The sequence below is a fragment of the Lentzea sp. NPDC058450 genome (assembly GCF_042721395.1).
Classification (GTDB): Bacteria; Actinomycetota; Actinomycetes; order Mycobacteriales; family Pseudonocardiaceae; genus Lentzea.
In genome coordinates this window covers 1-49454 of record NZ_JBHXLO010000050.1, presented here as the reverse complement: position 1 = coordinate 49454, position 49454 = coordinate 1, and the positions used below count along the sequence as shown (strand labels likewise).

Genomic DNA, 49454 nt, shown 5'->3' with positions numbered 1-49454 from the left:
TACTCCCTTGTCTCTTACACCTTTTTTTGGTGTTGTGTTGTGGTTGTGTTGTTGTTTTGGTGTGGGGGGGGGGGGGGCGCCGGCCCCCCCCCCCCCCCAAGACACCCGAGAACGAAAAGGGCGAGTGCTACCTACGAGCAGCACTCGCCCAGAGTGGAGGTGCCGGGAATCGAACCCGGGTCCTGTGGCGGCTCATCAGGGCTTCTCCGTGCGCAGTCCGCTCTGTCTCTGCTTGACCCCACCAGTCATGCGGACGAGCTGGTGTGACGGGCCCAGTCGCTGTGAGTTTCCCCAACAGTCTCCGCGACCGAGACTGCGAGTAAGCCCTCTAGCTGATGCCGAACACTAGGCCGAAGGCACTCCTAGGTCGACAACCACTAGCTCTGCTGTCAGGCAGCGAGAGCGTAAGCGGTGCGCTTGTCGTTAGACGTGGCGCTTATTGGTTTGCGATGACGCTTGCGGTGGTCTCTCGCCTGCACCGGCACGCTTCCCCTGAATCAACGTCCACAGTCGAAACCGTTCACCCCCTTGTAGTGGTACGCATAGCATAACGAAGGGGGCCAGTGAGTTCTTCCCGAGGCAGGTAGGGCTGTCCCCACCCTCGACCGGATAGCTAGCCAGATGGTCTCTGACCAGCGGGAACGACACCATGGACGTCATGAGGAAACCGAACGCGTTCGCAGCCGGGTTCTACCTGCTGACCAACCTGGTGACCGGCATCTTCTGGTTCACCCTCTCGGTCGTGCTGACGATCGTGGGGTTCGCGACGGTGGTGCTGTGGGTCGGTCTGCCGTTGTTGTGGCTGGCGATGAACGTGGTGCGGACGGGTGCCTCGATCGAGCGGTCGTGGGTGCGGGCGGCGTTGCGCACGGACATCGCGCGGCCGTACCGGGCCAAGCCGGACGGGTCGTTGTGGCTGAAGTGGAAGTCGCAGTTCACGGATCCGGCGACGTGGCGTGACTACGGGTACCTGCTGCTGCTGTTGCCGGTCGGCATCCTCGAGTTCGCTTCGGTGGTCGCGATGTGGTCGGTGGTGGCGGCGTTCCTCGCGGTGCCGTTCTGGATCGGTGAGGCGCCGTTCGCGGTGATCGTGGGCGAGCTCTGGACGATCGACAGCTTCGTGTCGGCGTTGCCGGTGGCGGTGGTCGGTCTGGCGCTGATCCCGTTCGCCGCGCTGGGCACGAGGTGGCTGGGGTCGCTGCACGCCAGTTTCGCGAAGGGCATGCTCGGGCCGAGCAGGGCGGACGAGCTGGCGATCGAGACGGAACGCCTGCAGTCGAGCCGGGCGCGGGGTGTCGAGGCGGCGGAGGCGGAACGCCGGCGCATCGAACGGGACCTGCACGACGGCGCGCAGCAGCGGCTGGTGGCCGTGGCGATGGGCCTGGGCCGGGCGAAGTCCAAAATGGACTCGGATCCGGAGGGTGCGGCCGCGCTCATCGCCGAGGCGCACGCGGACGCGAAGCTCGCCATCAAGGAGCTGCGCGACCTCGCCCGCGGCATCTACCCGTCGGTCCTGGGCGACCGGGGCCTCGACGCGGCGCTCAGCGCGCTCGCCGCGAGGGTGCCGATCGAGGTGGATCTTCAGGTCAGCGTCGAGCCGCGGCCGCCGACCGCGGTGGAGAGCGCCGCGTACTTCACCGTCGGCGAGGCGCTCACGAACATCACCAAGCACTCCAACGGCACCAGGGCGACCGTGCGGGTCAACCGGGTGGACACGGGGGTGCTGGTGGAGGTCACCGACAACGGTCAGGGTGGCGCGGAGCTGAAGCCGGGCGGCGGTCTCGCCGGGCTCGCGGACCGTGCTGCGACCATCGACGGTGTGGTTGTCGTCGTCAGCCCCGTAGGTGGGCCGACCGTGATTCGAGCGGAGTTGCCGTGCGCGTGGTGATCGCCGAGGACTCGGTGCTGCTGAGGGAGGGCGTGCAGCGGTTGCTCGCCGACGAGGGCATCGAGACCGTCGCGGCGGTGGAGAACGGCGACGGGCTGCTGGACGCGGTCACCGAGCACCGGCCCGACCTGTGCGTGGTGGACGTGCGGATGCCGCCGACGTTCACCGACGAGGGCCTGCGGGCCGCGATCGAGTGCCGTCGCCGCTATCCCGGGCTGCCGGTGCTGGTGCTGTCGCAGTACGTCGAGGAGCGCTACGCCGTGGAGCTCCTCGCGGGTGGTGCGAGCGGCGTCGGCTACCTGCTCAAGGAACGGGTGGCGGACGTGAAGGAGTTCGTCGACGCGGTGCGCAGGGTCGCGGACGGCGGCACGAGCATCGACCACGAGGTGATCACGCAGCTCATGGTGCGCAGCAAGAAGAGCCCGGTCGACAAGCTCACGCCCCGCGAACGCGAGGTGCTCGGGCTGATGGCCCAAGGGCTGTCCAACACGGCCATCGCCGCGACGCTCGTGGTGTCCGACGGCGCGGTCGAGAAGCACGTCGGCAACATCTTCGCGAAGCTCGGCCTGGAGCCGTCGAACTCCGAGCACCGCAGGGTGCGGGCCGTGCTCGCCTACCTCGACAGCTGAAGCAGGCGTGCGCCGTTGTCGTGCAGCACCATCTGCAGGGCGGCGGCGTCCAGCCCCCACGACCTGATGGCGTCGATCTGCACCTCGTACGGGTACGGGATGTTCGGGAAATCGCTGCCCAGCACCACACGGTCCGCGAGCCCAGTGACGCGCGCACGCCAGTCGGCCGGCAACGGCGCCATGGCCTCCGAGAACGGAACGCCCACCATCGTCGTGTCGACGTGCACGTTCCGATAGCGCTCCACGAGGTCCAACGCGCCTGAGTAGTCAGGCATCCCCGCGTGCGCGAGCACGGCCGTCAGCCGCGGATGCGCGCGCAACACCTCTTCGAACACGACGAGCCCCGTGTGCTCACCGGGGTACGGCCCGTCACCGCAGTGCACGACCACCGGGACGCCGGCCTCGGCCAGTTGCCCCCACACGCCGTCCAGCAGGGCGTCCCGCGGGTCGTAGGCACCGACCTGGACGTGCGACTTGAAGCACCGCGCACCGGCTTCCAGCGCCTTGCGCACGTACGCCTCGGCACCGGGCTCGGCGTAGAACGTGCCCGTCGGAACGGCCTCGGGCACCCGTGCCGCGAAGTCCGACGCCCAGTCGTTCAGCCACTCCGCCATGCCCGGCTTGTGCGGGTAGACCAGCGGCGCGAACGCCGAAACGCCCAGCTCCCGCAGCGCGGTGAGCCGGGCGTTCTCGTCGGTGCGGTACCGGATGACCCAGTCGACGCCGCTCTCGCGGACTCGGTCGAAGTAGGCCCAGACCTTGTCGAGGACGTTCTGCGGCATGAAGTGGACGTGCACGTCCACCAGTGCCGCCGACGTCATGAGTAGCGACCCTTCAAGGCCCGTCCGTGGGCCCTGGCGATCTCGCGGTTGGCGTCGCGCTTCGCCAGGTCCTGGCGCTTGTCGTAGGCCTTCTTGCCCTTCGCGAGGGCGATCTCGACCTTGACGTAGCCGTCCTTGAAGTACATCTGCAGCGGCACGAGCGACAGACCGGACTCCTTGGTCTTGCCGATCAGCCGTTCGATCTCCGCCTTGTGCAGCAGGAGCTTGCGCTTGCGCCGGACCTCGTGGTTCGTCCAGGTGCCCGCGACGTACTCCGGGATGTGCAGCGCGTGCAGCCAGATCTCGCCGTCGTCGACCTGGGCGAAGGCGTCCACGAGGGACGCCCGTCCCATGCGCAGGCTCTTCACCTCGGTGCCGACGAGCTGAATGCCCGCCTCGTAGGTGTCCAGAATGGACCAGTCGTGCCGAGCCTTGCGGTTCGACGCGATGACCTTCTGCCCGCGTTCCTTGACCATGACGACCAGTCTAAGTGCTCGGCAAAATACTTAAAGCCGCACGTAGAGACGCAGTGTCACGTAGCCGGTCGACGCCGAGATGACTATCGCGACGAGGAACAGCCAGGGCGACACGATCAGGATGTCCAGATAGCCGATCGGCGGGATGATGCCCGACTCGGTCAGGTTTCTGGTGATCCGGTCGAGGAAGAACGCCTTGAACAGCACCAGGCCGCCGACCGCGGTGACGGAGCCGATGATGCCCGCGACGACCGCCTCGATGAGGAACGGCAGCTGCGTGTACCACCGGGTCGCGCCCACCAGTCGCATGATGCCGACCTCGACGCGGCGGGTGAACGCCGACACCTGGATGGTGTTCGAGATCAGCAACAGCGCGGCGAACGCCTGGATGAGCGCGAGAATCAGGGCGACGTCGCGCATGCCGTTGAGGCCCTCGAAGAACCTCTCCAGGAACTTGCCCTGGTCGTCGACGCCCTTCACGCCGGGCTTGCCCTCGAACGCCGACTTGATGACCTCGGTGCGTTCGGGGTCCTCGAGCTTCACCCGGAACGTGGCGGGGATGGCTTCCGGGCGGGCGAGCTTGAGCAGTTCCGGCTGGGCCTCGAAGATGCGCTTGAAGCGCTCGAAGCCCGCGTCGCGGTTCTCGTACACGACGGACTCGACACCCGAGGTCTGGTCCAGCGCGGAACGCAGACCCGCGCACGGCTGCTGGGTGCAGTCCTTGTCGTTGGCGCTGACGTCGTTGGTCAGCAGCACGGAGACCTCGAGCTTGCCCGCGTAGTTGGCCTGCATCTTGTCGACCATGCGGACGACGAGCAGACCACCGCCGAGCAGCCCGAGCGAGATGGCGGTCGTGAGGATCATCGCGATCGTCATCGTGACGTTCCGGCGAAGTCCGGTGATGACCTCGCTGAACACGAAGCTGGTACGCATCGGGGGCGGGGTTCCTTGGGGGTCGGGGATCTAGGGACGCTTAACGGCCGACGCCGTAAACGCCGCGCGCGTCATCACGGACGACCTTGCCGTACGCCAGCTCCACGACGCGGCGGCGCATCGAGTCGACGATCCCGTGGTCGTGGGTGGCCATGATGACGGTCGTGCCGGTGCGGTTGATCCGCTCCAGCAGCAACATGATGTCCTGGCTCGTGTCGGGGTCCAGGTTTCCGGTCGGCTCGTCGGCGATCAGCACCAGCGGGCGGTTCACGAACGCGCGGGCGATCGCGACGCGCTGCTGCTCACCACCGGACAGCTCGGTCGGGAACCTGTCCTCCTTGCCGTCGAGGCCCACCAGCTGCAGCACCTCCGGCACCACCTTGACGATGGTGTTGCGGGGCTTGCCGATGACCTCCAGGGCGAACGCGACGTTCTCCGCGACCGTCTTCGTGGGCAGAAGGCGGAAGTCCTGGAACACGCAGCCGATCGACTGCCGCAGGCGGGGGACCCTGCGACGCGACATCTTGGCCACGTCGAAGTTGGAGACGTAGACGCGTCCCCTGGTCGGCACCTCTTCGCGCAGCAGCAGGCGCAGGAACGTCGACTTGCCGGAGCCGGAAGGCCCGATCAGGAAGACGAACTCGCCCTTCTCCATCTCGACGGACACGTCGTCGAGCGCAGGACGCGTGGAGGTCTTGTAGACCTTGGAAACGTGTTCGAGACGAATCACGAGGCGCGAGTCTACTCATGGCCGGGGTAAAGCCCCCGTTCCGGTTAACTTCTCGCCCCGGAAGGAGTCAATCCCACCAGTTGAAGAGGGCTTCTCCAGCGGTTTCGGGCCGCCAGTAACGCACGTCACGGGGGTCGAGCAGCGGCCAGTCCGCGGCCCTGAACGGCTGCCGCAGCTCGGCCGGTTCCCTGACGTTCAGGCCCAACTCCGCGAGCACGCTCGTGAGCGCCGCGTCGTCAGTGAACGCCAGCGGCATCTGTTCGTGGTCGTGCGTGAGCGCCACGTCACCGGCATGCGTGCGCAGTACCGCGACCGTGGGTCTGTGGTCGCGGTACTCGACGTACGCCGCGCAGAAGTTCGGGGTGACGTCCGGCTCGCACCAGCGCGTGACCGTTCCTCCTGCGCGCCTGGCGGCCTCGTGGACGAGCGCCCTGAAGGCGACTAGCCCTGCTGGGACTGCTTGCGCCACCGGATGCCGGCCTCGAGGAAGTCGTCGATCTCCCCGTCGAGCACCGCGGACGGGTTGCCGACCTCGTGCTCGGTCCGCAGGTCCTTGACCATCTGGTACGGGTGCAGGACGTAGGAGCGCATCTGGTTGCCCCAGCTCGAACCGGAGTCCTTGAGGGCGTCCATCTTGGCCTGCTCCTCCTGCCTGCGCCGCTCGAGCAGCTTCGCCTGCAGGACGTTCATGGCCGTGGCCTTGTTCTGCAGCTGCGAGCGCTCGTTCTGGCAGGACACCACGATGCCGGTCGGGATGTGCGTGAGGCGCACCGCCGAGTCCGTCGTGTTGACGCCCTGGCCACCGGGGCCGGACGAGCGGTAGACGTCGACGCGCAGGTCCTTCTCGTCGATCTCGACGTGGTCGGTCTGCTCCACGACGGGCACGACCTCGACGCCGGCGAACGACGTCTGGCGGCGGCCCTGGTTGTCGAACGGCGAGATGCGGACGAGCCGGTGCGTGCCCTGCTCGACGCTCAGCGTGCCGTAGGCGTAGGGAGCGGTGACGCGGAACGTGGCGGACTTGATGCCGGCCTCTTCAGCGTAGGAGGTGTCGAAGACCTCGACGCCGTACTGGTGGCGCTCGGCCCAGCGCGAGTACATGCGCAGCAGCATCTCGGCGAAGTCCGCGGCGTCGACGCCACCGGCCTCGGCGCGGATGGTGATGAGCGCGTTGCGCTCGTCGTACTCGCCGGACAGCAGCGTGCGCACCTCGAGGCTCGCGATCTCCTCGCGCAGCTTCGCCCGGTCGGTGTCCGCGTCGGCCTGCGCTTCCGCGTCCTCCGCCTCTTCGGCGAGTTCGTAGAGCAGCGGCAGGTCGTCGAGGCGCGCGCGGAGACCGGTGACGCGACGCAGCTCGCCCTGCTTGTGGGAGAGCTGGCTGGTGACCTTCTGCGCCTTCTCCTGGTCGTCCCAGAGGTCGGGGCGGGTGGCCTGCGTCTCCAGGTCCGCGACAGCGGCGCGCAACCCATCGAGGTCCATCACCGCCTCGATGCTCGAAAGCGTCGCGGAGAGGTCCTTGATGTCTGCTTCGACGTCCGGGTTCACGCAAAAAGATTACGCCAGCACCGGTCGTCGGTGGCGACCGGTGCTGCGCTGGCGTCCCCTCTTGCGCGAAGGGAGGGCGTCTTTACGCCGTGGGGATGGCGTCGAGCAGCTTGAGAACGGCCTTCGCGTGAGCGAGACCGAACTCGGCCACCGCCTTGGCGTAGGGGTCCTCCGCCGTCTTGGCCGCGCTCTTCGCGCTTTCCTGTTCCTGACCGTACGTCGAGCGTGCGGTCGTGATCAGGGACTCGCGCTGCTTCGCGGTGAGCGAGCCGGCGTGCACCAGGCGCAGGATGAGCGGGCTGCGCAGGTGGTCCGGGCCCGGCTCGGACAGCAGCCAGTTCTTGAAGGCCTTCTTGCCCGCGGCCGTCAGCACGTACTGCTGGCTGGACCGCGGTCCCTGCTTGCCGAGGCGCAGCAGGCCTTGGTCAGCCAGCGCGGGCAGCTCGCGGTACACCTGGGAGCGGGTCACGCTGAAGAACGCGCCGAAGCGGTCTCCTGCCTCCGCCACCAACTGGCCACCGGTCTTGGGTCCGTCGTGCAGCAGCCCGAGCAGGGCGGCTGCGGTCGCATTCAGGTCTGACACGCCAACAACGTTCCCACGTCTGGGGGAAGCTGTCCACAATGGTCAGCCGTTCTGTCCACAGTGGCTGATCACCGGGCTAGTCTGATGGGCCATGCGGAGCAACGAAAAGTCTCGCTGAGTAAGCGGCAGTTTTCGATCCTCACGCGTTTGGCCTCTTGACCGTCTGTGTCCATCCCGGATGGAAAAGTCCTTTCGCAGAAACGAAAGTCCCGCGCTCTCACTCGATCGGCGGTACGAGCCTCACCGGCCGGAGCCACCCGAATGGACGGACGCGCGCCCGCGTAGCTAGACCTGGTGAAGCCCGCGCGGACCTCTTTCCCACGCCTGAAGTTCCGGGAAAATGATCACTGCCAGGAAGGCGCAGCTGGACGACGGAGGTCGGGGACCGTGAAGAACCTGAACTTGAAGTGGCTGGACCACAAGAAGGTCGCCGCGCACACGAGGGCGTGGGTGACCGGTGGCATCCCGGAGCAGGCCGGCAAGGACGAGTGCATGGTGTGCGGCAAGCAGATCCGCAAGCACCGCACGGTCAACGGCGAGGGCCGCATCTGCTCCAGCATGCTGTGCGCCCAGTACTGGGCGGAGAACATGACCTGAAAGCACACCGGCCGGGGGCCCGCCCTCGGCACGGCTCTGCCTTCAACACGAAAAGCAGAAGGCCCGGATCAGATGATCCGGGCCTTCTGTCTAGTAGCGGGGACAGGATTTGAACCTGCGACCTCTGGGTTATGAGCCCAGCGAGCTACCGAGCTGCTCCACCCCGCGCCGCTTCTAGCTTGTCTTGCTGTTGTAAGTAGAACTATACACGCCCTGGAAACCCGTTTTTCACCACCCCCCACTAACCACGTTTCCGCAGGTGGAGGGCCACGCCGAGCCGCAATCCAGCGCCGGCACCCAGCGTACCCGGTTCGATGCGGCAATCCGGTCGCATGGGTCTCGCCGGCAATCAGCGAGACACTTGCCGAAAAGCAAGAAGCCCGGAACCTGATGGTTCCGGGCTTCTGCCTTGTAGCGGGGACAGGATTTGAACCTGCGACCTCTGGGTTATGAGCCCAGCGAGCTACCGAGCTGCTCCACCCCGCGTCGGTAATTAGAACTCTACGCGGGGTGGAGCGGGGAATGCAAATCGTCAGGTCAGCCTGACGGTGTGGGGCTCGGCACAACCGACGACTGCCCGGTGGAGGGCGACGACGGCGCACCGGTGTTGTACTGCTTGAAGCGCTTCGACGCCTCGTCCAGCTTCGCGTACGCCTGGCCGAGCTCGGTGAAGTTGCCGCTCGACTGCGCCCGCTTGATGTCGGCCAGCGCCGTGTCGATGTCGTTGATCGCCTTCTGCAGGTCCGGGCTCAGGTTCCCGTTCGAAGGCGGCGTCGACGGCGGCGTGGACGGGTTGCTGGTGTTGCCGTTGCCGGTGTTGTCGCTCGGCGGCGGCACGACCGCGCCGGCCCCGCTGAGCACCTGGTCCAGCGCCTCGTTCAGCGTGGACGCGTAGCCGACCCGGTCGCCGTACCAGACGAGCACCTTCGACAGCTGCGGGTACGACGTGTTGTTCGACGCCCGCTCGATGTAGACGGGTTCGACGTAGAGCAGCGCTCCGCCCAGCGGCAATGTCAGCAGGTTGCCGTAGACGACTGTCGTCTTCTGCTGGGTGAGCAGGTTGAGCTCACGACTGACGTTGTCGGACGTGAGGAACTGCGTCTGGATCTGCTGCGGGCCCTTCGCGTCCTGACTGAGCTGCAGGACGCTGATCTTCCCGTAGTTGTCCGGGTCGGAGCCGACCGAGACGTGGGCCGCCATGAACTCGCGGTTCTCGCGCACCAACGGGCTGGTCAGCTGGAAGCGGACCTTGCTCGGGTCGCTCGGGTCACCCGCGAGGACGTAGAACGGCGGCTGGGCGTCCCGGCGCTTGCTCGCCGCGTCGCGCTGGGCGTCGGCCGTCGTCACGTTGTCGATCGTCGGGTCCTGCGGCGGCGCCCAGTAGGCGACACCGGAGTAGAAGTCCGACGGCGACGAGACGTGGTACTTCGACAGGATCTGCCGCTGCACCTTGAACAGGTCCTCGGGGTAGCGGAAGTGCTGACGCAGCTCGTTCGAGATCTCGCTGCCCGGCTTCACCGTGTTCGGGAAGACGCCCATCCACGCCTTGAGGACCGGGTCCTTGTCGTCGATCTGGTACAGGTTCACCGAGCCGTCGTAAGCGTCCACAGTGGCCTTGACCGAGTTGCGGATGTAGTTGACGGGCTTGTTGACCTGCGAGATGACGACGCCGTCCGCGGTGAGCGAGTCGTTCGTCGCGTCACCGAGCTGGGTGCGCTGCGCGTACGGGTAGTTCTCCAGCGTGGTGTAGCCGTCGACGATCCACGTGATGCGGCCGTTGACGACGGCCGGGTACGGGTCGCTGTCCACCGTGAGCCACGGGGCGACGGCCTGCACGCGGTCCCGCGGGGTGCGCTTGAACAGGATCTTCGACTCGTCGGCGATCGACTGGTTGAAGAGGATGTTCCGCTCGCCGTAGTACGCCGCGAACGCCAGCTTGTTGATCAGGCTGCCGATCGGGACGCCACCGGTGCCGGTGTAGGTGTAGGACTTGGCGTCGGTGTCGTACTCCGCCGCCGAGCCGGCCGGGCGGCCGCCGACGATCGAGTAGTCGTTCTGGCCGAACAGCTCGCCGTAGTAGGTGCGCGGCTGGTCGACCTTGATGCCGTTCGGCACGTTGCCGACGTCGCCGTTGGACTTGACCTCACCGGTCTTGAAGTCCGGGTAGCCGCCGTTGGACTCGTCGGCGACCGCGTTCACCTTGTTCGCCTCGGCGTAGACGAAGCCGTTGCCGTGCGTGTAGATGAGGTGCTGGTTGATCCAGTCGCGCTGGCCCTGCGGCAGGCTGTCGAGCTTGAGCTCGCGCACCGCGACGATGTAGTCGCGGAGCTTGCCGTCCACTGTGTACCGGTCGACGTCGAGCTTGTTCGGGAAGCCGTAGAACGGCCGCAGCTGCTGGAACTGCGTGAAGGTGCGCGAGAGCACGGCCGGGTCGAGCAGGCGGATGTTGCCCAGGGTGGCCGCGTCGTTGGTCTTGATCTGATCGTTGGTGACGTTCTGCTTGCCGTCGTACGGCTTCGTCTCGACCTTGTCGTCGGTCAGCCCGAACGACTGCCGCGTCGCCGCGATGTTGCGGGTGATCGACTCGGCTTCCTTCTGGATGGCGTTCGGCTTGACCGAGAACTGCTCCAGCACCGCGGGCCACGCGGCGCCGACGAGCACGCTCGACAGCACCAGCAGCACGGTCGCGATGGCGGGCAGCTGCACGTTGCGCATGAACGCGCCCGCGAAGAACGCCACGGCGCAGAACACCGCGATGCAGAGCAGGATCAGCTTGGCGGGCAGCACCGCGTTGAGGTCCGTGTAGCTCGCGCCGACGAACTTCTCGTTCTCGTGCAGCAGCAGCGTGTACCGGTCGAAGAAGTACGCGACGGCCTTCAGCAGCACGAACGTGCCGGCGACGAGCGCCAGGTGCAGCCGCGCGGGACCCGAGAGCTGACCGCCGCGACCGGCCAGCCGGATGCCGCCGAACAGGTAGTGCGCGATCACGGCGCCGATGAACGACACCGCCGTGGTGATGAACAGCCACGACAGCAGCCACTCGTAGAACGGCAGCTGGAACGCGTAGAAGCCGATGTCGTGCCCGAACTGCGGGTCCGTCACGCCGAACGGCTGCGAGTTGAGGAACAGCTGGATCTGCTGCCAGTCGTTCTGCGCCGACGCGCCCGCGATGAGCCCCACGAACACGGGGATGCCGATCGCGAACAACCGCATCCGCCGCATCACGACCGTGCGGTAACGCGCCACCGGGTCGTCCGGCCCGGACACCGGCACGAACACGGGCCGGGCGCGGTAGGCGAGGAAGAGGTTGAGCGCGACGACGCCACCGACCACCGCGCCGACGGCCACGAACAGCCCCAGGCGGGTGAGCAGCACTGTGCTGTAGACGTCGCGGAATTTCACCTCGCCGAACCACAGCCAGTTCACGTAGGTGTCGAGCAGCCGCGATCCCGTGATGAGACCGAACAGGAGCACAACACCCACGATGAGCAGTATTCGGCTGCGTCGGGACAGTTTCGGCAGTCCGACCGGAGGCCGTGTGGCCACGAGGCACGCTCCTGGATCGCGGTAAATCGATACGTACGTTTAGTCCAACTCTACGGACGACGCCCTGGGTTCCCGTGAAGTCCGCAGTCTTACGATGACACGCGTGTCAGCGAGTGAAACGCCAGCGGTCATCCTCCCCACGGTCGCCCGTGAGGTCGAACAGTTCGTCGGGTCGGGCGGCTGGGAGCAGCCACCGCAACTGTTCGCCCTAGTGGCCACCTCGGATCTGCTCGCCCAGCAGCCGGAGCTGGCCGACCAGCTCGACCCGGAGGCGAGCCCGCTGACCCCGATCGCGCAGGACTCCCTGGAGGGCGACCTGGGCGACGCGCTGGCGGGCATCGAGTGGCCCCCGGTCGTCACCGGCTGCGCCCTGGCCCAGGAGATCGTCGTCCTGCCCCCGGAGGCGGAGACCGAGCTGAGCCACGGCGAACTCGACGACGAGGCGGCCCGCAAGTTCGCGGCCGAACACCCGTCCCGCCGCGAGGCGCGCCTGGTCGCCGCGGTGCTGCGCGACGGCTCGGTCTCCTGCGTGCTGAGGCTGCGCGGCACGGTCGAGGTGCCAGAGGAGGTCGTCGAGCACCCCGAGCTGGCGCCCAACCTCACCGACGCCCTGCTCGCCACGCTGCGGCCCTAGTCCTCACGCCCCCAGGCTGGCACAACCCCGGCACGAGCTCGCGCCGGGGTTGTCAAGTCGTTGCGCGCTGTTCGCGGCGAGCGGACACCGGACCACGCCGCCGAGCGATCCCGTCGCGCTGGCGTCTCAGGAGAACGAGTCCTCCAGCCGGCCAGCGAGGCCGGCTGGACGCTTGACGTGCGGTGAGCGGGGACCGGGTCCCCGCTCACCGAGTCAGCACTTCGGCGTTTCCTTGCCCGCGTTCAGGGCCTCCAGCGACGAGACCGCGTCCGTCAGGGTGTCGACCTTGATCAGCTTGAGGCCCTCGGGCGTCTGCTGCTTCGCCTCGTTGCAGTTGGCCGCGGGCACGAGGAACGCCTCCGCGCCCGCCTCCTTCGCGGCGACCATCTTGAACGCGATGCCGCCGATCGGGCCCACCTTGCCGTCGCCCGCGATCTCGCCGGTGCCCGCGATGGCCTTGCCGCCGTTCAGCTCGCCCGGCGTCAGCTTGTCGACGATCGCCAGCGCGAAGATCAGGCCGGCCGAGGGGCCGCCGACGTCGGACAGGCTGATCTTGATCTTGAACGGCACGTCGGCGCGGTCCACCGGCGAGATGCCGATGAAGCCCGCCGGGCGGCCGTCGTCGCGGGTGCCGAGGGTGAGCTGCGTCGACTGGGAGGTGCCGTCCTTCTCGAACGCCACCTCGATGCGGTCACCCGGCTTGGTGTTCTCCAGCGCCGAGCTGACGTCCGCGGCGCTCTGCACCTGCTTGCCGTTGACCGAGATGATGCGGGCGCCGAGCGGGATCACGTTCTCCGCCGGGCTGCCCTTGGTGACCTGGTTCGCGATCACCATGCCCGGATACTTCAGGTAGTGCAGGGCGGCGACCTCGGCGGCGGTCTGCGACTCGCTGAACGCCCGCTCGTTGTTCTCCTGCACCTCCTGCTCGGACTCGCCGGGCTTGAAGAACTCCTCGCGCGGGGCCAGCGCGTAGCGGCCGGACAGCCACAGGCCGAGCGCGCCGAACAGCGAGACCTCGTCGGTGAGCGAGACCGTCGTCATCCGCAGGGTCCCCTTGGTGGGGAACGTGTCCTGGCCGTCGACCGCGACGACGTCGGTGTCCTTGACCTTGCCGAGCACGTCGTAGGTCGGGCCGGGGCCCAGCGCGACGTACGGGACTCTGGCGAAACCGCCGAGCAGTCCGAGCGCCGCCACCACTAGGAAGCTGACGATCAGCGTCCACGTCCGGCGGGTCAGTCCGCGTTCCCTCGGCGGGAGCGCGGGCGGGGGTGCGGTCGTGACGGTTTCACTCACGGCTGAACAGCGTACGACCATGTCTATCCGCGTACGGTAGAGGCATGAGTGACGTGCCGTTCGGGTTCAGCCCGCACGACCCCGACGACAAGAGCGGGAAGCCGGGAGACAACCCGTTCGACTTCAGTCAGCTGGGCAACATGCTCAGCCAACTGGGCTCCATGCTGAGCAACGCGGGGTCGTCGAGCGGGCCGGTCAACTACGACCTCGCCAAGCAGATCGCGTTCCAGCAGCTGTCCTCGACGACGACCACGATCGGGTTCGGCGCCGACCAGTCGAGCGCGGTCACCGACGCCGTGCACCTGGCCGAGATGTGGCTCGACCCGGTCACGTCACTGCCCGCCGGCACCCGCACGACCCAGGCGTGGACCGCGCGCGACTGGATCGAGCGCACCATCCCGACCTGGCAACGCCTGTGCGACCCGGTCGCCCAGCGCATGTCCGGCGCGTGGGTCGAGGCGATGCCCGCCGAGGCCAAGCAGGCCGCCGGACCGCTGCTGGCCATGCTCGGCCAGATGGGCGGCATGGCCTTCGGCTCGCAGCTCGGCAACGCCCTGGCGCAGCTCGGCTCCGAGGTCCTCACCTCGACCGACGTCGGCCTGCCGCTCGGCCCCGAGGGCACCGCGGCCCTGCTGCCGGCGAACATCGAGAAGTTCACCGAGGGCCTCGAGCGCCCGGCGTCCGAGGTGATGGTGTTCCTCGCTGCCCGCGAGGCCGCGCACCAGCGCCTCTTCACGCACGTGCCGTGGCTGCGGCAGCGCCTGCTCGACACCGTCGAGGAGTTCGCCAAGGGCATCAAGGTCGACACGTCGGCCCTGGAGCAGCTCGCGGGTCAGATCGACCCGTCGAACCCCGCCTCCATCGAGGAGGCCATGGGTTCGGGCCTGCTCGAACCGCAGACGACCCCGGAGCAGAAGGCCGCTCTGGAACGGCTGGAAACCCTCCTCGCTCTCGTCGAAGGCTGGGTCGACGTCGTGGTCGACGCCGCCGTGGCCGACCGCCTGCCCGGCGCGCCGGCCCTGCGCGAGACGCTGCGTCGCCGCCGCGCCTCCGGTGGCCCCGCCGAGCAGACGTTCGCGACGCTCGTGGGCCTGGAGTTGCGCCCCCGCAAGCTGCGGGCCGCCTCCGCGCTGTGGAAGCTCATCGGCGACCAGCACGGCGTCGAGGTGCGCGACAGCGTGTGGGAGCACGCCGAGCTCGTCCCGACCGCCGCGGACCTGGACGACCCGCTGGAGTTCGCCGAGCGCCTGACGAACACCCGCAAGGCGCTGGAGGACCCGATCGCCGAGCTGGAGCGCACCATGCGCGAGGCCGAGGGCAAGTCCGAGGGCGAGGACAAGCCCGACCAGGCCTGATCGGCCCCTGAACGACGCGAAAGCGCCCGGCGAGCACACCCTCGCCGGGCGCTTTCGCGTTCAGGTCCGATTCAGTCCTCGGTGATCCCTAAGCCTGCGGCGGCCGAGAGACCCTCCAGATAGCCCATGGCCCGCTCGGTCTTCGGGTAGCGGTGGACCCACTCCCAGAAGTCCTTGCCGTGTCCTGGGACGAGCAGGTGCGCCAACTCGTGCACCAGCACGTAGTCGAGCACCCACGGCGGCACGTCGCGCAGCCGTTCGGACACGCGGATCGTGCCCTCGGTCGGCGTGCACGACGCCCACCTGGTGCGCATGGGCGGCACCCAGCGCACGCTCGCGGGGTCCGCCAACGAGTCCAGGTAGCGCGCCGAGAGCTCGGCGCACCGCGCCATGAGCGCCTCATCCGATGTGCGCGCAGGAGACTTCCTGCGCGTCTCGCTGCGCTGGAGGCGGCTCAACATCTCCGCCACCCAGTGCTTCTCTTCCCCCTTGGTCATCCGTGCCGGTAGGAGGACGACGACGGTGTCACCCTCCCGGTACGCGCTGACCATGCGGCGGCGCCGGGGGCTCCGCCGCACTTCCACCCGCGGTTCGGCCATGGAGTCACCGTAAACGCCGCCACCGACAATTTTCCGCCCCCAACCGGCGGCAGGCTCGCACCCGGCGGGTGAAGTTCCACCGAACGGCGGCTGGACACGCGCGGAATCGACATGCGCGGTTTCGCACGCTTGCGGAGGTACCGTCGCGCCAAGGTCCCCGAGTGTGTCCGCACTCACAACTGCAAGGGAGGGGCTGTGGCCGAGTCCTACAACGGCTATTGCGTCAAGTGCCGCGAGAAGCGGGACTTCGACGGCAACGTCGAGGAGACCAATGGTCGGCGCATGGCGAAGGGCACCTGCCCTGTCTGTGGCACGAAGATGACGCGGATCCTCGGCAAGGCCAAGGTCTGACGTTTTGGCTGGCAGGGGGCCTCGCCCCCTGCCAGTCTGTACCGCTGTGGAGACAAGACCCAGAGTGCGCGCCGGACTGGCCGTGGTCCGCAGATCCGCCGGTGTCGTGCAGGTCGGAACGGACCCGAAGCACGCCCTGGTGATCGACTCGCTGTCCGACGCGCTGGTCGACGAGCTGATCAATCTCGATGGCCGGCTCACCGTCGCTGAACTGGGTGAAAAGCTGAAATCCCGAGGCGACGACCTCACCCGCTTGAGTGAAGTTCTCGAATCGCTCGATCAGGCAGGACTGCTGGAGTCCGGTTCCCCCGCGAAGAGCGGGACGGCCGCGGTGCACGGGTCGGGACACCTTGCTCTCTCAATTACTTCGCTTCTAGCGGAATCCGGCGTGCAGCTGGCGCACAACGCCGATTTGACCGTTTTGGCGGCGACGCTCGTCCCCGACCCGAACCTCGTGAGCACGCTGATGGCGTTCCGCACGCCGCATCTGGCCGTGCGCGTGCGTGAGGGTGTGGCCATCGTGGGGCCGTTGGTGCTGCCCGGTCGTTCGTCGTGCTTGAACTGCGCGGACCTGCACCGCACCGACCAAGATCCGCAGTGGCCCGAGATCGCGGCCCAGCTGGTGGGCAGGCCGGCCTCCTACGACGTGCTGTTCGCGTCGGGAACGGCGGCGCTCGCCGTGGCGCAGATCCTGGAGTCGCTGAACTACGTCACGGGCCGCGACCAGGCTCCTCCGCCCGTGGTGAACGCCACCGTCGAGCTCGACCTCGCGACCGGCGTCGCTGAGAGGCGAAGCTGGTATCCGCACCCTGACTGTCAGTGCTCCGCACATAACATGGCCGAGTGACCGAGATTCCGCGCAAGGCCGTGCAGCGCACCGCCAAGCTGGCGAGCCTCCCGCTCGGGGTGGCAGGCCGGGTTGTCGGCGGCTGGGGGAAGCGACTGACCGGACGCGCGGCCGACGAGGTCAACGCCGAGGTGACGGCCAAGACGGCGGAGCAGGTGTTCGCGGTGCTCGGCCAGCTCAAGGGCGGCGCGATGAAGTTCGGCCAGGCGCTGAGCGTGTTCGAGGCGGCGGTCCCGGACGAGCTGGCGGCCCCGTACCGCGAGGCGCTGACGAAGCTGCAGACCGCAGCCCCGCCGATGCCCGCCCGCACCACGCACCGCGTGCTCGCCGAGCAGCTCGGCACGTCCTGGACGAAGCGCTTCCAGTCGTTCGACGACGACCCGGCCGCCTCGGCCTCGATCGGCCAGGTGCACCGCGCGGTGTGGCACGACGGCCGCGACGTGGCGGTGAAGGTCCAGTACCCCGGCGCCGACGAGGCCCTGCGCGCCGACCTGAAGCAGCTGCTCCGGTTCTCCCGCCTGCTGCAGGCGATCATGCCCGGCACCGACGTGCGCCCCCTGCTGGAGGAGCTGCGCGACCGGTACCTGGAGGAGCTCGACTACCGCGACGAAGCCGCGAACCAGCGCACGTTCGCGAAGGCCTTCGAGAACGACCCGCACGTGCTCGTTCCCCGCGTCATCGCCTCGGCCCCCAAGGTCATGGTGACGGAGTGGACCTCGGGCGTGGGCCTGTCGAAGATCATCCGCGACGGCTCCGCCGAGGACCGCGACCTGGCGGGTCAGCTCCTGGCCGAGTTCCACTTCTCGGCCCCCTCCCGCTCGGGCCTGCTGCACGCCGACCCGCACCCCGGCAACTTCATGCTGGGCGACGACGGCCGCCTGCGCGTGATCGACTTCGGCGCCGTGGCCCGCCTCCCCGACGGCCTCCCGAAGACCCTGGGCCTGATGACCCGTCTGGCCCTCGACAGCCGCTCGGCCGACCTGGTCGAACTCCTGCGCACCGAGAACTTCATCCGCGAGGGCATGGAACTGCACGGCGAGGACGTCCTCGGCTACCTGGCCCCGTTCGTGGAGCCGCTGCGCACCGAGTCGTTCCACTTCACCCGCCGCTGGCTCCAGTCCCAGGCAGAGCGGGTGGGCGACCTCCGCAGCCCGGACTCACAGACGGGCCGCTCCCTGAACCTGCCGCCGCAGTACCTCCTGATCCACCGCGTGACGATGGGCGCCACCGGCATCCTCTGCCAACTCGACGCCCACGTGACCGCGCGCGAAATCGTGGCCCGCTGGCAACCAGGATTCGACGACTGACGCGGCCCGCTGACTTGGCCGAGCAACTCGGACGAGTGAACAACCCCCAAGTTATCCACAGGTTGGCCTCAGCCCCACTTCACCACCCCGGCTGTGGTCCACGATGGCTCCATGACCTCAGTCGCCACCACCGCTGACCTGCGCAAATCCGGCCTCTCCGCACGAGCGATCCTGCACGCCTGCACCCCGTCGGGCCCCTGGCAAAAGCTGCTGCCCGGCGTAGTCCTGACCACTTTGTCCCCACCGACCCGCCTGGACCGCCTGCGAGCAGTCCTCTCCTTCGTGGGCCTCTCTGCGGTGATCACGGGAGCCGACGCCCTGATCCGCCAAGGCGCCTCACTCCCCCTCCCCCGCCACATCCACGTGCTGGCAGGAACGAACGCACGCCGAGCCCACCCGTGGATCCTGCTGGAACGAACAACCCGCCCTCCCGAGGTAGTCGAACGCCACGGCCTACGCCTGGCCGCGCCGGCCAGAGCCGCCCTGGACCTGGCCCGCCGAGAAACGAACCCACGAGCGGTTGTCGAGATCCTCGACGCCGTGGTGGACGCCCGCCTGTGCACGCCACGCGACCTGCGAGAGGAACTAGAGGCAGGCTGCCGCCGAGGAACAGCCCTGGCCAGACATGCCTTAAGCCACCTCTACCCACCGTGACGCCCAGCCCTGCAGACCGATGGCGGCGACGGCCCAGACAGAGGGAGGTGGGCGCTGCTAGCGGCCAAGGCTGAAGCGACCCGAGGTGGGTAGAGGCCAGGGCCAGCGGCGGGCAACTGAGGCAGGCAGAGGCGCGCGGCCTTGATCAGCCCGGCCATCCTGGCGGCGGGCCAGGGCTGAGGCCGCCCCCAGGTTGGGCCGGGTCTGCGGGCGACCGGGATGGGCCGGGGTCTGCGGGCGACCGGGGTGGACAGAGGCCGGGGCCTGGGGGCGATGGTTGCTGGGTTCGCAGGTGATTGCCAAGGCCCAAGCCGTAGCTGGAAGGAGATGACGCAAGGGCCGGCGGCCGGTGCAGTGCCAGCCGCGAATGGCGCACCCGACCACAGTCGCCGACGCAAGGCGACCACCGTCGCAAGCCAGGCGCGCGCTCTCAACCGGCAGCCGTCAACGCAAAGCCAGCCACCTACGAGTCCTGGCACGCGATGCCGAAGGCGAGCCCGAACGGGCTGATGCCCGCCACAGAGCCGGTTACGCCGCTCATGGCGATTGGGGCTTGACTTTGGGTGCGAGGTGCTAGCTTCTCGAGCTCGGCCGGGCGCTTTTCAGCCCGGCCTTTTCCGGCCGACCAGCGCCTCGCAAGGGCCCCGAAGTCAAGCCCCAATCGCAACGCCCAGGGTCTTTCGTCGAGACCCGCGCAACCAACCCTCGCAACCGCAGCCCAACCAACAAAACGCAACCAACCCCGCTGGAACGCGACATCCCAACGAAACCGGCACCACGCAAACCGGCAGGTCAGCGCCAGTACTCGTCAGGCAACTTGCCCTCGATGTCCCGAACGTGGGTCTTGGCGCAAACGTGACACAACCACCGCACCCCACCCCCAACCCGTTCCGAAGACCAAGCCAAGAACTCCAACTCAGAAACGGAGCCCCGTCCAACCCCACACCGATAACAAGAGGCGACCGACAAATCCCCCAAGCTCACCGCCGCCGCCCAACATGAACGGTGTCGGTCTCGAGCAGAAACACGTCCTCCCGAGCCCCGACGAACTCCGAGTCGGAGGGGTTGAGCAGCCGGCGCAGAGCCTCACGGTCGGAAGGATGCAACTGCGGCCCGGCGACCTCGCCCAACCAGGTCAGCCGGTCGACGGCCCAGTCCCGCACCAGCTGCTTGGCCGGAGCCGGATGGTCGACCACGAAGCTGAAGGCGCTGATCTCCCCGAGACCGGCGTCGGCCAGGGCGACGTTCCACCCGACGGGCAGGCGGACCGAGCCGGTCATGTTCTCGCGCATCGACACGAACCACGAGGCGCGGGCAGCGGCGAGTCGGTCCTGGAGGCCGGGGGTGCCGACGCCCAGGTCCCACGGCAGGAAGCGGGTCTCGAGGCCGCCCTCGGCCAGCGCCAGCCAGCCGCCGGGTGCCAGTGCCGCGACCAGGCGGCGGACGCCTCGTTGCTGGTCGGGGAGGTGGTGGACGACTCGGGAGCCCCAGATGAGCTCGACCGGGCCGGCGAAGGTCAGCGGGTCTTCCGCGGCCAGGTCGGCTAGCACCGGCTTGATCTGCACGAGGCCGTCGGCCTCGGCACGGGCCGCGGTGCAGGCTGCGTCCAGGAGTTCCGGGGTGGCGTCGACCAGGACCAGGACGCCGCCGCCGTGCTCGCGCAGGGCCGCCACGAGGGGGACGCTCATGGTTCCGGCGCCGCAGCCCACGTCCATCACGACCGGGGAGTCGGGGAGCGGTTCCACCAGTCTGCGCGCCACCGCCTCCAGGGCTTCCTCCTGCAGGGAGCCGTAGCGCCTCATCGCGTGGAGGCGGGATGACCAGTCGATTCCGTCGTGAGTGTGGTGCGGCACAAAGGGAACGGTACGGAGGAACGGCGAAGGCCGCCATCCACCTTCTCGTGGATGACGGCCTCAGCTCGTGACTGTCAGAGGTCGAAGCGAGCCGCTCTGCGTCCCGCCCATCGCGACAACCTGCGCCAACGTTGCGCTGTCGCGAGGCGGTTCGCCACGCGTTGCTCTTCAGCGAACCTCTGGGCTTCTTGTATTCGTATTCGCACGAGTTCTTCGTTCAGAGACATGGGAGTCAGGCCCTCGTTCAGGTAGGCGGGCATTGCGCTGTGGTTGAGCTGCGAGGTGTTCACGCCGCCGACTCCGTCCTGCTGGCCGGAACAACTGCCGCGTCCTTGCGCGGACGGCCACGCGGCCGCTTCCGCGCGATGACGACACCACGCTCGAAGATCTCTCCACCCCAGACGCCCCACGGCTCGTGACGCGCGATCGCGCCGGCGAGGCACTCGGCGAGGACCGGGCAGGTCCCGCAGAAGGACTTCGCCTTCTCCAGGTCAGCTGGAGCGTCGGCGAACCAGAGGTCGGGGTTGTGGGTGCGGCAGGGGATGTCGAGCCCCTCCGCGAGGTCCGGAAGTGTCTCGCCCGTGAGCGGGACAGTCGCCGTCAACATCAGGTGTTTCTCCTTGTGTGGGGTACTGCAAAAACACGAAAGCCGCGGACTCTGTGCGAGTCCGCGGCTTTCGTGAGCCTGGTGGTCCTTCGACCCCTCTATGGGGTCGGCAGGAGCCTTCTCACTTGATGCGCGGACAGCGCATTCGTGTAGTTGTGGACGTCATCGATGACCGGCAGCGCGATGGGCTGCTCGTTGCGCAGTTCGGCGCCGGCCAGGGCTGCACTGCCGCCCCGCAGAGCGGTGCCGCGCTCGCGTCCCTTGAAGCCCACCGGCTTCAGGGCAGAGCTCTGCCACATCGCTTGGGCGGAGGCAGACGCGCAGAGGCCCTCGGTCAACGGGAGGCCGAGCGCGCGCGAAGTCAGTGAGAGCTTCACAACGGTCACCTCCGACATAGAGAGCTCTGCTGCTGAGAGCTAGAGCGTGTGTAGTAGTTCTTCTTCCCCAGACGGGTCCTCCGGACCCGGCATGAGCAGGTTATGACCCCGTACCTGAGGCTCGCAACCTATTTAACGAAACTTGTCCCGATCAGGTGGCGGAGTACCCGACACCGGCTCGGACCAGGCTCAACACGTCGTCACCGAACTTATCAAGCTTGGAGGCGCCGATGCCCGAGATCGCGACCAGTCCGGCCGAATCCGTGGGTCGCTGCTCGGCGATCGCCATCAGGGTCGCGTCGGTGAAGACGACGTACGCGGGCACCTTCAGCTCCCGCGCGCGTCCCGCACGCCACTGACGAAGCGTCTCCAGCAGCTCCTCGTCCACATCGGACGGGCAGGACCTGCATCGGCCGAGCTTGACGGCCTGCGCCTCGACCAGCGTCGACGCGCACACCCGGCAGGTCGGCTTCTCCTTCTTCATGAGAGGTGGCCTGGCCGCGCCCGCAGATACGCGCGCGGCCGGGTGGTTCTCGGGAACGAGGTTGTAGAGGAAGCGGGACCGGCGGCGGTACTTGCGCCCACCGGCCGCGCGCGCCAACGCCCACGACAGCCAGATGTGCTCACGCGCGCGCGTGACACCTACGTAGAGAAGACGTCGTTCTTCTTCGACCTTGGCCTCGTCGCCGTCGGCGTACTGGATCGGCATCGTGCCCTCGACCAAGCCGACGAGGAACACGGCGTCCCACTCGAGGCCCTTCGACGCGTGCAGCGACGCCAGCGTCACGCCTTCGACCGTCGGCGGGTGCTGCGCCTCGGCCCGCATGTCGAGCTCGACGCAGAACCGCGGCAGGTCGGCCTCGGGAGAGGCGGCGGCGAACTCCTCGGCCAGCTCGACCAGGGCGAGCAACGACTCCCAGCGCTCCCGCGCGCTACCACCGGTCGGCGGCTCGTCGGTCAGCCCGACGCGCCCCAGCGTGGACCGCACGACCTCGGGCAGGCTCCCGGCGACCTCGCCGGCCGAGCGCAGCGTGATCATCGCCTGGCGCACCTCGGCCCGCTCGAAGAAGCGCTCGCCGCCGCGCACCAGGTACGGGATGCCGAGCGACGCGAGCGCCTGCTCGTACACCTCGGACTGGGCGTTCACCCGGTAGAGGATCGCGATCTCGGACGCCGCGACGCCCTCGTCGAGCAACGTCTTGATGCGACCCGCGACGGCATCGGCCTCGGCCGGCTCGTCGTCGAACTCGTGGAACCGCGGCTTCGGCCCTTCCGGCCGCTGTCCGATCAACTGCAGCCGCGAGCCCGCCGGACGCCCGCGCGCCCACTTGATCACGTCGTTGGCCAGCTCCACGACCTGCGGCGTCGACCGGTAGTCGCGTTCCAGCCGCACCACGACGGCCTCGGGGAACCGCCGGCCGAAGTTCAGCAGCGGCTGCGGCGAGGCGCCCGCGAAGGAGTAGATGGTCTGGTTCGCGTCGCCGACCACGGTCAGGTCGTCGCGCGCGCCCAGCCACGAGTCGAGCACGCGCTGCTGCAACGGCGTCACGTCCTGGTACTCGTCCACGACGAAGCAGCGGTAGCGGTCGCGGAACTCCTGGGCGACCTCGGCGTTGTCCTCCAGCGCGCCCGCCGTGTAGAGCAGCAGATCGTCGAAGTCGAGCAGCTGCGCCTCGTTCTTGAGCTCCTCGTAGGTCCGGTAGAGCTTCATGATCTGCTCGGCGGGCGCCGGGATGTCCCGCGCGGCGCGGGAGGCGGCGGCCGGGTAGTCCTCCGGCGCCAGCAGCGAGGCCTTCGCCCACTCGATCTCGCTGGTCAGGTCCCTCAGCGCGTCCGACTCGGTCGGCATGCCCAGCCGGTTGGCGGCACGGCCGACGACGCGGATCTTCTGGTCGACGAGCTCCCAGCGCGGACCACCGATGACGCGCGGCCAGAAGTAGCGCAGCTGACGTGACGCGGCGGCGTGGAACGTCACGGCCTGTGCGCCGTGCACGTCCAGAGAACGCAGACGCGTGCGCATCTCCCCCGCGGCGCGCTTCGTGAACGTCACGGCCAGGACCTGCGACGGAGCGACGTGACCGCGTTGGCAGAGGTACGCGATGCGGTGCGTGATGGTGCGCGTTTTGCCGGTACCGGCACCCGCGAGCACGCAGACCGGGCCGCGCGGAGCCTCGACCGCTGCGCGCTGTTCCGGATCGAGACCCTCCAGCAACGCGTCCATCCCGGCAGTCTCGCAGACGGCCGATGCGAGTCTGATACCACCGCGCCGTATCCTGTCCACATGGCTGGTAAGCAGGACAAGGCGGCGGCGAAGGAAGCGGCGAAGGTTCGCCGCGCGGCTTCTCGCGAACGACGCAAGCAGATCTTCGAGGCGTTCAAGATGCAGCGCCGCGAGGACAAGGCGCTCGTGCCGCTGATGCTGGGCGCGGTGCTGGGCGTCACCGCCATCGCCGTGGTCCTCGGCCTGATCTTCAACGCGGTCTGGATGTTCGTGCCGCTGGGCGTCGCGATCGGCGCGCTGCTGGCCGTGATCATCTTCGGCCGCCGCGTCCAGAGCAACGTCTTCCGCAAGGCGGACGGCCAGCCGGGCGCGGGTGCCTGGGCCCTGGAGAACCTGCGCGGCCGCTGGCGCGTCACGCCCGCCGTCGCGAACACCACGCAGCTCGACGCCGTGCACCGCGTGCTCGGCCGTCCGGGCGTGGTCCTGGTCGCCGAGGGCGCCCCGCAGCGGGTGAAGCCGCTGCTCGCGCAGGAGAAGAAGCGCATCTCCCGCGTCGTCGGCGAGACCCCGATCTACGACTTCATCATCGGCACCGAAGAGGGCCAGGTCCCGCTGAAGAAGCTGCAGTCGACCCTGATGAAGCTGCCGCGCAACATCACGGCCGCCCAGGTCGACACCCTGGAGACCCGCCTCGCCGCGCTGGCCAGCCGCGGCCCGGCCCTGCCCAAGGGCCCGATGCCGGCGGGCGCCAAGATGCGCAACGTCCAGCGCGCGATGCGTCGCCGCTGACGCCGAGCCACCGAGCGCCAGCTCCCACCACGTGAAGAGGCCCGCCGCGCATCCCGTGCGGCGGGCCTCTTCACGTCAGGCGCCCCCGACGGCGACCCGCACCGTCGAGTACCTCCTCCGCAACTCCTTGAGCGGCGCGTACTCCGGTGAGTTCCAGAAGTCCTCCACCGCCTGCCTGCTCTCGAACTCGTGGATCACGAGCCTGCGCCACGACCAGTCGCCCTCCAGCACCAGCGGCGCCGCGTCGTCGAGGACGTTGCGCGCGCCTGCCTTCTCCATCAACGGGAACACCGCGTCCACGTACTGCTGGAAGCCCTCGGCGTCGGCGATGTCCGAATCGATCACTACGTAAGCGGTCATGCGACCAACGTAAGGACCAGCTGACGGTCGTCTCCATGTGCAAAACGGCCCGGAACATGCGTGATCAGACCGCACGTAGGGTGAAGTGGTGGACGTCCTCACCGATGTCATCGCCACCATGCGCGTGGGCCGGGCCAAGTTCACCCGCTCGCGCTGGGCCGGTTCCTGGGGTCACCGGTTCGGCCCGTACCCCGGCGCCGGTTTCCACGTCGTCGTGCGCGGCTCGTGCTGGTTGATCACGCGATCGAGCGCGCCGGTGCGGCTCGACGCCGGCGACGTGGTCTTCCTGCCGCACGGCGCCGAACACGGTCTCAGCGACCACCCGGACCGCACCGTCGCCGAACTGCCCCCGGCGCGCGACGAGGACCACGCCCCGGACGACCCCGACGCGCACACGCACCTGGTCTGCGGCGCGTACCGGCTGGACCGCGGCCAGGCGCACCCGTTCCTCCGCGCGCTGCCGGAGGTGGTGCACCTGCGCGCCCGGCCGGGACGGCACCCCGCGTTGCGCGCCGCCGTGGACCTGATCGGCGCGGACGTGGTCGAACGCGAGCCCGGAGCCGGCGCCGCACTGCCCGCGCTGCTCGACCTCCTGCTCGTCTACCTGCTGCGGGCGTGGCTGGAGGAGGAGTCCCTGCGCGTTCCCGGTGCGGGCTGGTGCGCCGCGTTCACCGATCCGGTCGTCGCCACCGCGTTGCGCCACATGCACCGCACCCCCGCGCACGGGTGGACCGTGGGCGAACTGGCCGAGCGGGTGGACATGTCCAGGACGGCCTTCGCCCGCCGGTTCACGACGCTGGTGGGGCAGTCCCCGATCGCGTACCTCACCTGGTGGAGGCTGAGCGCGGGCGCGCGGATGCTGCGCGACGGCGACGAGACGCTGGCCGCGGTGGCCAGGCAGGTCGGCTACACGTCCGAGTTCGCGTTCGCGGCGGCGTTCAAGCGGGAGTTCGGCGCGGCGCCCGGCCGGTTCCGGAGGGCTAGCGGACCTTGATGACCACGGTGCCCGCGGCCTTGTCGTGCAGGCAACGGCCGTCCGCGTCCCAGACCAGCGCCGGGATCAGCGGGAAGATGAGGACGGTGCGCAGCAGCGCGCGCGGCAGGTGCACGAACTGCTTGCCGTCGATCCGCGCCACCCGGAGCCCGAACAGCGCGTGACCGGGCGTGAACCCGAAGAACGCGACCGCGACGGTGGTGATGACGAACCAGGCGAGCAGGCTCCAGTTCTTCGGCAGGTCGGGCTGCGTGAACACCCCGGCGACACCGGCGGCCAGCAGGAAGTCGACGAGGATCGCGAACGTCCGCCGCCCGATCGAGGCGATGGACCCCGGCCCGTCCTTGGGGAAGCCGTGCCGCTCACCGCGCCAGCGCTGTTGCGTGCCGTCGTTCGAGCCTTCACCCGGCGACAGCACTGAGTCGGGTCCTGACAGCCACGAACCGGTCCACCTGCTCACCCCACCAGAGTAAAGCCGTGCTCAACGGGTGAGCACCCGCAGGTCGCCTTGCCCCGTTGGGCGTGCCCGTTAACACTGGCGAAACATCCGAGTGACGGACGGGCAACACCGTCGTCATACGGTCGCTCGTGATGACAAGCCGTTGTCCATAGTCAAGGAGTCGACGAGGGTGTTCAAGAATTCCGACGAGGTGCTGAAGTTCATCACCGACGAGGGCGTCAAGTTCGTCGACGTGCGGTTCAGCGACCTGCCCGGCGTGATGCAGCACTTCACGCTGCCCGCCAAGGCGTTCGACGCTGACGCCATCGAAGAGGGTCTCGCCTTCGACGGCTCCTCCGTGCGCGGCTTCCAGTCGATCCACGAGTCGGACATGCTCCTGCTGCCCGACCTCTACACCGCGCGCCTCGACCCGTTCCGGATCGAGAAGACGCTGATCGTGAACTTCTTCGTGCACGACCCGTTCACGCGTGAGGCGTACAGCCGCGACCCGCGCAACATCGCGCGCAAGGCCGAGCAGTACATCACCGACTCCGGCATCGCCGACACGGCGTACTTCGGCGCCGAGGCCGAGTTCTACATCTTCGACTCGGTGCAGTTCGACACGACCGCCAACTCCGCGTTCCACAAGATCGACGCGGTCTCCGGCTGGTGGAACACCGGCCGTGAGGAAGAGGGCGGCAACCTCGGCTACAAGGTCAAGTACAAGGGCGGCTACTTCCCCGTCACCCCGAACGACCACTACGCCGACCTGCGCGACCAGATGGTCCTCAACATGGAGGCCCAGGGCTTCACCGTCGAGCGCGCCCACCACGAGGTCGGCACCGGCGGCCAGGCCGAGATCAACTACAAGTTCAACACGCTGCTGCACGCCGCGGACGACCTGATGCTGTTCAAGTACATCATCAAGAACACCGCCTGGCAGGCCGGCAAGTCCGTCACCTTCATGCCGAAGCCGCTGTTCGGCGACAACGGCTCGGGCATGCACACGCACCAGTCGCTGTGGAAGGACGGCGCGCCGCTGTTCCACGACGAGAGCGGCTACGCGGGCCTGTCCGACACCGCCCGCCACTACATCGGCGGCATCCTGCACCACGCGCCGTCGCTGCTGGCCTTCACCAACCCGACGGTCAACTCGTACCACCGCCTGGTCCCGGGCTACGAGGCCCCGGTCTCGCTGGTCTACTCCCAGCGCAACCGCTCGGCGTGCGTCCGCATCCCGATCACGGGCAACAACCCGAAGGCCAAGCGCATCGAGTTCCGCTGCCCCGACTCGTCGGGCAACCCGTACCTCGCCTTCTCGGCGATGGTCATGGCGGGCCTCGACGGCGTGAAGAACAAGATCGAGCCGCCGGCCCCGATCGACAAGGACCTCTACGAGCTCCCGCCCGAGGAGGCCCGCGACGTCAAGCAGGTGCCGGCCACCCTCGACGCGGTGCTGGACAACCTCGAGGCGGACCACGAGTTCCTGCTCGAGGGCGGCGTGTTCACGCCGGACGTCATCGACACCTGGATCTCGTACAAGCGCGAGCAGGAGATCGACCCGCTGCGTCTGCGCCCGAACCCCTACGAGTTCGCGCTCTACTACGACGTGTGATCGGCGCAGGGCTTTGACCAGCCGTTTCACCGGTTGAAGCCCCAGCCAGGCCGTCTCCAGGCCGTCCGGTGTGGAGAGGCCGCCGTCAGGCCGCTTCCAGGAGAGGCCGCCTGATCGACCAAGGCCGAGGGCCGGGTGACTGTCTCAGTCGCCCGGCCCTCGGCCTTTGTGTCTTGCCGCCCGCTACGGAGCAACTCTCCTAGTGTGCCCACATGCCTAACCCTTGGGTACTTCTTGCCGGAGCGGCGGCCGCAGTCCTTGCTGCGATGTTCGCCCTGATTGGCGTCCACTACGGACAGTGGCTGCAAACTCAACGGGAACGAGAGAACCGCGCGGAGTTGTGGAAGCGCGAAGATCGCCACCGGTTCACGATGCACAAGAGCGAGCTGTACTCCAACCTGATCGGCAGCCTTGACCGCTGGCTCAAGGACCTCAAGGCCGTCAACGTAGATCAACTCTCGAACAACTCCGGACAGCGGAATAGCATCGATCAGTGGCTCAACTGGATCAATGCGCCGCACGATGAGATCGAACCCAGGCGGAATGTTGACATTCTCGTTGGCCGGGTACGGCTTGTCTCCCAACAGATGTGGCAGAGAGTTGATGATCAAGTCGATTTGATGGATGTAGCCACCTTCGAGCTTGCTTCCGGTGGCGACGAGGCCGACTTTGACTTGCCCGCAATCGAACGGAGTCTGCAAGCATTGGCAGACTCGATGAGGGCTGAGCTCAACGGAGAGGACAGCAACTGACCTCAACGGGCCAGGCACCCCTAGGCCACCACAGATGCACATGCCTGAAGTCATCTCGCGGACGCCATTCCTTTATCTATCGCCAACCGAGCCCGCTCGAAGCTCGACGGCATCAGGTGGGTGTAGACCCGGAGCGTGAACGCCGGGTCAGCGTGGCCGAGGAACTCCGCCAGCGACCTGATGCTGATGCCCTGCTCCAGGAGCATCGACGCGAAGAAGTGCCGCAGCGCGTGGAAGCCTTCCGCGCGTCCGGGGGCAAGCACGCCGGCTTCTACAAGCGCGGGCTTCCACACGTGGTGGTTGAACGAGTGCCGGTAGATCTGTTTCGACTCCCGCGTGTAGATCAACAGCGGCACCGTCACGAGCTTGCCGTCAGGAGTCCCCCACGGCAGCGTGATCGGAAGCGGCTCGAACTTCTGAACGTGCGCGTCGATCGACTTCCCCAGGCTGCTGGCCAGAGGTACGTCCCGAGTCTTCCCATGCTTCGGCGGAGCAAAGATCATCTTGCCGCGCACGATCTTGATCTGACGTACGACGTGAAGGACACCCTCCGACTCATCCACGTCGTCCGGCGAGAAGCCGAAGACCTCTCCCTGCCGCAGGCCTGCACCCGCGCCCAGGTCCACGCCGACGCGGTACCGCTCTCCGATCGAGGACCGGACCGCGTGAACTCGTTCGGGCTCCCAAGGAACGATCTTCGGGTACTCGCCACGTGGCTTCTTCACGGACTTGGCGTTGCACGGGTTCTTGCGGATGCGCTCGTCATCCACGGCCGCCGTGAAGATTGCTGAAACGTTGGCGAAGATCGTTCGACGGTAGGTCTCCGCCAGGCCCTTCTTCTGGAGCTTGCGGTCCCACGTCTGGATCGTGGACGGCAGGATCACGCGCAGTTCGTCGTCCCCGAAGTATGGGAAGACGTGGAGCTTGAGCCGGATCTCAACCTGCTCACGCGTCGACTCATCGAACGTCTGCCCGTCGAGCCAGTGTTCCTCCGCGTATTTCCTGAACGCGATCTTCCCGGCGTCGGGGTCGAGGTACGTCCCCTTGTTCTTGTCGTTCTCCATCTCGTGCAGAAAGGCTTCCGCCGCAGCCTTCTGGCGATCGGGAAACGACTTCGTTCGCTCACCGCCGCCCGGCAACGGGATGCGCACCTTGTAGCGCAATCCCTTGCCATGCAAAGAAGTCTTCTCTCGCACGCCGTCCTTGACGGTCCACCAGCGGTCTTGGATGTGGCCCATGACAGTCTTCTCCCCTTGTTCGAATTCGAGTGCTGTCAGGCCGCTTCAGCGCTGCTGAACCACTCGCGCACCTTGGCCGGGTCCCAACGAAGGTGTTTGCCCACCCGACGTGCAGGAGGGCCGTAGTGCTTGGTCCGCCACCCACGAATCGTGTGCACAGGCACCCCGAGGAAGGCCGAGAGGTCTTCCACTGTCCATAGCGGTTCGACGTTCGACATGAGATCCCCCCGGATCAAGCCGCTTGTACCGAAGTTGCTGAAACATCTGGCGCAGGGCGAGGCAGGACGGCCAGGACGGCTTGCGCCTGGTCGTACTCCGCCTTCCACTTGAGCCGTTGCGCGACCATCTGCATGAGCAGTTCGGCGCGGCCGGGAACGTGCGGGTCACCCGCTTGAACCGGCGACCACATCAGCCGCGTCCGGTCGGTCTCCTGCTTGGCGATGCCTGCCGCCGCAAGGGCTTCCTTGACGAAGGCCGCACGGTCGGACTTGTGTTCGGCGAGGGTCTTCCCCGACCAACGCCGTGACACGAGCACACGCCGGCCGGGCAAGCCGAGCGTCTCCCTTCGATGTGCTTTGGACCGGCAGCGACCCGGAGCCATCCGGGAGTGAGCGCCCTTGGGCTGAACCCCGTAGGCCAGCCAGACCGCGCACCGGTCCGAGCAAGGCGTGACAGCCAGCTCTGCCGCCAACCGGTCAGCATGATCGGAGGCCCGAGACGACGCGTCCGCGTGCACCACCTCGGAGATCGACTTGACCAGGTACTTGGTCAGGTAGCCGATGTGGCGTCCGGCTTCCTCGCTGCCGCCGAGGATTCCCTTGGAGTGGACCTGTGCACCGAACTCAGCCACGTGTGCCGGAGCGTCGAGATCAGCGACAGCATCAGCCCACGGCGTGAGCTGTACGCGCGTCTCCGGGTCCACGAACCCCATCAACTGCGAGTCCCACACCGGCATCTGGTCGCCGCTGTACTTGATCTCGTCGTGGCTGGGCCACCACACCTGGAGGTAGGTGGCCGCCGTGACTTCGCGGATGACCCGATGCGGGATCGCGCCCCTCACCGCGAAGTGCGCGTGAGGCGTGATCCGCTTCTGAGGCTCGACCGTGCCGAAGTACTGCGCGTCGAACCCGACGACCCGCCGCAGGTTCTGCCACCACCGGTCGACCAGCGACGCGAAGTGCACCGCGTCCCGAGCAGCACGGCGGTAGTCGTACGTCGACGGATCGACCGGGGAGCCGTCCTCGCGCACCTTGCCGTAGGTGTCGAGGGTGAGCGTGACGAAGGTGGACGGCCGGTACTTGCCCGCGAACTCCCTGCCCACCGTGCGCTTGTCCACCTTGCGCCGAGGCAGGTTGGGGGCGTCCTGACGTCGGCGCGTGGACCGAATCGGAGCTGTTTTCGCAGGTAGATCGACCGATGGAAGGTTGCCGCGGACACCCTCCCCACGCAGGTCAGCGTCCGCTTCCCGGATGGCTTCCCGCAGGTCATCGACCTGGTCCAACGCACCTTCTGCCGCCGCCTTCCGGTACTCCGCCGTCAGGTCCGAGCGGTACGTCACCAACTCGACCTGGTCAGTTGAAGGCGCTTCCCGTTCGGCTACGGGCTCGTGGTCGAGGTGCCAGCCCTCTCGACACTGGGCCATGCGGGACTTGCGGTTGCGGTCCGCGCAGGCCTGGCACTTGCTCGCCTGAGTGGAGTTGCACCGCACCGCGACGATGCGCACTTCTCCGGTGTCGAGGTCAACCACCTCACGGACCACAGGCCGGGTGCACACGCCGTGGTGTTCCGCAGCCGCCTTCACCACGTCTAGCGTGAGCGGCAACCGTGCCCGCTCAGCCGACCTCATGCCCGCAACATCAAGCGGCACAGCAGGAACGACGTTAACAGCGTCTGTAGTGGACTGTTCGTTGGTCATCACGCCGCCATCCCTTCCGTGCCGTCCGGACGTCCGGGGAACTCGTGGACCGTCGCGTCCTCTGCGGTGAAGAACAGGGCCAGCTCGACCAGGTCCGCGTCCGTGACGTGGAAGGCCCGAGCCCGCTCCGGTTCCCGGCGGCCGTCTTGCTTGACCCAGGCGACACCGGGGGTGTTCTCGCTGATCTCATGAGCCGCCGCACCGCGCTGCCTGACGCCGTCGCCCAGGACCATGTCCACCTGAACCGGCTCATCGAGCCGCAGCGCAACGCGCGTGGTGAAGAGGTGCCGGAACCCGACGATTTCCTTGCGCGGGTCCTGGACCAGAGCGACGACCGCAAACCCAGGAGCGCGTCCCTGCGAGGTGATCGTCTGCACCGCCCGAGCAGCTCGATCCCGCAGGTTCTTGTCCGTTTGGTAGGCGATCACGTCCGCCAGTTCGTCCACGATCAGGACCGTGAACGGCTCACCCGTCGAACGCGCCCACAGCCGCCGAACACCCCGGTACCGAGATGCCCTCTCCCTGACCTCAGTGGCGATTTCCTCCAGCAGTGCCACGGCATCAGGACCGTTGTCGTAGACGACCTTCGCGAAGGCGTCCGGGCACTGGCCGAGCTCCATCCCGCCCTTGGGGTCGATGCCCACCAGGCGCACGAGTCCCGCACGAATGGCCGGGGCGAGCTGCCACACGATCGACCACAGCACCGAGCCCTTGCCAGCACCGGGCACGCCCACGACGAGGAGCTGAGACCCGAGCAGCCGCAGCGACCACGGCCGGCCTGTCTCCGTCTCGCCCACGACGACCCGCTTGAGGTTCACCGCCGCCACGTCGTCAGTCAGCGCGGGAACGAGGACCGGCCGGCCGAGCGGGTCAGAGTGGATGAAGTCGAGTTCCAACACCCGAGGCCGCAGGACGCGCACCCGGCATGACTTGGCGTTGAACGAGTGCGCCAGGTTGTCCCGCCTGGCCTCCCACTGGTCCGGTGACTGCGCGGGAACCATCCTGACCCGCACCCGATCCCGCCAGCCTTCCGAGCGCACGCGGCCGAGCTTCGGGCGGTACTCCTTGCCCCGACTGTCTTTGGACAAGTCCGCCAGCCGCGTCACGGTCCGCCACTGCGGCACGTAGACCGTGGCACGCCGCCACTCAGTCAGCACGCGGAACCAGACGTGCCGGACGTACGACGGCCGGTGAAGCCCTGCCCAGATCACCAGTCCGCCAGTGAGCGTCAGCGCGACGAGGACCAGCACCCACAACCCGAAGTGGATGTAGATCAGGTAGACCGCAAGGCCGCCGATCACGGCCACGGGGTACCGCAGCGCGAGCGCGACCAGGCGCACGGCCAGCCAGCAGCTCAGGAACACCAGCGCGACCGGCAGGAACACGACCTTCACCCACCGTGGAAGGAAGAACCACCACGGGAGACGAGGCCGGACACCCTCGAACGGAGCGGGATCAACCCACCTGTTCCCCGCCATCACGCCTCACCGCCGTTCGCGATGACCGTGACGAAGATGAGCGGTAGCCAGCCCAGGCAAATGCAGCACTTGATCTGCCCAGGGGCGTAGATGCCGAATCGATGGCATGTGGGGCACTGCCGACCGTTCGGCAGCTTCCACACGGATGGACGACCGGCCCCGCTTGACGTGCCACACGAGTGTGGCGATACGCTCTGCATGACTCGAATCCCCTTGTGTCCCAACGAATACATGGCTGTTCGAGTCGGTGTGAATCGCCGGGAAGCAGTCGAGGCCCGCCAAAGACTTTCGACTGTTTCCCGTGCGACACACCAACATCGGGTCTTCAGTTGTTGATCACTTGCAGCGTCGTTCTGACGACCGTTCAGAGCTTGTCCGGCATGCCGCCGACCCAGCCCGTACCGCTCTTGGGTTCCAGCACGGCGGCCAGCAACCCGGCATGCTGCGACAACTTCCGCAGGAAGGCCGCCAACAACTGCTCACCGTCCGGGCCATCCGGCACGTGGATGGCAATCTGCGACGGGTCCAGGTTCAGCCGCAGGCAGTAACCCGCAGCGGCCTCGTCCGGCCACGGCACGATGTCAGCCGCCGCGCCAGGCCCTGGAGCAAGCAGAAGCTTGATCATCATCGCCCCTCCTGCCATCCGAGAGTTCGCGTCTCTGTCGCCGCCGCGTGGTGCTCGAACATGTCGGCCGCGTGGAGAGCAGCCGCTTTGGCCCACCAGTCGGTCTTGGGCAGCGCCGCGAGGTTTCGCCAGACCGACGCCACCTCCCGGCAACTGACAGCCAGGCGAGCAACTTTCTCCGGATCGACCGCACCCGCGTAACGGTTGGCGTCCTCCGCCGCCGTGTAGGCGCGGTAGGCGTCCTCCCACTGGGATGCGAGCAAGTCGAACTCCGACACGGGTTACGCCGCCTTGGAGGAGTCAGTGACTCCAGCGCCACCCTTGCTCACCTGCGGCGGAGTGCCCGCCGACTTGCCCGAGGCTCGGAAGCCCGATGCCCGGTAGATGTAGCTCTGGTACTTGAACTCGCCGTTCCCCGCAACCTTCGGCTCAGCAGTGAGCCCGTCCAGCTCGATCGGTCGCATCCCCGGCAGCACCTCACCGGTGGTCGGCACAGGCTGGACGTCCGCGAGGAACGTGATCTCGAAGCTCTTGCGCTTGGCGTTGGGCTCACTCGGGTCCGTGACCGAGACCTTCCACTGGCGCTTGCCCGTCGACTCGTCGATGCGCTGCCGCACCGGTCGGCCGGCGTTCTTCTCGTCGCGGGTCTGGTACTCCGTGTCCGGGGCGACCTCACCCACCATGACGAGGCCTTGTGGGAAAGCGTCATCGAACGAGACCGGGAACCGGTGGCCCTTTGTGATGCCCATGATGTGCTCCTCTGAAGGGGCCGCTCATCTGCGGCTGTTTGCCCTAACGGGCGTTGCACATTCAGAGTCGGAGCCGTTTCGTCCCGTCTGAGTTCCGCCGAGGTCTCGTCTGGCGCGCCGAAGGCTCAGATAGTCTCTTCTTTGTCTCGTCCCGCTGGTAGCGTGGTCTCGTCTCACCACGGGGGAGGGCTCATGGCCGCCGAATCGACGCTGTTGAAGGTGCTCCTGCGACAGCGACACATGCAGGGCTACACGACGTTCCGCAAGGAGTACGACCGCGTCGCGAAGCAACTGGACAGCGACCTCATCGGCAAGTGGCCGAGCAAGGCTCAGTTCTACCGCTGGATGTCCGGCGACCTGCAAGGCTTGCCGTACGCGGACCACTGCCGGATCTTGGAGAAGATGTTTCCCGGCTGGAGCGCCCAGCAGCTACTCGAACCCCACGACGGCGACGGCGACAGCTTGGTGACCGCTCCCCAACGAGACGCCGCGCCCGCCCACCCCGCTCCGCGTCCGGTGCAGCTTCCGCAGCAGACCCGCCTTGCAGACCTGACGGCCGTCTACCCGACGAGGACCGAGTTCCTGCACAACGTCACCCCGCGCACGTTGTTCGACGGGGCGCAGGAGATCTACATGGCCGGCCTCTCGCTGAACATGTTCTGCCAGCAGTACTCAGACCGGAGCATCCTCGACGCGATCGAGCAGGGCACGGTCATAAAGGCGTTGTTCCTCGACCCGAACGGCACCTACACAGCGGCCCGCGAGCGTGAGGAAGGCTTGCCGGACGGGCACCTCAGCACCCTCACGCGCTTGAACATCGAGGCGATCCGCCGCGTGGGCTCGAAGGTGTCTGCGGGTACAGTGGGATCACTCGGCATTCGCGTCTACGACGAGCCGCTTCGCTTCAACATCACCATCATTGACCAGCGGAAATGCATCGTGCAGTCGTATCTGCCGGACGCCCGCGGAGTTGAGTCCCCGACGATGGTCATCGAGAAGAACGAGGCCATGCCGGGTCTCTACACGACGTTCGCCCAGGTCTTTGACTCCATGTGGGATCGCGCACAGGAGGTTGCTTGATGCACCAGCTCGACCATCTGGCGGACGTGGCCAGGAGTGCCGTCCGACTCGGCAATGAGCTGATCAAGAACACTCGCCCGCACACCGTCACGGAGAAGACAGACCGCGACACCTTCACCGAGGTGGACGTTCGGATTGAGCGCGAGGTTCGCGCGTACCTCGCAGACGCGACACCGGAGATCGGTTTCGTGGGCGAGGAGGAGGGCCGTAGCGAAGCAGGCGCCGGCAGTCCTTACGTGTGGGGCCTGGACCCGATCGACGGCACGGCCAACTTCGTCCACGGCGTGCCCCTGTGTGGCTGCTCCCTGGCACTGATCCAGGGTGACCGCACGGTGATCGGCGTGATCTCGTTGCCCTACTTGGATCTTCACTACTCCGCCGTTCTTGGCGGAGGCGCGTTCGTCAACGGCAAGAAGCTCGAAGCGAGCAAGACGACAGAGCTGTCCAAGTCCATCGTGGCAATCGGTGACTACGCACTTGGCGAGGACGCCGCCGACAAGAACCGTCAGCGGATCGCCCTCACCGCCGCGCTTGCTGCCCAGGTCGAGCGCGTCCGGATGTTCGGGTCTGCCGCCCACGACCTTGCCTGGCTTGCCGAAGGCCGTGTTGACAGCGCGATCGTCCTTTCAAACAAGCCACTAGACCTAGCAGCGGGCATCCTCATCGCACGCGAAGCCGGAGCAGTCGTCATGGACAGCTCCGGCGCCGACCACACGAGCAAGTCTGAACACACCATTGCATCCGCACCAGGCGTGGTGAATCAGATACTTTCACTCGTACAGTCGATCGTCTGATAAATTATTCCGCTTGCCCTGTTTCCGATTCACCCTCAGTGGACATCCAGGAAAAAGCGCTATTAACAGCATCCTCGTCGGTTTCCAGAATGCGAAGACTAACTCGAATCAACGCATGAAGCGACTCAACCCATGACATCGCCAGCGCGGACTTATTCCCCGCCGAGAGCGATAGGCTTGGAATCAGGTGTGCGCGATGCAGGATATTCATGCAGCGCTCCATGCAGTGCGTCTCTATCGACCACCACTCAGAGTGCGTCACCCCGCTAGAAATGTAATAAGCGTGGCGATAGAGGTCGATCAGACCAGATTCCTCCGCCATCGCACGAAGCGACTTCCCGCCCGCGAATGAGTCTCGCGTGTCTACCACTCGATGATCAATCACTTCATCGTTATGACTAAGACGGTTGAGCTCGTCTATCGCTTCACTAACTCCAGGACGCAGCCAGTCCTGAGGAATCTCGGACATCAGCCTGGAGTACAGCTTCGCCTTTCCCGCGCCATACTCTTGGAAGGCGCGGTAGATCGCCGGATCTTGCTTGGCCATCCACTCAACGTAGATCCTTACTTCCACAAGCATTCGGCCGACATGCGCCCCATGCTCCAAGCACCAGAGATCCGGGTTGCCAAGAGCCGTAATCACTTCCCTAGCAGCCCTAGCCACCAGGCCGGCGTTAACTTCCTGGCACTCCTGATCATAAAGGCGTGCCGGCGCAGTCTCCAAAGCCTCAATGTAGCTAGAAAACAGGCCCGTCGCGAAGCGCTGTAGATCGACTCCTTCGCCGACCCCAGAATCCCCATCTTCAACGCTCGACTCAGGGTCCGAATCCGCCAACACCGACTCCTCAACTTCGCGACGACGAATACATCGACTCGTCATCGAGTTCACGTCCCAGAACGTCTTTGCCCATCGAATGGCCGAATCGTAGCGAGCGGCGTCTCGGTACAATTCGAGCCCCTTCCGCGCACCCCAAGAAGCCCGGACTACCGTGTCGGTCTTCGACAGCGCCTCCGCATCATTCGGATAGACACGAAGAAGATCTATGGTCGTTCCGTCAGCACGAAACTGGCCAGCCTGGACTGAACTCCAGATCGAGAGACACTTGATAATCGCCTCCCGGTGACCATCGCCAACAGCCTGCATGACCGCCTTGGCAAGAAGATTTATCTCCTCTTGGCCAGGCGACTCCAGTTCAATGTCCGTCAACCATGCCGCGGGTCGTTCAGGATAGGAAGCCAGTGCCTTTGCAACCTGCATGGGCAGGATCCCATGCTCAACCGCACGGCGCTTAATAATTTCCCGCGCATCCGGGTGCAATTCAGCCAGCTTGTCCAGGCTTGTGAGTCGCCCATCCAGACCATCTGCCAGCGCTTCAGGCTCCACCAATCCAGCAAGATCCTTCTGGACGGCCCCTTGCCACCGTACGAAGCGAACAGCCTCAGAAGTTCCAAGGTCGACAAGTGTGAGCGCGGGCCACAGAAGATCAGGCAGGTCGTCCCGCACCCAGTCGCCCATGTTGAGAACACCGGTCGCCACGAGTGGCGATAGGTATCGGCGTCCCCTTCGGACGTGCCCTGCAAGAGGGCCCGACGTCTCCGTACGTTGACCGTTCACAGATCTACTGTAGGGCCAGCACGTGGCCAGCGAGATCGAATATTGCCGACGGCGACACCACATGGCTTAACGAACCAGGCCGAACTTTGCGCACTGCTGAATTCAGCTCTATGGGATCAAGGCGCCGCCGTCGGCGGCGCGCGGCGGGCCGGTCACCTGCCAGCGTGGCCCGCATTCATCCGGGCACGTCGGGCTCCCGCTTCGCTCCGCCCGCCGGCCACGGCGGCGCGGTCCCTGCGGTGGCGTGGCAGCACGCCGCCGACGACGGAACCGACATCATGAGCCGTCAGCGAACGTCGGTCGGGACGATCGCGCCGTGATTGAGCTGATGGAGCTGGGCACGGCGATCGACGCCCGTCAACGCTCCGCGTCAACGGCCACCGAGTCCGGGTGCTAGCCAGCGGTGGCGAGCTGCACCACGATGGCAATGATTGCCACAACGAAAGCCGATCCAGCGATCCAAAGATTGGCCTTTGCGAGCGCTCGTGACGCCCTAGCCTCGTCAAGAGCCGCTTCAGCGGCACGATTCGAAGCGGCAGCGGCACGCTCGAACGACCGCCTGCTCAGCTCGTCAAGGTAGTAGTTGATACCCACAGACGTGTTCTTGGCGAGGTGGTCGTGAGCCTGCTCGATCTCTTCGTCAGTCATTGCGCGCAGCTGCTTCAACGTGTGGGACATGACGCCGAAGTCTGCCCCACGACTCGTGGACACGATCGAGTCATGGCCCGTCGGCACAGACACAAGATCAGGCCGTCTTCAGGCCGTCAGACGTGGATCAGCGTCGATCAACGACGGCAAACGTCGAGAACAAACGAGCAGGTCAGACTAGGTGCGATAGCGCGAACCGCAGCTAGTCGCCGACCGGTGGCAAACCTACGACGTGTGATCGGTTGAGCTTCACCTGGAAGGCCCGGCAGGAGTTCCTGCCGGGCCTTCCGGCTGTCTAGGCGCTGTCCTGCAAGTTCGTCAGGTGAGAGGCGCGGGCGAGAGACCCGGAGGCGGTGCGCCTCCGGGGCCCTCGGCCGCCACTGTCGCCCGATGAACTTGCAGGACAGCGCCTAGACCCCCAGCAGCGTCGCCTTCGACGAGACGCCGTTCATGCCCTCGCTCACCCGCACGTTCGACACCAGCACGTCCGCCTCGCCGCCGGTCGGCAGCTTGATGCGCGCCTCCCCGCCGGTCAGCTCCTCCGCGGCCGAGCCCGCACCGGACAGCTGCCACATGCCGGCGTCGTCCACCGTCTCGATCAGGTCGACCCGGTCCAGCTCGACCGCGTTGCCGTCCGCGTAGACGAGGCGGGCCGGGCCGGAATAGCTGAACATCGCGGTTCTCCCTGTCAGGTCGGCGTCGACATGTACACGGATGCGGGACCGCTTGCCGTTCAACGGGATTCCCGCGTTGATCCCAAGAGGACTGAGCCCTCACGCGTTTCTCACGCCGCGAGCTTCGCGCGGACCTCCATCAGGGCCTCGCCGAGCAGGTTGAGGCCTAGCCACTGCGACGGGTCGAGAGCGCGCGGGTCGGTGGCCACGAGGCCGATGCCCCACACGCGGTCCTGCGGGCTGGCCTCGACCAGCACCCTGGAACCCGTGCCCAGCAAGTAGGAACGCAGTGAGGGGTCCTGGCCGAACTTGGCCAGGTTGCCTTCCACGACGATGTCCAGGCGCGCGGAAACCCACGCCGCGTCGGAAAAATCGGCTACCTGGCGGCCCAGCGACTTGGCCTCGGCCGAGGTGCGGGCGGCCAGCACCTGAGTGGCGATGTCGACGTCGTTGAAGAGCATCGCCTTGCGCCACATCATGTAGTGCTCGGCGGAGGTGAAGGTCTGGCCGTCGACGGAGAACGTGCACGGCCACCACTGCGACAGGCATCCCTTGCCGATGGTGCCGTCACGTTCGGGTTGGTGTCCCCAGAAGAACAGGAATTTCACGGCCGGAAGACTAGGCGTGCCCGGTCCTGTCGGAAAGTCACTTCGGCAGCGGGATTCCGGTGACCGTGATCGCGGCGCCGGTCGGCGCGAACTGGCCGGAGATCGACGAGAACGTCAGGGTGAGCGAGTTCACACCGGCACCGAGCTTCTCGTCCACCACGACGATGCCCGTGGAGGTGGTGCCCTGGATGACGGGGCCTTCCCACTTGCTGCTCGACGCCGCGTAGGTGCGGTTCAGATCGTCCACGACGGCGATTCCGACGACGGGGAGGGTCATGCGGGCCTGGGAGGCGTTCGTGGCCGTCACGAAGAGCTTGACGCGGCTGTTCGCGACCTCGACGCGGTTGACCTCTATGGTCAGCATGCCTCGCTGTTGCTTGAACGAGCCCGTCCCGACCTTCACCTCGGCCGACGGCTCGGTCGTTTCCAGTACGCCCTCAGGGGTTTCGACGCCGTTCGACGTAGTGGTCGTCGCGGTCGTGTTCGGCTGAGCGGCCGAATTCTCACCACTGAGTGCAAACTGGATCACGCCGAGTAGCGCGAGCACACCAACGGCAACACCCGCGATCGTGACCGCGGTCTTCGTTCCGCGCGTGACCCGACGATGCTGCATGACTTCCTTCGTTGAACCCCGGGATGCCCACAGCTCCCCCTCTGGGCGCGCCTAGTCTCATCTCGATTGGGTGAAACGTCAATGCGCTAGTGTCCGCGCGTGTCTCAAGATGTCGCCGAATTCACGGCTCCGCAGCTGCTCACCACCCACATCTTCGACTCCGCGGGAGATGCTCTCGAAGCGGTTCAGGCCGCTGACGTGCTCGACCTCGGTGTCCGCGTCTACAACCGGCTCGTGCCCGACGTCGACGACGCGGAAGCGTTGGAGGAGGAGTGGGTGGTCGAGGTCTACACCAGCGCTCCGGCGGTGGACCCCGACTCCGACGAGGACTGAGCAGTTCCAGAACCGGGGGCACCCCATCAGGAGTGCCCCCGAACCTGAAGAAATAGCTGAAGATTTCAGACCGTCAGCACGACTTTTCCACGCACATGGCCACCTTCGAGCAGCTTGTGCGCCTTAACGGCCTCCGCCAAGGGAAAAGTCTGCTGCACCTCGACGCGCAACCGCCCCTCGGCGACCAGGTCCACGAGCCACTGCGTCTGCTCCGCGTTCGGCCGGGCCCAGGTGTTCACCACACCGTTCTCCAGCGCCCGCGGTCCGTCCACAATGGACGTCATTCGCGCCCGGTCGCGGACCAGCTGCAACGACTGGTCGAACGCGAGCCCGCCGGCGTTGTCGATCACCACGTCCACCTGGCCGTCGCCGCCGACGAGCTCCGCCACCGCGTCGACCAGCGCGTCTCCGTACGCGACGGGCTCCGCGCCGAGCGAGCGCACGAAGTCGTGGTTGCGCGGCGAGGCGGTCCCGATCACCCGGGACGCGCCGAGCTCACGCGCGATCTGCACCTGGAGGTGCCCGACGCCACCGGCGGCCGCGTGCACCAGGACGACGTCTCCGGAACCGGTTCCGACGGCCTTCAGCGCCTGCAACGCGGTCAGCCCCGCCAACGGCAGCGCCGCGGCCGTCACGAAGTCCACGGTGGACGGTTTGCGCGCGACCAGCCGGTCCGGCAACGAGATCAACTCGGCGTAGGCGCCGAACTGGACGTGGTCCTTGCGGGCGTACGCGAGCACCTCGTCGCCGGGCTTCCAGTCCTGCACGCCGATGCCGACGGCCCGCACGACGCCGGAGACGTCCCAACCGGGGATCAGCGGCAGGTGGTGCGGCATGAGCCCGCTCAGGTACCCGGCTCTGATCTTGAAGTCCACCGGGTTCACCCCGGCCGCGCGCACCTCCACCAGCACCTGGTCGGGCCCGAGCAGCGGGTCGGGCAACTCCTGCAACGACATGACCTCGGCGTCGCCGAACTGGGTCAACGCGATCGCTTTCACGGTTTCTCACCGTAGAAGACACGCTCCGCGACCGCACGCGCACGACGGGTGGTCCTGCGGTACTCCTCGAGGAACTCCCCCGGGTCACCGCCGGGCTCGTGCCCCATCACCGACGCCACCGCGACGAGATCGCGCCCGGACGTCGGCAGCTGGTCGGACGCCTTGCCCCGCACCAGCGTCACGGCGTTGCGTGCCTGCGTCGCCAGGTTCCACGCCGCCGTCAGCGACGCCGCGTCCTCCTCCGCCAGCAGCCCCGCCTCGACGGCGGCGGCCATCGCGCCCATTGTGGACGGTGTGCGCAGGCCGGGCACCGCACCGGAGTGCTGGAGCTGCAACAGCTGCACGGTCCACTCGACGTCCGCGAGCCCGCCGCGGCCGAGCTTGGTGTGCGTGCTCGGGTCCGCGCCGCGCGGCAGCCGTTCCGCGTCGACCCGCGCCTTGATCCGCCGGATCTCCCGCACCGACACCGCGTCCAGCCCGTCCGCCGGGTACCGCAACGGCTCGATCAACGCCTCGAAGTCGGCACCCAGCGCGGCGTCGCCCGCGATGAACCGGGCCCGCAGCAACGCCTGCTTCTCCCAGATCTCCGCCCACTGCCGGTAGTACGCGCGGTAGGAGTCCAGCGTCCGCACCAGCGGCCCCTGCCGTCCCTCCGGCCGCAGGTCCGCGTCGACCTGCAACGGTGGGTCCTGCGACGGCGCGCCGAGCAGCCGCCGGATCTTCTCGACGACCCCGCTCGCCCACTTCACCGCGTCGGCGTCGGACACGCCCTCGTGCGGCCGGCACACGAACAGCACGTCCGCGTCCGATCCGTACCCGAGCTCGTGCCCGCCGAGCCGGCCCATGCCGATCACCGACAACGCCGCGACGGACTCACCGGACGAGCGCACCGCCGCGTCCAGCGCGCTTTGCAGCACCGAGCTCCACACCTCGGACAGCGACACGCACACCGTCTCCAGCGGCATGAACCCGAGCAGGTCCGCCGCCGCGATGCGCAGCAACTCGTGGCGCCGCAACGACCTCGCCGCCGCGATCGCCCGCGCCGCCTCCCCGTAGCGGGAAACGGCGCTGCGCAACGGGTTCCCGATCGCGTGCGGGTCGCCACCGACCAACGCGTCGGTGTCGGCGAGCAGCCGCAACACCTCCGGCGCGCGCACGAGCAGGTCCGGCACCAGCCGCGAGGTGCCGAGCAGCACCGCGAGCCGTTCGACGACCGCGCCCTCGTCGCGCAGAAGCCTGAGGTACCAAGGGGTTTCCGCGAGCGCCTCGGACACCTTCCGGTACGCGAGCAGCCCGCCGTCCGGGTCGGGCGTGCCGGCGAACAGGTCCAGCAGCACCGGCAGCAACGCACCCTGGATGCGCGCCCGCCGGGACATCCCCTGCGTCAACGCCTGGATGTGCCGCAACGCGCCGTCAGGCGACGTGTAGCCCAACGCCGCTAGACGAGCCACGGCCTCCTTGGTGGTGAGCCGCAACGCTTCCGTCGGCACGCCGGCGACGGACTGCAACAGCGGCCGGTAGAACAGCTTCTCGTGCAGCCGCCGAACCTGGTTGGCGTGCTTGCGGAACTCCGCCAGCAGCACCTGGCCCTCGGACTTGCGCCCGTCCGCCGCCAGCCCCACCGACCGCGCCAGCCACCGCAACGCGGTCACGTCGTCGTCGGCAGGGAAGAGGTGCGTGCGCAGCAACCGCTGCAACTGCAGCCGGTGCTCCAACGTGCGCAGGAACCGGTACGAGCGCCCGAACTCCGCCGCGTCCTCACGCCCGACGTACCCGCCCTGGCCCAACGCGGCCAACGCGGCCGTCGTCGCCTGGATGCGCAGGTCCTCGTCAGAACGGCCGTGCACGAGCTGCAGCAGCTGCACGGCGAACTCGACGTCGCGCAACCCGCCGCGGCCGAGCTTCAGCTCCCGGTCCGCCAACGGCGTCGGCACGTGGTCCTCGACCCGGCGGCGCATCGCCTGCACGTCCTCGACGAAGTTCTCGCGCTCCGCCGCCGTCCACACGTACGGCCGCACGACGTCGAGGTAAGCCTGCCCCAGCTCGGCGTCGCCGGCGACCGGCCTTGCCTTCAGCAGCGCCTGGAACTCCCAGGTCCGCGCCCACTTCTTGTAGTACGACGCGTGCCCGTCCAAGGTCCGGACCAGCGCGCCCGCCTTGCCCTCCGGCCGCAGCGCCGCGTCGACCTCGAAGCACGACTGCCCGGCGATCTGCATCATCGTGCTGGCCAGCCGGGTCGCCACGCCGAGCTCGCCCTCGGCGACGAACACGACGTCGACGTCGCTCACGTAGTTCAGCTCGTTCGCACCGCACTTGCCCATCGCGATCACCGCGAGCCGGCAGCGGTCAGCGCCGTTCACCCGCTCCTCGGCCAGCTTCAACGACGCCCGCAACGCCGACACGGCCAGATCGGACAGTTGCTCGGCCACCGTGTCGTACGGCACGAACGGCAACTCCGGCTCCACGACGTGCGCCAGGTCGTTGGCCGCCACGAGCAGCAGCTTCGCCCGGTACTCCGTGCGCAGCACATCGCCTTCGCCCAGCTCCAGCGACACGTCGACGTCGTCGGTCAGCGAACGCCACCGGTCGGGGTTCACGACGAGGAAGTCGGCGAGCGCGGTGGACGAGCCGAGCACGGCGAGCAGCCTCCCGCGCACCGCCACGTCGTCGTGCAGCGCGGCCGACAGGGCGTCCCAGTCGGCGGCGGCGTGCAGGCGTTCGAGGCCCCGCAGCGCGAGATCGGGATCGGGGCAGCGGGACAACGCGGACAGCACGGGCTCGGCGCCGTCGGCGGGCCTGCGGTCAGCCCACAGGCCGAGGCCGCGCAGCACTTCCTCGCTGCGCGGCTCGGTGAGCCCGAACCGGGCTGGAGACGCGTGGCGGACAGGTTCGCTCATTGTGAGCCAACCCTATGCTCCGCGACGTCAGAAGACGATCAGAGACAACCCGTAGAGCACCACGGCGACGCACCCGGCGAAGCTCGCGTACGCGGGCACCTTCCTGTCGCCGGAGAGCGAGCGGATGCCCACGACGAACAACGTCACGACCAGGATCGTGGTGAGGAGCGTGGCGCCGAAGACCTGGACGAGCGCCATCCAGTCGACCTTCATGCCGCCACCTTGTGCAGTTCGGCCTGCGCGGCCACCTCGTCGACGATCTGCTCGGGCTTCACCGGCTCGCGGCGGGCCAGCAGCCAGATGCCGATGGACACCACGCCACCGATGACGGCGACGCCGACGATCCCGACCGTGCCGGTGGACGCCCACTTGCCGGCGAGCGCGCCGACGATGCCCGCGGCGGGCAGGGTGAGCAGCCAGCCCGCGGCCATCTTGCCCATGGTGCCCCACTTGACGCCCCGCCGGTCGCGGCCGAGGCCGGAGCCCATGATGCCGCCGGACGCGACGTGCGTCGTGGACAGTGCGAAGCCGAGGTGCGAGGACGCGAGGATCGCCGTGGCCGTGGAGGTCTGCGCGGCGAAGCCCTGTGCGGGCTCGATGGTGGTGAGGCCGCGGCCCAGCGTGTGCGTGATGCGCCAGCCGCCGAGGTACGTGCCGAGCGCGATCGCGACGCCGGCGCTGACGATCACCCAGGTGGGCGGGCCGGAGCCGGGGGCGAGCGAGCCGGACGTGATCAGCGCGAGCGTGATGATGCCCATGGTCTTCTGCGCGTCGTTGGTGCCGTGCGCGAGGGAGACCAGCGAGGCGGACGCGACCTGGCCGACCTTGAAGCCCTTGTGCGCGACCTTCGGGTCGGCCGCCTTCTTGAGGCGGTACACGATGATCGTGGCGGCGGCCGCGACCAGGCCGGCGACGAGCGGCGCCACGATCGCGGGCACCAGGACCTTGTCGACGACCTTGGCGAAGTGGATGGCGTCCACACCGGACGAGACCCAGGCCGCGCCGATCAGGCCGCCGAACAACGCGTGCGACGAACTGGACGGCAGCCCGGCGTACCAGGTGACGAGGTTCCACATGATCGCGCCGACCAGCCCGCCGAAGATGATGGCGGGCGTGATCTGGGCGTCGTCGACGATGCCGCCGGAGATGGTCTTGGCCACCTCGACGGAGAGGAACGCGCCGACGAGGTTGAGCACCGCTGACAACGCGACCGCCGTGCGGGGCTTGAGCGCACCCGTGGCGATGGAGGTGGCCATGGCGTTGGCCGTGTCGTGGAATCCGTTGGTGAAGTCGAAGATGAGAGCAGTGACGACGACGATTATCACTACGAGAGCGGGATCCACAGTGATCCTCCGGCTGGATCGAACAAGCTGTCCAGGAGGTTACGGTACCGCTAACGGAGGAAGTCTTAAAACCTACGAAAGTTATGTCACACCAACGGAAGTTGTGTGCCAAACCCGCCCGCGGGCAACAGTTCTCCCCGAACGAGTTTCGCGAAGCGGGCGACGAACGGCTGCCACACCTCCTCGATGTCGCGGTGCGCCTGCTCGAGGAACTCCTGGTCGAAGTGGTGAGCCCGCGCACACGCGGCCGAATCAGGATCCTTGGCCGCCCAGTTCAAGACGATTTCCGGCGTCGTCTCGATGTGGAACTGGAGGCCGTAAGCGCTCGCTCCTACCCGAAACGCCTGATTCGGGTATTTGGGAGAAGCCGCGAGGTGTTCCGCGCCGGGCGGCAGCAGGTGCACCTCGTCGTTGTGGAACTGCAGGACGTCCGGCGTGAACGGCAGGTCCTCGAACAACGGGTCCATGCCCGCCGCGTCCCGCTTGGCCACGAGCAGCACGCCGACCTCCGGCCCCTGCGGACCCTTGCGCACCTGGCCACCCGTGGCGGCCGCGAGCAGCTGCGCGCCGAGGCAGATCGCGAGCGTCGGCAGTCTCTTCGCCACCGCGCTGGACAGCAGCCGGCGCGCGTCCGCGAGCCACGGGTGGTCGAGGTCGTCGAGCGCGCCCATCTCCCCGCCGAGGCAGATCACGCCGTCGTAGCCGTCGAGGTTCTCCGGCGCGGGCTGGTCCTTGAGCGGCACGAGGTCGAGCTCGACGCCCTCGGCGTCGAGCCAGTCCCCGAGCTTGGCCAGCGGGTCTGACTGCGAGGGCTGCAGGACGAGCAGGCGCGGTGCGTTCACGCACTTGAGCCTAGGTCCAGGCCGGTCAGCAGTGACACGCGACCTTGGTTACCACTGCTCCGACGAGCTGGTCGGACTCGACCGGATAGCCCGCGTTCCGCCACGCCGTGATGCCGCCGGAAAGTCGCTTCACCCGGTAGCCCCGCTGGGCGAGCGCGAGTGCTCCCTTGGTGGCGGCGTTGCACTGGAAGCTCTCGCAGTAGCAGACGTAGACGAGGTCCGGGTCGAGGTCGAGGGTGTCCGGGAGGTCGCGGTAGGGCAGGTTGATCGCGCCGGGGATGCGGGCCTGGGCGAACGCCTCGGGTGCGCGCGTCTCCACCAGGACGTAGCCGGTGACGTTGCCGTCCTGCAGGTCGCGGTGCACGTCGTCGGGGTCGGCCTCGAACGCGAGCTCGGCGGCGAAGTGGTCGGCGGCGGTCCGCGGGTCGGCGGCGGGGAAGCGCAGTGCGTTCGTCATGTCGTTGATCCTGCTGGGGTTTCCGGCGCGCGGACATGACGAAGTCCAGGCGTTCGGGCTGTTCTCCCTATGATTTCCAGGTGGAACTCGACGCGGTGGACTGGAAGATCCTGTCGCTGCTCCAGCAGGACGGGCGGATGTCGTTCACGGAGCTGGGGCGGCAGGTGTCGTTGTCCGCGCCGGCCGTGACCGAACGGGTGCGCCGGCTGGAGTCCCTGGGGGTGATCACCGGGTTCACCGCGGTGGTGTCGCCGGCCCGGCTGGGGCTGCCGATCGAGTCGATCGTGCGCGTGCGGGTGCGGTCGTTGGACACGCCGCGGTTCCGCTCGCAGGTGCTGGTGCTGCCGCAGGTCCTCGACGCGGATCACGTGACCGGCGACGACTGCTGGCTGCTGCGCGTCGTCTGCCGGTCGATGGTGGAGTTGGAGGAGCTCGTCGAGGTGATGCAGCGGTACGGCGACACGACGACGTCACTGGTGTTCTCGTCGCACGTGCGCAACCGCCCGCTGGCACCCGAGCTGTTCGGCTAGTCCTGCCACCAGTACTCGGCCCAGTCCTCGACCGGCCGGTAGCCGATGCGCTGGTAGATCGAGTTCGAGACCGGGTTGGTGAGGTCGGTGAAGAGCAGGACGTCCGCGGCGCCCTGGTCGAGTGCCCACCGCGTGACGGCGGCGGTGGCCGCGGCGCCGTAGCCGTGCCTGCGGTGTCCGGGTGGGGTGTAGACCGGGCCGACCCTCGTCATGCCGGCTTCCGGGAGGCTGCCCGACGCCCACGCGACCGGTGTGCCGTCGCTCTCCCAGAGGACGTGGCCTGTGCCGAGCTTGAGGGAGCCGCGCATGGCTTCGGTGGTGCCCTCGTTCGGTGCCTCGGGGACCGCTTCGATCAGGAACTCCCTGCGCCACGCGCCGAGGAGGTCCACGTCGGCCTCGGTGGCGAGGCGCCAGGAGTCGGGGACGGTCGGCGGGGCGAGCGTGCCGAGGCGGTAGAGGCGGGTGGCGAGGGATTCGCGGTAGGTCTTGCCGGTGGCGTCGGCGAACGCTGTGGCGAACGCCTCAGACCTCTCCTTCGGTCCGGTGACACCGGGGCCGTCCGGGTCGATCTCGGTGATGACTCGCACCGCCAGTTCTGCCGCGGCGACCGGGAGATCGGCTGTCTGGAACGGCCACGGCGGGGTGCGGACGAGCGAACCGATCACCTTTCCGTTGTCGTGGAACGTGATCAGGGTCGGCGGGAGCTCGGCCGGCAGCTGCCGGATGCGGTGGAGGGAGGTCAGTGCGACGGTGTTCCGCACCGGATCGGCGGTCAGCCGTTCGTGGGCGGCGGCGTCGAACGACGCCAGGTCTGGGTGCACAACCGCGTCCATGTCGTCCATCAGACCACCGCCCGCAACCGAAATAGCTGTCCAGCCGGCGTAGCGCCTGCCCCTGAACACGCCAAAAGACCCCTGAGGGGAGCACTGATGTACTCGACCCTCAAGGGTCTTCCGGAAATAATGTTCGGCGACGACCTACTCTCCCACACCGTAACCAGTGCAGTACCATCGGCGCAGAAGGGCTTAACTACCGGGTTCGGAATGGGACCGGGTGTTTCCCCAACGCTATTATCACCGAAACTCTGTGGAGTTGTACCTGCGGCGATCGGTTGCCGCTCGGTTCTTCCAGAACCGCACAGTGGATGCGTAGCGTCTTTGTAACAAGTCCTCGGCCTATTAGTACCAGTCAGCTCCAACCGTTACCGGTCTTCCACCTCTGG

The 49454-nt window shown here is 67.5% G+C and carries 53 protein-coding genes, 2 tRNA genes, 1 rRNA gene and 1 other RNA gene; 18 read left to right on the top strand and 39 right to left on the bottom strand.

The window, feature by feature from the left end; translation table 11 throughout:
• Positions 1 to 151 precede the first annotated feature (151 nt).
• Positions 152 to 528: a transfer-messenger RNA gene (gene ssrA / locus ACFWNN_RS43505) on the bottom strand.
• 121 nt (positions 529 to 649) lie between these two features.
• Here ssrA and ACFWNN_RS43500 point away from each other — a divergent pair.
• Positions 650 to 1888 (top strand): sensor histidine kinase, encoded by a 1239-nt coding sequence (locus ACFWNN_RS43500; RefSeq protein WP_382445848.1) that lies wholly within the window; start codon positions 650 to 652, stop codon positions 1886 to 1888.
• Positions 1876 to 2517: a response regulator gene (locus ACFWNN_RS43495; protein ID WP_382445847.1), complete on the top strand. Its 642-nt coding sequence runs from the start codon at positions 1876 to 1878 to the stop codon at positions 2515 to 2517. Before ACFWNN_RS43500 ends, ACFWNN_RS43495 begins: the two co-directional genes overlap by 13 nt.
• On the opposite strand, the gene ACFWNN_RS43490 is transcribed toward ACFWNN_RS43495, so the two are convergent.
• The 7 genes from ACFWNN_RS43490 to ACFWNN_RS43460 all read right to left on the bottom strand — a co-directional run bounded on the left by ACFWNN_RS43490 (position 2502) and on the right by ACFWNN_RS43460 (position 7605).
• Positions 2502 to 3338: an amidohydrolase family protein gene (locus ACFWNN_RS43490; protein WP_382445846.1), complete on the bottom strand. Its 837-nt coding sequence runs from the start codon at positions 3336 to 3338 to the stop codon at positions 2502 to 2504. The genes ACFWNN_RS43495 and ACFWNN_RS43490 overlap by 16 nt on opposite strands.
• On the bottom strand, positions 3335 to 3814 hold the full coding sequence (smpB, locus tag ACFWNN_RS43485) for an SsrA-binding protein SmpB (RefSeq protein ID WP_382445845.1): 480 nt from the start codon (positions 3812 to 3814) through the stop codon (positions 3335 to 3337). Before smpB ends, ACFWNN_RS43490 begins: the two co-directional genes overlap by 4 nt.
• A gap of 30 nt (positions 3815 to 3844) precedes the next feature.
• Positions 3845 to 4747: a permease-like cell division protein FtsX gene (gene ftsX, locus ACFWNN_RS43480; RefSeq protein WP_382445844.1), complete on the bottom strand. Its 903-nt coding sequence runs from the start codon at positions 4745 to 4747 to the stop codon at positions 3845 to 3847.
• Positions 4748 to 4787: 40 nt separating this feature from the next.
• On the bottom strand, positions 4788 to 5477 hold the full coding sequence (ftsE, locus tag ACFWNN_RS43475) for a cell division ATP-binding protein FtsE (protein WP_086666930.1): 690 nt from the start codon (positions 5475 to 5477) through the stop codon (positions 4788 to 4790).
• A 67-nt stretch (positions 5478 to 5544) separates the two neighbouring features.
• Positions 5545 to 5946 carry a hypothetical protein gene (locus ACFWNN_RS43470; protein ID WP_382445843.1) on the bottom strand — a complete coding sequence of 134 codons (402 nt, stop codon included), beginning with the start codon at positions 5944 to 5946 and terminating at the stop codon, positions 5545 to 5547.
• On the bottom strand, positions 5919 to 7022 hold the full coding sequence (gene prfB, locus ACFWNN_RS43465) for a peptide chain release factor 2 (protein WP_382445842.1): 1104 nt from the start codon (positions 7020 to 7022) through the stop codon (positions 5919 to 5921). Before prfB ends, ACFWNN_RS43470 begins: the two co-directional genes overlap by 28 nt.
• Before the next feature lie 82 nt (positions 7023 to 7104).
• Complete coding sequence (locus ACFWNN_RS43460) at positions 7105 to 7605, bottom strand: PadR family transcriptional regulator (protein WP_030470382.1); 501 nt, start codon at positions 7603 to 7605, stop codon at positions 7105 to 7107.
• Positions 7606 to 7992: 387 nt separating this feature from the next.
• Between ACFWNN_RS43460 and ACFWNN_RS43455 the strand changes: the two genes are divergently transcribed.
• A complete protein-coding gene (locus tag ACFWNN_RS43455) occupies positions 7993 to 8202 on the top strand; it encodes a hypothetical protein (protein ID WP_089922009.1) in 210 nt (69 codons plus the stop codon).
• A gap of 94 nt (positions 8203 to 8296) precedes the next feature.
• On the opposite strand, the gene ACFWNN_RS43450 is transcribed toward ACFWNN_RS43455, so the two are convergent.
• The 3 genes from ACFWNN_RS43450 to ACFWNN_RS43440 all read right to left on the bottom strand — a co-directional run bounded on the left by ACFWNN_RS43450 (position 8297) and on the right by ACFWNN_RS43440 (position 11748).
• Positions 8297 to 8370: transfer RNA gene (locus ACFWNN_RS43450), tRNA-Met, on the bottom strand.
• Between the two features lie 244 nt (positions 8371 to 8614).
• A tRNA-Met gene (locus tag ACFWNN_RS43445) sits at positions 8615 to 8688 on the bottom strand.
• Positions 8689 to 8739: 51 nt separating this feature from the next.
• Entirely contained in the window at positions 8740 to 11748 is a 3009-nt protein-coding gene (locus tag ACFWNN_RS43440; RefSeq protein WP_382445841.1) for a UPF0182 family protein, read from the bottom strand.
• 94 nt (positions 11749 to 11842) lie between these two features.
• Between ACFWNN_RS43440 and ACFWNN_RS43435 the strand changes: the two genes are divergently transcribed.
• Positions 11843 to 12382, top strand: coding sequence for a PPA1309 family protein (locus tag ACFWNN_RS43435; protein WP_382445840.1), 540 nt, complete (start codon positions 11843 to 11845; stop codon positions 12380 to 12382).
• Positions 12383 to 12595: 213 nt separating this feature from the next.
• Here the strand turns inward: ACFWNN_RS43435 and ACFWNN_RS43430 are convergent, their stop codons facing one another.
• Positions 12596 to 13675, bottom strand: coding sequence for a PDZ domain-containing protein (locus tag ACFWNN_RS43430; protein WP_382445839.1), 1080 nt, complete (start codon positions 13673 to 13675; stop codon positions 12596 to 12598).
• A 44-nt stretch (positions 13676 to 13719) separates the two neighbouring features.
• On the opposite strand from ACFWNN_RS43430, the gene ACFWNN_RS43425 reads away from it, so the two are divergent.
• The gene (locus tag ACFWNN_RS43425) at positions 13720 to 15030 is read left to right on the top strand and encodes a zinc-dependent metalloprotease (RefSeq protein WP_382445838.1); all 1311 of its coding nucleotides are present in this window, start codon (positions 13720 to 13722) and stop codon (positions 15028 to 15030) included.
• Positions 15031 to 15101: 71 nt separating this feature from the next.
• Here the strand turns inward: ACFWNN_RS43425 and ACFWNN_RS43420 are convergent, their stop codons facing one another.
• The gene (locus ACFWNN_RS43420) at positions 15102 to 15629 is read right to left on the bottom strand and encodes a M48 family metallopeptidase (RefSeq protein ID WP_382445837.1); all 528 of its coding nucleotides are present in this window, start codon (positions 15627 to 15629) and stop codon (positions 15102 to 15104) included.
• Between the two features lie 195 nt (positions 15630 to 15824).
• Between ACFWNN_RS43420 and ACFWNN_RS43415 the strand changes: the two genes are divergently transcribed.
• The 4 genes from ACFWNN_RS43415 (at position 15825) to ACFWNN_RS43400 (ending at position 18788) form a co-directional block, all read left to right on the top strand.
• Positions 15825 to 15980 (top strand): DUF5679 domain-containing protein, encoded by a 156-nt coding sequence (locus ACFWNN_RS43415; protein ID WP_189160476.1) that lies wholly within the window; start codon positions 15825 to 15827, stop codon positions 15978 to 15980.
• A gap of 139 nt (positions 15981 to 16119) precedes the next feature.
• On the top strand, positions 16120 to 16827 hold the full coding sequence (locus tag ACFWNN_RS43410; protein WP_382445836.1) for a TOMM precursor leader peptide-binding protein: 708 nt from the start codon (positions 16120 to 16122) through the stop codon (positions 16825 to 16827).
• The gene (locus ACFWNN_RS43405; RefSeq protein ID WP_382445835.1) at positions 16824 to 18134 is read left to right on the top strand and encodes an ABC1 kinase family protein; all 1311 of its coding nucleotides are present in this window, start codon (positions 16824 to 16826) and stop codon (positions 18132 to 18134) included. The genes ACFWNN_RS43410 and ACFWNN_RS43405 overlap by 4 nt, the downstream gene beginning before the upstream one ends.
• 111 nt (positions 18135 to 18245) lie before the next feature.
• Complete coding sequence (locus tag ACFWNN_RS43400; protein ID WP_382445834.1) at positions 18246 to 18788, top strand: hypothetical protein; 543 nt, start codon at positions 18246 to 18248, stop codon at positions 18786 to 18788.
• Between the two features lie 980 nt (positions 18789 to 19768).
• Here the strand turns inward: ACFWNN_RS43400 and ACFWNN_RS43395 are convergent.
• From ACFWNN_RS43395 to ACFWNN_RS43380, 4 genes are all read right to left on the bottom strand, one after another.
• A complete protein-coding gene (locus ACFWNN_RS43395; protein ID WP_382445833.1) occupies positions 19769 to 20641 on the bottom strand; it encodes a class I SAM-dependent methyltransferase in 873 nt (290 codons plus the stop codon).
• 286 nt (positions 20642 to 20927) lie between these two features.
• Positions 20928 to 21248 carry a WhiB family transcriptional regulator gene (locus ACFWNN_RS43390; RefSeq protein ID WP_285637687.1) on the bottom strand — a complete coding sequence of 107 codons (321 nt, stop codon included), beginning with the start codon at positions 21246 to 21248 and terminating at the stop codon, positions 20928 to 20930.
• A gap of 98 nt (positions 21249 to 21346) precedes the next feature.
• Entirely contained in the window at positions 21347 to 21625 is a 279-nt protein-coding gene (locus ACFWNN_RS43385; RefSeq protein WP_382445832.1) for a hypothetical protein, read from the bottom strand.
• Positions 21626 to 21776: 151 nt separating this feature from the next.
• Complete coding sequence (locus tag ACFWNN_RS43380) at positions 21777 to 23846, bottom strand: ATP-dependent DNA helicase UvrD2 (RefSeq protein WP_382445831.1); 2070 nt, start codon at positions 23844 to 23846, stop codon at positions 21777 to 21779.
• Positions 23847 to 23906: 60 nt separating this feature from the next.
• Here ACFWNN_RS43380 and ACFWNN_RS43375 point away from each other — a divergent pair, with 60 nt between their 5' ends.
• Complete coding sequence (locus tag ACFWNN_RS43375) at positions 23907 to 24635, top strand: DUF4191 domain-containing protein (protein ID WP_382445830.1); 729 nt, start codon at positions 23907 to 23909, stop codon at positions 24633 to 24635.
• Between the two features lie 75 nt (positions 24636 to 24710).
• Here ACFWNN_RS43375 and ACFWNN_RS43370 read toward each other — a convergent pair whose 3' ends face one another.
• Positions 24711 to 24995 (bottom strand): DUF1330 domain-containing protein, encoded by a 285-nt coding sequence (locus tag ACFWNN_RS43370; protein WP_382445829.1) that lies wholly within the window; start codon positions 24993 to 24995, stop codon positions 24711 to 24713.
• An 88-nt stretch (positions 24996 to 25083) separates the two neighbouring features.
• Here ACFWNN_RS43370 and ACFWNN_RS43365 point away from each other — a divergent pair, with 88 nt between their 5' ends.
• The gene (locus ACFWNN_RS43365) at positions 25084 to 25989 is read left to right on the top strand and encodes an AraC family transcriptional regulator (protein ID WP_382445828.1); all 906 of its coding nucleotides are present in this window, start codon (positions 25084 to 25086) and stop codon (positions 25987 to 25989) included.
• Here ACFWNN_RS43365 and ACFWNN_RS43360 read toward each other — a convergent pair.
• A complete protein-coding gene (locus ACFWNN_RS43360) occupies positions 25976 to 26449 on the bottom strand; it encodes an RDD family protein (protein WP_382445827.1) in 474 nt (157 codons plus the stop codon). The genes ACFWNN_RS43365 and ACFWNN_RS43360 overlap by 14 nt on opposite strands.
• 169 nt (positions 26450 to 26618) lie before the next feature.
• On the opposite strand from ACFWNN_RS43360, the gene glnA reads away from it, so the two are divergent.
• Positions 26619 to 28043, top strand: a complete 1425-nt coding sequence (gene glnA / locus ACFWNN_RS43355; RefSeq protein ID WP_285637677.1) for a type I glutamate--ammonia ligase — start codon at positions 26619 to 26621, stop codon at positions 28041 to 28043.
• A 212-nt stretch (positions 28044 to 28255) separates the two neighbouring features.
• Positions 28256 to 28795: a hypothetical protein gene (locus ACFWNN_RS43350; protein ID WP_382445826.1), complete on the top strand. Its 540-nt coding sequence runs from the start codon at positions 28256 to 28258 to the stop codon at positions 28793 to 28795.
• A 50-nt stretch (positions 28796 to 28845) separates the two neighbouring features.
• Here ACFWNN_RS43350 and ACFWNN_RS43345 read toward each other — a convergent pair whose 3' ends face one another.
• From ACFWNN_RS43345 to ACFWNN_RS43315, 7 genes are all read right to left on the bottom strand, one after another.
• Positions 28846 to 30033 (bottom strand): tyrosine-type recombinase/integrase, encoded by a 1188-nt coding sequence (locus ACFWNN_RS43345; RefSeq protein WP_382445825.1) that lies wholly within the window; start codon positions 30031 to 30033, stop codon positions 28846 to 28848.
• 35 nt (positions 30034 to 30068) lie between these two features.
• Positions 30069 to 30251 carry a helix-turn-helix domain-containing protein gene (locus ACFWNN_RS43340; protein ID WP_382445824.1) on the bottom strand — a complete coding sequence of 61 codons (183 nt, stop codon included), beginning with the start codon at positions 30249 to 30251 and terminating at the stop codon, positions 30069 to 30071.
• Between the two features lie 14 nt (positions 30252 to 30265).
• On the bottom strand, positions 30266 to 31879 hold the full coding sequence (locus tag ACFWNN_RS43335) for a replication initiator (RefSeq protein WP_382445823.1): 1614 nt from the start codon (positions 31877 to 31879) through the stop codon (positions 30266 to 30268).
• Positions 31880 to 31947: 68 nt separating this feature from the next.
• Complete coding sequence (locus ACFWNN_RS43330; RefSeq protein ID WP_382445822.1) at positions 31948 to 33333, bottom strand: FtsK/SpoIIIE domain-containing protein; 1386 nt, start codon at positions 33331 to 33333, stop codon at positions 31948 to 31950.
• Positions 33334 to 33790: 457 nt separating this feature from the next.
• Positions 33791 to 34051 carry a hypothetical protein gene (locus ACFWNN_RS43325; protein ID WP_382445821.1) on the bottom strand — a complete coding sequence of 87 codons (261 nt, stop codon included), beginning with the start codon at positions 34049 to 34051 and terminating at the stop codon, positions 33791 to 33793.
• A complete protein-coding gene (locus ACFWNN_RS43320) occupies positions 34051 to 34329 on the bottom strand; it encodes a hypothetical protein (RefSeq protein WP_382445820.1) in 279 nt (92 codons plus the stop codon). Before ACFWNN_RS43320 ends, ACFWNN_RS43325 begins: the two co-directional genes overlap by 1 nt.
• Before the next feature lie 3 nt (positions 34330 to 34332).
• Positions 34333 to 34800, bottom strand: a complete 468-nt coding sequence (locus tag ACFWNN_RS43315) for a hypothetical protein (RefSeq protein ID WP_382445819.1) — start codon at positions 34798 to 34800, stop codon at positions 34333 to 34335.
• A gap of 192 nt (positions 34801 to 34992) precedes the next feature.
• Between ACFWNN_RS43315 and ACFWNN_RS43310 the strand changes: the two genes are divergently transcribed.
• Both ACFWNN_RS43310 and ACFWNN_RS43305 read left to right on the top strand, forming a co-directional pair.
• The gene (locus ACFWNN_RS43310; protein ID WP_382445818.1) at positions 34993 to 35880 is read left to right on the top strand and encodes a DUF5919 domain-containing protein; all 888 of its coding nucleotides are present in this window, start codon (positions 34993 to 34995) and stop codon (positions 35878 to 35880) included.
• Positions 35880 to 36674, top strand: a complete 795-nt coding sequence (locus ACFWNN_RS43305; RefSeq protein ID WP_382445817.1) for an inositol monophosphatase family protein — start codon at positions 35880 to 35882, stop codon at positions 36672 to 36674. The genes ACFWNN_RS43310 and ACFWNN_RS43305 overlap by 1 nt, the downstream gene beginning before the upstream one ends.
• Positions 36675 to 36678: 4 nt before the next feature.
• Here the strand turns inward: ACFWNN_RS43305 and ACFWNN_RS43300 are convergent, their stop codons facing one another.
• The gene (locus ACFWNN_RS43300; RefSeq protein WP_382445816.1) at positions 36679 to 38190 is read right to left on the bottom strand and encodes a DUF5677 domain-containing protein; all 1512 of its coding nucleotides are present in this window, start codon (positions 38188 to 38190) and stop codon (positions 36679 to 36681) included.
• A 263-nt stretch (positions 38191 to 38453) separates the two neighbouring features.
• Between ACFWNN_RS43300 and ACFWNN_RS43295 the strand changes: the two genes are divergently transcribed.
• Positions 38454 to 38609 (top strand): hypothetical protein, encoded by a 156-nt coding sequence (locus ACFWNN_RS43295; RefSeq protein ID WP_382445815.1) that lies wholly within the window; start codon positions 38454 to 38456, stop codon positions 38607 to 38609.
• Positions 38610 to 38682: 73 nt separating this feature from the next.
• On the opposite strand, the gene ACFWNN_RS43290 is transcribed toward ACFWNN_RS43295, so the two are convergent.
• The 4 genes from ACFWNN_RS43290 to ACFWNN_RS43275 form a co-directional block, all read right to left on the bottom strand.
• Entirely contained in the window at positions 38683 to 38967 is a 285-nt protein-coding gene (locus ACFWNN_RS43290; protein ID WP_382445814.1) for a hypothetical protein, read from the bottom strand.
• Positions 38968 to 39347: 380 nt separating this feature from the next.
• Positions 39348 to 39611 (bottom strand): hypothetical protein, encoded by a 264-nt coding sequence (locus ACFWNN_RS43285; protein WP_382445813.1) that lies wholly within the window; start codon positions 39609 to 39611, stop codon positions 39348 to 39350.
• A 110-nt stretch (positions 39612 to 39721) separates the two neighbouring features.
• A complete protein-coding gene (locus ACFWNN_RS43280; protein WP_382445812.1) occupies positions 39722 to 40219 on the bottom strand; it encodes an NADAR family protein in 498 nt (165 codons plus the stop codon).
• 37 nt (positions 40220 to 40256) lie between these two features.
• Entirely contained in the window at positions 40257 to 40583 is a 327-nt protein-coding gene (locus tag ACFWNN_RS43275; protein WP_382445811.1) for a hypothetical protein, read from the bottom strand.
• Positions 40584 to 40931: 348 nt separating this feature from the next.
• On the opposite strand from ACFWNN_RS43275, the gene ACFWNN_RS43270 reads away from it, so the two are divergent.
• Positions 40932 to 41165, top strand: coding sequence for a hypothetical protein (locus ACFWNN_RS43270; protein WP_285637667.1), 234 nt, complete (start codon positions 40932 to 40934; stop codon positions 41163 to 41165).
• A 65-nt stretch (positions 41166 to 41230) separates the two neighbouring features.
• On the opposite strand, the gene ACFWNN_RS43265 is transcribed toward ACFWNN_RS43270, so the two are convergent.
• From ACFWNN_RS43265 to ACFWNN_RS43240, 6 genes are all read right to left on the bottom strand, one after another.
• The gene (locus ACFWNN_RS43265) at positions 41231 to 42163 is read right to left on the bottom strand and encodes an NADP-dependent oxidoreductase (protein ID WP_382445810.1); all 933 of its coding nucleotides are present in this window, start codon (positions 42161 to 42163) and stop codon (positions 41231 to 41233) included.
• Positions 42160 to 45060 (bottom strand): bifunctional [glutamine synthetase] adenylyltransferase/[glutamine synthetase]-adenylyl-L-tyrosine phosphorylase, encoded by a 2901-nt coding sequence (locus ACFWNN_RS43260; protein ID WP_382445809.1) that lies wholly within the window; start codon positions 45058 to 45060, stop codon positions 42160 to 42162. Before ACFWNN_RS43260 ends, ACFWNN_RS43265 begins: the two co-directional genes overlap by 4 nt.
• A gap of 27 nt (positions 45061 to 45087) precedes the next feature.
• Positions 45088 to 45273: a hypothetical protein gene (locus tag ACFWNN_RS43255; protein ID WP_382445808.1), complete on the bottom strand. Its 186-nt coding sequence runs from the start codon at positions 45271 to 45273 to the stop codon at positions 45088 to 45090.
• On the bottom strand, positions 45270 to 46403 hold the full coding sequence (locus tag ACFWNN_RS43250) for an anion permease (protein WP_382445807.1): 1134 nt from the start codon (positions 46401 to 46403) through the stop codon (positions 45270 to 45272). Before ACFWNN_RS43250 ends, ACFWNN_RS43255 begins: the two co-directional genes overlap by 4 nt.
• Before the next feature lie 86 nt (positions 46404 to 46489).
• Complete coding sequence (locus ACFWNN_RS43245; protein ID WP_382445806.1) at positions 46490 to 47245, bottom strand: type 1 glutamine amidotransferase; 756 nt, start codon at positions 47243 to 47245, stop codon at positions 46490 to 46492.
• A 25-nt stretch (positions 47246 to 47270) separates the two neighbouring features.
• Positions 47271 to 47702: a rhodanese-like domain-containing protein gene (locus tag ACFWNN_RS43240; protein ID WP_382445805.1), complete on the bottom strand. Its 432-nt coding sequence runs from the start codon at positions 47700 to 47702 to the stop codon at positions 47271 to 47273.
• An 80-nt stretch (positions 47703 to 47782) separates the two neighbouring features.
• Here ACFWNN_RS43240 and ACFWNN_RS43235 point away from each other — a divergent pair, with 80 nt between their 5' ends.
• Entirely contained in the window at positions 47783 to 48232 is a 450-nt protein-coding gene (locus ACFWNN_RS43235) for an Lrp/AsnC family transcriptional regulator (RefSeq protein WP_382445804.1), read from the top strand.
• On the opposite strand, the gene ACFWNN_RS43230 is transcribed toward ACFWNN_RS43235, so the two are convergent.
• Positions 48229 to 49065: a GNAT family N-acetyltransferase gene (locus ACFWNN_RS43230; RefSeq protein WP_382445803.1), complete on the bottom strand. Its 837-nt coding sequence runs from the start codon at positions 49063 to 49065 to the stop codon at positions 48229 to 48231. The genes ACFWNN_RS43235 and ACFWNN_RS43230 overlap by 4 nt on opposite strands.
• Positions 49066 to 49196: 131 nt before the next feature.
• Positions 49197 to 49313, bottom strand: a 5S ribosomal RNA gene (gene rrf / locus ACFWNN_RS43225).
• Positions 49314 to 49454: the final 141 nt, after the last annotated feature.

Excerpts from the sequence above, each read along its gene's own strand:
- ACFWNN_RS43500 (WP_382445848.1), top strand. The coding sequence starts at position 650 with ATGGACGTCATGAGGAAACCGAACGCGTTCGCAGCCGGGTTCTACCTG.
- ACFWNN_RS43490 (WP_382445846.1), bottom strand. The coding sequence starts at position 3,338 with ATGACGTCGGCGGCACTGGTGGACGTGCACGTCCACTTCATGCCGCAG.
- smpB (WP_382445845.1), bottom strand. The coding sequence starts at position 3,814 with ATGGTCAAGGAACGCGGGCAGAAGGTCATCGCGTCGAACCGCAAGGCT.
- ftsX (WP_382445844.1), bottom strand. The coding sequence starts at position 4,747 with ATGCGTACCAGCTTCGTGTTCAGCGAGGTCATCACCGGACTTCGCCGG.
- ACFWNN_RS43435 (WP_382445840.1), top strand. The coding sequence starts at position 11,843 with ATGACACGCGTGTCAGCGAGTGAAACGCCAGCGGTCATCCTCCCCACG.
- ACFWNN_RS43425 (WP_382445838.1), top strand. The coding sequence starts at position 13,720 with ATGAGTGACGTGCCGTTCGGGTTCAGCCCGCACGACCCCGACGACAAG.
- ACFWNN_RS43420 (WP_382445837.1), bottom strand. The coding sequence starts at position 15,629 with ATGGCCGAACCGCGGGTGGAAGTGCGGCGGAGCCCCCGGCGCCGCCGC.
- ACFWNN_RS43400 (WP_382445834.1), top strand. The coding sequence starts at position 18,246 with ATGACCTCAGTCGCCACCACCGCTGACCTGCGCAAATCCGGCCTCTCC.
- ACFWNN_RS43390 (WP_285637687.1), bottom strand. The coding sequence starts at position 21,248 with ATGTTGACGGCGACTGTCCCGCTCACGGGCGAGACACTTCCGGACCTC.
- ACFWNN_RS43380 (WP_382445831.1), bottom strand. The coding sequence starts at position 23,846 with ATGGACGCGTTGCTGGAGGGTCTCGATCCGGAACAGCGCGCAGCGGTC.
- ACFWNN_RS43375 (WP_382445830.1), top strand. The coding sequence starts at position 23,907 with ATGGCTGGTAAGCAGGACAAGGCGGCGGCGAAGGAAGCGGCGAAGGTT.
- ACFWNN_RS43370 (WP_382445829.1), bottom strand. The coding sequence starts at position 24,995 with ATGACCGCTTACGTAGTGATCGATTCGGACATCGCCGACGCCGAGGGC.
- ACFWNN_RS43350 (WP_382445826.1), top strand. The coding sequence starts at position 28,256 with ATGCCTAACCCTTGGGTACTTCTTGCCGGAGCGGCGGCCGCAGTCCTT.
- ACFWNN_RS43345 (WP_382445825.1), bottom strand. The coding sequence starts at position 30,033 with ATGGGCCACATCCAAGACCGCTGGTGGACCGTCAAGGACGGCGTGCGA.
- ACFWNN_RS43340 (WP_382445824.1), bottom strand. The coding sequence starts at position 30,251 with ATGTCGAACGTCGAACCGCTATGGACAGTGGAAGACCTCTCGGCCTTC.
- ACFWNN_RS43335 (WP_382445823.1), bottom strand. The coding sequence starts at position 31,879 with ATGAGGTCGGCTGAGCGGGCACGGTTGCCGCTCACGCTAGACGTGGTG.
- ACFWNN_RS43325 (WP_382445821.1), bottom strand. The coding sequence starts at position 34,051 with ATGATCAAGCTTCTGCTTGCTCCAGGGCCTGGCGCGGCGGCTGACATC.
- ACFWNN_RS43315 (WP_382445819.1), bottom strand. The coding sequence starts at position 34,800 with ATGGGCATCACAAAGGGCCACCGGTTCCCGGTCTCGTTCGATGACGCT.
- ACFWNN_RS43310 (WP_382445818.1), top strand. The coding sequence starts at position 34,993 with ATGGCCGCCGAATCGACGCTGTTGAAGGTGCTCCTGCGACAGCGACAC.
- ACFWNN_RS43305 (WP_382445817.1), top strand. The coding sequence starts at position 35,880 with ATGCACCAGCTCGACCATCTGGCGGACGTGGCCAGGAGTGCCGTCCGA.
- ACFWNN_RS43300 (WP_382445816.1), bottom strand. The coding sequence starts at position 38,190 with ATGGGCGACTGGGTGCGGGACGACCTGCCTGATCTTCTGTGGCCCGCG.
- ACFWNN_RS43290 (WP_382445814.1), bottom strand. The coding sequence starts at position 38,967 with ATGTCCCACACGTTGAAGCAGCTGCGCGCAATGACTGACGAAGAGATC.
- ACFWNN_RS43285 (WP_382445813.1), bottom strand. The coding sequence starts at position 39,611 with ATGTTCAGCTATTCCGGCCCGGCCCGCCTCGTCTACGCGGACGGCAAC.
- ACFWNN_RS43275 (WP_382445811.1), bottom strand. The coding sequence starts at position 40,583 with ATGCTGACCATAGAGGTCAACCGCGTCGAGGTCGCGAACAGCCGCGTC.
- ACFWNN_RS43260 (WP_382445809.1), bottom strand. The coding sequence starts at position 45,060 with ATGAGCGAACCTGTCCGCCACGCGTCTCCAGCCCGGTTCGGGCTCACC.
- ACFWNN_RS43255 (WP_382445808.1), bottom strand. The coding sequence starts at position 45,273 with ATGAAGGTCGACTGGATGGCGCTCGTCCAGGTCTTCGGCGCCACGCTC.
- ACFWNN_RS43240 (WP_382445805.1), bottom strand. The coding sequence starts at position 47,702 with ATGACGAACGCACTGCGCTTCCCCGCCGCCGACCCGCGGACCGCCGCC.
- ACFWNN_RS43230 (WP_382445803.1), bottom strand. The coding sequence starts at position 49,065 with ATGGACGCGGTTGTGCACCCAGACCTGGCGTCGTTCGACGCCGCCGCC.